The organism is Microcoleus sp. AT8-B5, from assembly GCF_036705565.1.
GTDB lineage: Bacteria > Cyanobacteriota > Cyanobacteriia > Cyanobacteriales > Microcoleaceae > Microcoleus.
In genome coordinates this window covers 52340-110010 of the sequence record NZ_JAUBUY010000015.1, presented here as the reverse complement: position 1 = coordinate 110010, position 57671 = coordinate 52340, and the positions used below count along the sequence as shown (strand labels likewise).

The window sequence follows — 57671 nt, the reverse complement described above, 5'->3', positions numbered from 1 at the left end:
AGACAGATTAGAAGGTCGATATCTTACTCCCGACTTATCCCAAAAAGCTATCCAAACGATAGTAGATATTCAAAGTCAACCTTTGTCTGAACAAGATGCAGAAGCTATAAAAAAAGAAGCTGAGTTTATTAAAATTCAAATCGCAGAAATCCAAAAAAATAGCGGGGCAAAAGTAGTTTTATTTGACATACCGCAAGAGTCACGAGTTAACGCTGCAATCAGGAGAAAACAAGTCCAAGAATTGGCTAAAAAGCTGTTTCCGTCCGATCGTTTTGAGTGGCTGCCACCCCCGAAAGAGCGAGAATGGCGTACCAATGATGGCATCCACTTGATCCGCAGCGACGCTAGAGATTTTGCCGAGTTTTTGAGAGATAAATTGCTGAGTACGGTAGCGACGGGCTCTGTTGGCACCGCGCCTAGAAAAGAAAGCTTGTAATTTATATTGAATTATGGAATACTACATGATGAGCAAGTTTGGTTCAAGAACGATCGTGAGGTTGGTACTGAGGAGGGAGAGTCCTCAAAGCCCTAAAAGCCACAGGACAAACAATTCGATTATCAGTATTAACCCGGCTTGATATGAGTTCAGCGTCAATAACATCGAACAATGCCACGCTTAAATCAGATTATTGCGATCGAAAAAGGCATCAAAAGCCGATCCGTCCAAGAACTCGCAGAAGCTCAAAAAGCACTCCAGAAGCCCGCTGTGCTTTCTGGAATCTCCCGTACTTACCGCCCCAAAGACGAAGAAGGCGAACAACTGCCGCCAGAGTCCAAAAAAGTTGAAGTCAAAGCCGAAGAGATTATCCGCAAAATGACTGAATTTTTGACCAAACTCTTCGACGTAACCGCAACCAAAGATTGGACAAATTGTAGCGCCCGCGCTGACATAACTGTAGACGATCAGAACTGCTGGGTTTTATGGTAATTTATCAATCAAAGTGATACGACTTCCCCAAAAAAAAAATGCAAAACCAAGCTCTAAACCGATACAGCGTCCGTCATTTCCAATCTAAAATCTAAAATCTAAAATCTAAAATGGTATGATTTACTGCATCAATCCTCAATGCGAACAACGCGAAAATCCTGCTGCTGCTCAAAATTGTCAAGCTTGTGGCACGGATTTGTTAATTGCCGATCGCTATCGCATCCTTAAACCAGTGCGATCGCCCAATCCCGCACGCCCCACAGACATCTTTGAAGTTGAAGATTTGGGAACCGGGGAAAACGAATGGGGCACTGTCAAAATTTTAAAAGTCTTGAAACACGCCCACAACCCCGATTTAGTTCGCTTGTTCAAGCAAGAAGCGCGAGTTTTGATTTGGCTGGCCGGAAAGGGATCTGTTCCCCAAGTCGAACCAGACGGTTATTTCCCAATTAAAATCCCCCAGAACTTCCAGAAATTGTCTTGTTTGGTGATGGAAAAAATTAGCGGAGAAAACTTGGCAGAATTATTAACTAAAAAACACTACGTTTCTCAAAAGCTCGCCCTTGATTGGCTGCAACAAATGCTTCACATTTTGCAGGAAATCCACAGATATCATGTAGTGCATCGGGATATTAAACCATCCAACCTGATGGTTGAAGCCAATGGAAAATTGAGATTAATTGACTTCGGCGCCGCCACAGAAGCAGAGATAGAGACCGCACCCATAGGTTCTGCTGGATACGCTGCACCGGAACAAATTCTAGGTAAAGCAGGCGTGCGATCGGACTTTTTTGCCCTAGGGCGTACTTTTGTACATTTATTAACAGGCATAGAGCCGATCGACTTTCCCGTTAATGAAAAAACTGGTAAAATTAATTGGAGGAACCAGGCTGTAGATATTGACCCGTTACTCCTAGAGTCGATCGACGAATTGATGGAACCGCTACCAGAAAACAGACCTGAAAATACCCAAGTTATTTTAGAAAAATTAAAAATTCACGACGCAGACCCCCTGCAAAAGGGGGACGCAACATCGCTTCAATAAATCTCTTCCAACCTGCGAAAATCCCGCTCAACTTCCGCCCACAAAGCCCGATTGTGAGGGTCAGTTTTCACAGCCTTTTTCAAATAAATTCTCGCCTTATCAACCTGCTTTTCTCCGATCAAATGCCGTCCCCAGCGCTGATAGGCGATCGCCTGCCACTGACGCACCTCCAAATCTTCGGGAACCCGCTGGGCCAAACCCTCAATCAAGGCGATCGCCCGCGGGAACCTGTGATATTTCAGCAACTGCTGCAACTCAACATAAGCATCTTGCTTTAACTTTTGTTCCACCGCCGACAGATCCGCATGAGATTGAACCGCAGCCTCTTTTCGAGTCACCTTAACTGCCTGCGGTTGAGCTTTCACCCCCCGATCCGGCGGTGTCGAACTAGGCGGCACAGTGGAATTGGCAACTTTCGACTCCGCAACATGGTGGGGGGCAACATTCACCAGGAACTTATAAGCCTCAGTAATAGCAATAAACTTATTTTTAGCCTGTTCGTTTCCCGGATTCACATCGGGGTGATACTGTCTCGCTAACTGCCGATAAGAGGTCTTAACTTGCGATAAACTCGCACCTAACCTCAGCCCTAACTGTCGGTAATAATCTGCAATATCCATCTAGCATGAATGAGCGTTGATAGTACCATTAAATATGGCAGAATCCTTCAATGTAAAGATTCTGCCAAAATTTACCGAAAAACTGGGTTGTAGTGCGAGGCTTGCCCGCACTACGGTAGCGCAAAAATAACTTACGGACGATCTTCGATCACTCTGTCAATCAAGCCGTATTCCTTGGCTTCCTCAGCGGACATGAAATAGTCGCGATCCATGTCCTTCTCGATTTTCTCGATCGGCTTGCCAGTATTCTTAGCATAGATACCGTTGAGTTGGTGGCGCAGTCGCAGAATCTCTTTGGCCTCAATCTGAATATCCGTTGCTTGTCCCCGCGTGCCCCCAGAAGGCTGGTGAATCATGATGCGCGAGTGAGGCAAAGCTAACCGTTTCCCCTTCGCACCGGCAGCTAACAGGAAAGAACCCATCGAAGCAGCCAAGCCCACACAAATCGTCACCACGTCTGATTTAATGTGCTGCATGGTATCAAAAATAGCCATGCCTGCCGACACCATCCCGCCTGGGGAATTGATGTATAAAATAATATCCTTACCTGAATCTTCCGAATCAAGATAGAGCATCACAGCGATGATTTGATTGGCAATTTCATCGTCAACGTCCCTGCCCAAGAAAATAATCCGTTCCCGGTAGAGGCGATCGTAGATATTAATCCACTGAGTATCATAACCCCCCGGCATCTTGTAGGGAACTTTTGGCACACCGATAGGCATAATTCGGAACTCCGTTTAGTTGGTAATTGGTGATCGGGCAATTGGTTATGGTTTATTAGTTATTTGTTAGTTGTTATTTCCGGTTTTTTAGTTTGTGGTTATAATGACCAATAAACCCTAACCAATAACTAATAACTAATAACTAATACCCCCTAACCGAATTAGAGGACTCCAGCCGGCAGCGGTTTCGGCAATTCTTCAGAACTTTCAAGAACGCGATCGATCAAACCGTATTCTTTAGCTTCCTGGGGCGTCAGGTACAGCAACCGATCCATATCTTTAGTAATCTTTTCGATCGGTTGGCCAGTACAGCTTGCAAAAATATCAAGCATCGTCGCTTTATTTGCCAGCACTTCCTTAGCGCGAATTTGAATGTCGCTTGCTTGACCCCGCGTGTAAGCCTTGGGTTGGTGCAACACAATGGAAGCGTGGGGCAAACTCGCTCGAAAGCCTTTTGTACCAGCCGCTAACAGCATCGCAGACATCCCCATTGCCGAACCGAGGCAAATAGTGTGTACGGGCGGCTTAATGTACCTGATCGTATCGCAGATAGCGAAGGCTTCTGTTTCAAAGCCGACGGGTTCGCCACTGTAACCAGAAGTGCCGGTCGAGTTGATGTAGATTTTGATCGGCTTCTCGGGGTCTTCGTACTGCAAGAACAACAGTTCAGCAATAATCAGTTCTGTTACCGCAGGCACCAGAGGCATCCCCAGATAAACGATCCGCTCCTTCAGCAACAGGGATGGCAAATCGGGAGGTGGCGTCCGAGAGTTCCCTTCCCCGTAGTATGGCGATTGCACTGCTTTAATGGGTGTGTTCATCAGAAAAATGAGTCTGAAACCCCGTCCTTCTAGGACGGCTTTACATTGGATTGGGGTGGAGGGGTATGGTTGCCCCTCCGTGGAGATGTGGTCTTCTCCAAAACTCCCTTACGGGTAAAGTTAGCTTCGCCAATGTTTTTAGAGCTTGTTAAACTTGCAGCACTGTTTCAGTGACCTTAAAACTGTTTAACTGCAAATGACAGGGCAGGGGACTAGCTTCGCATCCCAGGGTGTCATGACTCAAAAAACGTAGACCTCGAAAGTCTTAGGCTGGTCAGGACGGCTCGCAAGAATCTCTTACAAGCCTCATGCACTTAGGCTGAGGTTCCTGACATAACCGAAATGTTGCCTGAACTGATGGAGCTATTCTTAAAGAAATACTAACGCAATCTTTAGGTATCCCGCATGAAAGTTAGTTTGCTCCCGGTTTTAAACGACCCTAACCTTGACGCTGCTGCGCCCTCAACGCAGCGCCAGCTAGCGATTTCGGTGTCTGCGACGGCAAGCTCGATCGACTCCAGCGTACCCTTAAACCTGTGCCTGATTCTCGACCACAGCGGTTCGATGGGCGGACGCCCCTTGGAAACAGTCAAACAAGCCGCCGGACGGTTGCTGGACAGGTTGAAGCCCGGGGATCGCTTTTGCGCGGTGGCTTTCGATCATAAAGCCAAAGTCCTCGTCCCCAATCAAATTGTGGGAGACCCCAGCAGTATTAAACGGCAAATTGAGCAATTGCGATCGGCCGGTGGCACAGCAATTGATGAGGGCATTAAGTTAGGTATTGAAGAGTTGGGCAAAGGCAAAAAAGAAGCTATATCTCAGGCGTTTCTGCTGACTGACGGCGAAAACGAACACGGCGACGACAGCCGCTGTTTGAAGTTGGCTAAATTGGCTGCCGACTACAACATGACTTTAAATTCTCTAGGATTTGGCGATAACTGGAACCAGGATATTTTGGAAAAGATTGCTGATGCTGGTGGCGGTGCTCTGGCTCACATTCAGCGTCCCGAAGATGCGGTTGACGAGTTTAGCAAACTATTTACTCGCATCCAAGGTGTAGGTTTGACTAATGCTTATTTGCTATTTTCACTGATGCCAAAAGTACGGTTAGCCGAACTCAAACCGATCGCCCAAGTTGCCCCGGATACGATCGAATTACCGGTACAGCAAGAGGGCGATCGTTTTATGGTACGCCTGGGAGATTTAATGAAGGATATAGAGCGAGTAGTTTTGGCTAATATTTATATTGGACAGTTGCCCGAAGGTACACAGGCGATCGGGCAATTGCAAATTCGCTACGACGATCCGAGTGTCGGCCAAGGTTTGCTTTCCGATCCTGTTGCACTTTCCGCTAATGTCGTGAAAGTTTATCAGCCGGCCATTAACCCGATGGTACAGCAGCACATTTTAGCTTTGGCTAAATACCGCCAAACTCAACTCGCAGAAACCCGATTGCAACAGGGCGATCGCGCCGGCGCGGCAACAATGCTGCAAACTGCTGCGAAAACTGCTCTGCAAATGGGCGATAAAAGTGCCGCAACTGTGCTCCAAACCTCTGCTACTCGCTTGCAGTCTGGCGAACAATTGAGTGAAGCCGATCGCAAGAAAACTCGGATTGCTTCTAAAACTATTTTGAAGTAATCGCGCGATTTTAAATTTTCAATAATTTTAAATTGGGCGATCGGACAATTTGGCGATGCGAAATCGCCCCTACAAAAACGAAACCCGCGCCCAGGCGGGTTTCAATATTCTGAGTCTCGCCTGCAAAAAGCGAAAGTCAGTGTAGCCGGATTGTTTCAAGCTGTGGAGCGACAAGAAGCTCGATGGTTTAGAATGTTTCTATCACCTATCAAGAGTGCTTGTATGAACCAGACAATATCTGATAAAGTACGCTGGACTACCGCCGATTTAGAACTATTGCCCGATAACGGCGATCGCTATGAAATTATTGATGGGGAGCTATTTATGACTAGAGCACCGCATTGGGGGCATCAACAGACTTGTGGCAGATTTTTTTCTTGCCTTGATACTTGGTCGATGTCTACTGGTTTGGGACGAGCCGCCATCAATCCGGGTCTTATTTTCACGGACGCTGATAACGTCATTCCTGATGTAGTTTGGGCGAGTAATGAACGCTTGGCTATCTTGCTAGACGAAGCCGGCCATTTAACCGCCGCACCCGAGTTAATTGTTGAAGTGTTATCCCCCGGTGCAGACAATCAGAGACGCGATCGAGATTTGAAACTTAGACTCTATTCAGTGCGAGGAGTGCAGGAATACTGGGTTGTGAATTGGCAATTGCAGCAAATAGAAGTTTATCGCAGGGAACAAGCAAGTTTAAGGCTCATTGCTACGCTGTTGAGCAATGATGAACTAACTTCGCCTTTGTTGCCCGGTTTTAGTTGTTCTGTCGCTCAAATTTTTGCCTAAATTATGAAATCATCATTTTACAATTTAATTGCTACTCTAGTAATCTTTACTATCTTTGGTAATATATCCCTTGCTGTCTCTGCTAAATCCTCAGCAATATTAATAGCTCAAAAAACGATTGTTCAAAATCCTGCTGAAGATTTATTCAATAGTGCTTTAGCCAAATCAGAGGCGGGAGACATTCAAGGGGCGATCGCCGATTACACCGAAGCCATCCGCCTCAACCCCAACTACGCCAAAGCCCACAACAAACGCGGCATCATCCACGGCCGCAATCTCAAAGATTACCCAGCAGCTAAAGCAGATTTCGATCGCGCAATTGAAATCAACCCCAACTACGGCGATGCCTACTACAACCGCGCCAGAGTCCGCGAGTTCTTAGAAGACAAACCGGGGGCGATCGCTGATTATCAGAAAGCAGCCGAACTATATCAAAAAGATGGCAATACCAACGATTATCAAGATGCCATCAAGCATCTTGAAATGCTGCAAAAATAGAGTGCTTTTGAAAACATAGTATAATATCCTTCGCTCTGCGTTCATCCGCATTCATCGGCGGTTAAACATTCCAAATTAACTATTCAAAAAATGCTCGAAACTTCCACCGTCACCGTCACCGTACCCGCCACAACCGCCAACTTAGGCCCAGGATTCGACTGCATCGGCGCCGCTTTAAGCCTCTACAACCGCTTCCAATTCTCCCGACTCGAACCCTCAGCAACCGAGAAACTAAAAATTACTGTTACAGGCTCTGAAGCCGCCAAAGTCAAGACAGATGACAGCAATCTCGCTTATCAAGCATTTATAAAGTTATACGATCGCCTGAACCAATCGCCGCCGCCCGTAGCCATACATATAGATATGCAAGTGCCGCTGGCTAGAGGTTTAGGAAGTTCCGCCACAGCTATTATCGGTGGGTTAGTCGGTGCAAATGAGTTAGCCGGTGCGCCTTTGAGTCAGGTGGAAGTGATGCAATTGGCGATCGAACTTGAAGGACATCCCGACAACGTTGTCCCCGCTTTACTGGGAGGATGTCGCCTCGCTGCTAGCAATGCACCCCCCCAACCCCCCCTTAGTAAGGGGGGGCTAACAGAAGAATTCCCTCTCCGTGAAGCGGGGCTAACAGAACAATCACCCGCACTTACCGAAGCTGCTAGCAATGCACCCCCCCAACCCCCCCTTAGTAAGGGGGGGCTAAGAGAACAACTTCCCCTTAGTAAGGGGGGGCTAAGAGAAGAATTCTCTCTCCGTGAAGCGGGGCTAACAGAACAATCACCCTTAGATGCGGAAATTCTACCATCACCCCCCCTTGCTAAGGGGGGGCTCACACAATCACCCCCCCTTAGCAAGGGGGGGCAGGGGGGGGGTTCATGGGAGATTTGCGATATTCCCTGGCATCCGAATGTTGTGCCGGTGGTAGCCATCCCAGATTTTGAACTGTCTACAGCCGAAGCCCGCAAAGTTTTGCCAGCAGATTACAGTCGGGCTGACGCGATTTTTAATGCTGCACACCTCGGTTTGCTAGTGCGGGCTTTGGAAACTGGCAATGAAAACTGGCTGCGCTGCGCCCTCCAAGACAAAATTCACCAACCTTACCGGCAATCTCTGATTAAGGGATATGAAGCGGTGCAGCAAGCTGCCCTGAATGCAGGGGCCTATGAAATGGTAATTAGCGGTGCCGGGCCAACGCTTTTAGCTTTAACGGATGTGGCTAACGCTGTTGCGGTTGAGAAAGGGATGGCGGCTGCTTGGATGGAATTTGGGGTAAAGGCTGAGGTAAGGGCGATCGCCCTCGATACTCAAGGCGCGCAAGTCTCCCTTTAGTTATTTCACTCCTAGACACACAACATCTACATAACCGTGTTTTGTAGGGGCAACCCCCCGTCGTTGCCCCTCTCCGTGGAATTATTCATATTTCTATTCTCTTCCTCTCTCCTTCAAATCTCTGGAAGATCAACTCAAGTCTCTTCTCGATAACTTCTGCCATTCCCTCTACAAAATTTTACCTTTAAAAAAAAGCAGTCATTGTAGGGGCGGATTCACCATAATCTCAGGCTAAAACCAACAATCTCAAAAATCCGCCCCCACCAACGGTAAATACTATTAAGGATCGCGAATTAAATAATTTACACAAGTTTGTGGGGACTAGGGGTTGGGCACTCTTAGCTCGCCCTTTCTGGACGGGCGGGACGCCCATCCCACAAGAACCATCACGCATTGTAAGTTATTTAATTCTCATTCCTAATTAACTGTGACGCAGCGGAATCTCTATCTGAATTTTAGTGCCTTTACCCGGTTCGGAAAAACACTTGAACTCTCCTTTGTGCTGCTCTACAATTATCCGATAGCTGAGAGCAAGTCCCGATGATATGGGTGGTTCCGCAGGTTTTGCTCCCAAAAATTGCTCAGAAATTTCGGCTGTGGTATCTTTGCTATGTGCGATGTCGTTATCAGCAATCTCAATCGAAATTCGCTGACCATCGACTACCTGAGTGGTTATCAAAATCACGGGCTTAAATTTGATTGATTCCAACTCCTCCAACTCTTGAGCCGACTCTTCCAAAGCATCGATCGCGTGATTGATGATATTCAGAAAAGCTTGATTTAGCAGACCTGCATAACACTCAATCTGTGGCAAATTGCCGAATTGTTTGATCACCTTGATGTCTCGCCTTCCCTCGCGAGCCGGCAAGCGGTGCTGCAACAACAACAGAGTATTTTCTAAACCGTCGGAAACATCAAATAACTGCCAGCCCGATCGATCGCTGCGGGAAAAATCCTGTAGCGACAAAATTATTTGGCGGATGCGATCGCTCCCGGTACGCATGGAACTCACAATTTTCAATAAATCGTCCAGAACGAATTCCACATCCATATCTTGTTGTTTTTGCATAATTTCCGCTCCGGGATTGACTAGCTCTTTTTGATACAATCGCAGCAGTTCAATTAAATCGGCTGCGTAGCTTTGGACGTGAGTTAGATTGCTGTAAATAAAAGTAATGGGGTTGTTAATTTCGTGGGCTATCCCAGACACCAATTCGCCCAAACTAGACATTTTTTCATTTTGCAGCATTCGATCGCGCGACAGATCCAATTCTTGCTGGGTTAACTCCAACCGCGCCCTCAACTCGTGCGATCGCTTAGACGCGCGCACCCGCGCCAATAATTCCTGCTTAACTATCGGTTTAAACAGAAAATCGTCAAAGGCCGCATCCAATGCTTGAACTTCATCAAATTGCTCCGGTGTTGTCAGCAGAATAAAATAGGCTGCCGCCAATTCTCGCTCGGCTTTCACCAGCCGGCACACCTCCAAGAAGTTGATTTGACGCGAAGTCCCGTCGCAAATTATCGCATCGGGGGACAATTCCTTCGCCAAGTCTAAACCCTCCTTGTCGTCGGAAACGACTCTCACCTGATGTCCCTCTTGGCTGAGTAACTCTTTCACAACTTGAAAAGTCACAGTATCCGCGACGATCGCCAGAATCTTTGCCATACTTCTATCATCTCCACAAATTACTTTTTAGGATACAACCGCCAGAATTGCGCTGACAGATTTAAAATTCCAAAATAGTTCAATTACATCAAAAAACAGCCCATACCCGCTCCCTCAAAACCCAAAATAGCCCATACCATTTTAGATTTTATATTTTAGAGTAAAAAATTGGTAATGACCGAAAACATCCAGGATACCCGCCACGTGATTCATCCGTGGAGAAATTAAAAACCTGTATCCGAGAAACTTGCCGAACGTATTTATCTCGCGCAAGTCAATGCTTCAATTCTAAAATCTAAAATCTAAAATCTAAAATCGATTGACTTACTGTATAATAGTTGGGAGCTTGCCTAAAGTTGTAGATTTTTTGGGGAATGGTATCACGAGAAGGTATAATTTTAGACGGGTAATGCAAAAATGCAAATTTTCTCCTTCGTAATTAATGTTACATCAGAGCTGTCGGCCGAAAGACTGCGGAGGGCGATCGCAGATACTTTCTCAAATTGCGCCAGGAAACAATAAAAAACTTTAAAATTAATTAATAGTATCGTTAAATTCACCTTCTCGGTCAGCGCCTGAGAATGCCAATTACCAACACCACCTCAACTTTGATTCAAGCCGAAACACTAGAACTATTAGAATGGCCGCGCCTGTGTCAGCACTTGGCTACCTTCGCGGCCACCAAACTCGGCGTCGCCGCCGCCCTTGACCTCGCAATCCCGGCAACTCAAGCTCAAACAGCCGAACTCCTCGCCCAAACTCAGGAAGCTTATCAGTTAGAGAGCCGCGCTGGCGGTGCTTTGAGTTTTGAAGGAATCCAAGACATCGGCACTTCCCTGCAACGAGCCGAACTCCAAGGTTTGCTCAGCGGCGAAGAATTGCTGGCAATTGCTACTACCCTCGCCGGAGCAAGGCAATTGCGCCGGATAATTGACTCTCAGGCAGATGTGCCGACGCTCAAAGAACTAGCAGCCCAATTGCGGACTTATCCCGAACTAGAGCAAGAAATCCATCGCTGTATAGACGATCGCGCTCAAGTAGCAGACAGAGCAACTCCTAAATTAGCAGGAATTAGAGTTCAAATGCGACAGTTGCGCGATCGCATTTATCAAATATTGCAGGGGATTTTGCAGCGCCAATCCAACGCCGTACAAGAACAGCTAATTACCCAAAGAAGCGGACGCTTTGTCATTCCCGTCAAAGCTCCCCAAAAAGATGCCATACCGGGCATCGTTCACGACTCCTCGGCCAGTGGCGCGACACTCTACGTAGAACCCCACAATACAGTCAATCTTAACAACCAAATGCGGCAGTTTCTCAGGCAAGAACAAGCCGAAGAAGAAGCAGTCCGCCGCGCCCTCACCGAGCAAGTCGCAGCAGTAAAACCCGATTTAGACAGATTGGTGGTTGTAGTTACAACTTTAGATTTAGCGGTCGCTAAAGCGCGTTATAGTTTTTGGCTGCAAGCAAATCCGCCGAAATTTATCGAATTGGGAGAGCCAGAATTAGCACCAAAAAATCCCGAAAAAGAAGATGAGGAAAAAGAAGATGAGGAAAAAGAAGAAAACAGTCAATTATTAATTCGCAACCTGCGATCGCAAATTACCCTGCGCCAGTTGCGCCATCCGTTATTAGTTTGGCAGCAACAGCACGAGCAAGGGTTTCCAGTCGTGCCGGTCGATTTAACGATCGGGCCGCACATCCGCGTCGTCGCCATTACTGGCCCCAACACTGGCGGCAAAACTGTCACCCTCAAAACCTTGGGATTGGCAGCTTTAATGGCGAAAGCAGGAATGTTTGTTGCCGCCCGCGAACCCGTAGAATTGCCTTGGTTCGACAATATTTTGGCTGATATTGGTGACGAACAATCTTTGCAGCAAAGTTTGTCTACTTTCTCCGGCCATATCCGCCGCATCAGCCGCATTTTAGAAGTTTTACACAATAAATCGCAGGCTGAAGGGGAAGAAAATTCCAACCTTCCAATTACTAATTCCCAACAGCAAGACGAAGAAGTCATAGATACACAGAACACTGTTTCTGCTCTCCCAATTCTCAAACCTAAATTACAAATTCCCCAACCCCAAATCCCAATTACCAATTCCCAATTACCAATTCCCAAATCTTTAGTTTTGTTAGACGAAGTAGGAGCGGGAACAGACCCCTCAGAAGGCAGTGCATTGGCGATCGCCCTGTTGAAATACCTCGCCCAACATTCCCTATTAACAGTTGCAACTACCCACTTTGGCGAACTCAAAGCCCTCAAATATCAAGACTCCCGCTTTGAAAATGCCTCAGTAGAATTTGACGACAATTCCATGCAGCCAACCTATCGCTTGCTGTGGGGAATTCCCGGACGTTCCAACGCCCTCACCATTGCCAAAAGACTGGGTTTGCTAGCATCCATAGTCGATGAAGCTCAAACCTATGTCGGGGGAGCGTCTCAAGATGTCAATCAAGTAATTGCTGGACTCGAAGCACAGCGCCGGAAACAGGAAACCAAGGCCAGAGAAGCAACTCAACTGCTACACCAAACCGAAAAATTGCACAGAGAAGTTTCTCAAAAAGCAGCCGCTTTGCAAGAGCGGGAGCGAGAACTAAAAATAGCTCAGGAAGTGGCAGTAAATGAGGCGATAGGGTCGGCAAAATCAGAAATTGCTCAAATCATTCGTCGCTTGCAGTCGGGCAATCAGACGGCTCAAAATGCCCAACAAGCGACAGAAACCTTAAATCAAATTTCCCAAAAACACCTGCCCTCTCGGCAACAACCGGCTAAACCCAAACCGAGTTTTATGCCGAAAGTGGGCGATCGCATCCGCATTCCCAGCTTGGGCCAAACCGCCGAAGTCCTCAGCGGCCCCGACGCTAACGAAGAGTTGAGCGTTCGGTTTGGGATTATGAAAATGACTGTCAAACTAGGAGAAATTGAATCCCTCGACGGTCAAAAACCGGAAACGAAAGCTCAATTAGCCAAGGTTGCAGCCCAAGCACAAGCAGTCGCTACGGCTAAAGCTAAGCAAGCAGCGGCGGAACCTGCAAAACCCAATCCCGAAATTGCCATTCGCACTGCTAATAATTCGATCGACCTACGGGGTGCGAGAGTCTCAGACGCAGAAATCGAAATAGACAGAGCTCTTTCCAAGGCTGTGGAATACGGAGTGCTATGGATAATTCACGGTAAAGGTACGGGACAGTTGCGGCGCGGGGTTCACGAGTTCCTCGCGAATCACCCGCAGGTTTCCCGCTTTGAGCTCGCCAGTCAAAAAGAAGGAGGTGCAGGTGTGACGGTGGTTTATTTGAAGTAGTCAGGATTGAGGGATTTCTGGTGGATTACTAATTATATGTTTGGATGCAGCAAAACAAGCTGGAATGAATCTATGATTTAGACTGCCTATAGGGAGTGTAAATGAGTTGTGATTTTTTTTTACGAACCGCGAAGACGCAAAGAACGCGAAGTTTGGAAAGAGAAGAGTGTTTCACGACTCATTTAGATTCACTATCTACTGCAAATGTGGCATAATTAAGAGTTGATTTCCCACTTTAGTAACTGCCTGACTCATGAAAAAAACTCCCTCAAATGAAGTTTTGGTGGGCGACTGTCGTGAAGTGATGAAGACCTTGCCAGAAAATTATATTTCTGCCTGTATCACTGACCCACCTTATAATTATGAATTTATTGGTCATAAATGGGATGACTCAGAAATTCAAAGGCGTATTGAAAGAGTCAATGGCAAGGGAAATAAAACCCTTGTCAAAAACATTCCCTATGGCAGTGGTTTAGCAGGTGGAGTCAGAAATGAAAAATGGTATCAAAGGAATCGTAACAACACTCTGGATTATGAAAAGTGGTGCTTTGAGTGGGGTGAGCAGCTTTTTCGGATCTGCAAACCGGGTGCGACAGTTTTAGTTTTCAACAGCACGCGGACTGTTGCTCACGTACAAGTAGCACTTGAAAGTGCTGGTTTCTATGCGAGAGATATTCTTGTTTATAAAAGATCGAGCGGTATCCCTAAGGGTGTCAATATCAAACAACAGTTAGAGAAGAAAGGATATGAAAATTCTGAAAAATGGGATGGTTGGCACAGTTGTCTGAGGAACGAATGGGAAGCAATCTGCGTACTTCAAAAACCACTGGTCAATAATTACTTGGAAACTCTACAGGAGTATGGTACTGGTCTATTTTATACTAAAGATCGGTTCGGTGGTTTTCAGTCAAATATTTTAGAAGGTATACAGCGTGAGAAAACCGAGGAGTTTAACGTCCATTGCACAGTTAAACCAATCGCTCTCATGAGAAAGCTGGTCGAAATATTTGTACCGCGTTTGGAAAATTCTATTCTAATCGATCCTTTCGCAGGATCTGGAACTACATTGCTGGCGGCGCAAGAATTTGGCATTAGGTATGTTGGCATTGAAATAGTACCTGACTACATAGAGATTATCAACAAGCGCCTTGATAGTTTCAGCGGTATACAGGGAATTCTCCCACTTTTTCAATAAGAAATGACTTTAAATCAAACCCGCTTATTGTTTGTATAAACTCAAACGAATCGTCCCCTGTGTAAACTTTCCAAGTCCCTTTTTGGCACGCTGTAATAGCTGCGGGCAAATTATCTTGTCTAAGTATTAAAAAGACGGGCTCGTAATTAAGATTACGAAGTAGTTCGCCATAAGATTTGAACTTTTTCAGTGTTCCAGAATCTCCTGAGCCAATACGATATTTTGTATCTATTGCGTACCCATCAACAATCAGATCGCACGGCTCATCGCTTTCAACTTTCAATGCTGGCTTAAAGCTACTGCAATATGTTTTACACGTTTCAGTAACTAACGATTGCCAACACATACCTAACTCACGCCCCCAATATTGCCTATTTTCTTTTTTTATTATTGGAGAAATACCAAACACATCCATTAAAATATCGTGTTCTTCATTCTCTTCTGCATAAATTTTTTCGGTAAATGATTTTTGGTATCTTGCTAAAATTTGCTCTAGTCTTCTTTCAGTCATCAGCAGTTACCAGTTCAGCTAGACTAACGGATAATGCCTTGGCTATTTTGCTGGCATTAAGCAGCGTTATATTCCGTTCCCCTCGTTCAACTGAACCAATATAGGTGCGATGTAATTCAGATAGTTCTGCAAGCTGATCTTGGGAAAGATTTCTGAGCTTTCGGAAATGTCTAACTTTTTTACCAAATTGCTCCGTAATATCCATAGATGGCGCCAGATGAAGCCATGACAACTATAATCTGACAGACTATGAGTAGCGACAGACTATAAGTAGCATTCGAGAGCGCTAGGATGTTTGCATTGATATAAGTCCCGATAGTTTCAAGGCACTGATTTGATTTCGGTCACTCTGCGGCGTAGCATGGTTAGGGGTAAAAATCTATGGGTTTTGCCGATCGCGATCGATCTTCCTTGAAACCGCAACTTTTCACCCGCAACTCCGTCCTGCAGTTAGGATTGCCGGAATCAAAGCAACGAGCTATGGAGACAACTTAACAGATGTGCTGTTGCCCACAGGCTGCAAAGCTTTTATCACTGCATACTGTTTGATATCCTGCCTCAACCTGTCTTAATTTCCCGTGCTGAAGCCATGCGCTCGACCCTAAAGTCCTCCGCTCCCACAAACGAAACCGGTCCATCTCCCAACTGGGAAGAATTGACCCGAAAAGCACCAGAACCTACCCAGTTGGACAACATTAAAGCCCAACTGGATTTAGTGCTGTTAGCCCTAGAAGCACTGGCAGAAATTGGCTCAGAGGCGATGCTCAAGGTAGCAGCCGAACTGAATTTAGAGCCAATGGTAGCCGATCGGGTAGCTTTGTGGCGGCTGCGCCAATCTAACCCGCTGCGGAAAGGCCAGGGAGGGCGCAAAAAACTCGATGTGGAGGAAGCTCGATCGCTCGTTTTGATAAGCTGTCATTTGGCCTGTCAGCACCAAGCTTTAATCCGCCGCGCTGTTGCTTTGCTCGAACAAATGGCAGAGCAAAACCGCGAACCTCACACAATCGCTTTGTTGGGAGATTATATTGACAGGTTCAGCAACACTTATAGCTCGCGCATGGAAGATGCAGAAAATTTATCGGCCCGAGAACTGACTAATTTGGCCCTCAAACTCCTGATCGATTTGCTATTTTACAGCAGTCCCGGCGGCCACCGCCGCCTCTGGCTGGCACTTCTAGACCGCGCTAAAAATTAAGCTAAGCATAATGGGAACGAGAATGACAAAGCTCCGCAACAGGCAAGATGCCTGTTCCACCAAAAAATTTATTTGTTGTGGAACAGGCATCTTGCCTGTTGCTAAAAAAGCTTGTTAAGAATGCTGCAAAATATCAGATAAAACATAGTTATTCCCTCTTCCTTCTTCCTTCTTCCCTCTTCCTTCTTCCTTCTTCGCTATGGTTCTCAAACGGTACACGCCCCCCACTTGCACGCTGGAAATTACAGCCAAAAGTTCGCCTCTATCTCGCTGGGCGGGCCAACCGGTGTTTAAATCTTTAAGTTTTGAGCTGCGACTCGACGACCCCAGGCTGCCAGATACCCAACACGTTACTATCAGGGGCGATCGCATTCAACTCGAAACCCTCCACGAAGCTGTTAGCACCTACGTCCAAAACTTGCTCGGCGAATCCCGCGATTGGGAAAACAACCTCAACTCTCAAATCGATCGTACCGCAGCAGGTCCAGACTCGCCAGAAGCATCGGATAACGCAGTTATATTCGATCGAGCCGTCAACACTGCCGAACTAGCAACCTGGGCCCCCAACACAGCCTACCTTCCGGTTCCCCCCCGCTTAGAACCCCGCGGCTTGCTCGCCCACAACTTATTTTTAGGCTCTTTGAGCGCCGCAGAATCCGGGCCAGTAGTTCCCTTGAGCACCCTGCAACTGTTTGACTTAGCCACAGCACTAGATAACTGCGCCGCCGAAGTGATGGCGCTTCCCAACCTCAACCGCGAACCCCGACAACCGCTGTCCTCACCCTGGCTCAAGGTGGCAGCATTGCTGGTAGCCAGCGCCGGCCTGACGACAGGAACTATCAAAATGCTCGATCGAACCGCCACCTCCCCGCAAACCGCCTCAGCCCCCGCCACAGCCCCCGCCAATCCACAATTGAGCACCGTTCCTGGAAACCCCCAGTTAGCTGCCGGCGTTTCCCCCAGTCCAGTTCCCGCCCTACCGACACCCCCAGCACCAACACCCGCAGCCACACCCGCTTTACCGCCCCTGCCGCCCCCGCCCATCAACACTGCGGCCTCCCCCAGCCCCAGCTTGCCCCCAATCGCCCTCGCTCCAACTCCAGCCACCAACAGACCCAGCCCCATCCAGCAGCCACCCCTGCTATTTCCAGCCAACGGCAGCGCAGCCAGCGCCCCACAGAGCGCTCCAGCTTTCCCTCAAGGGTCAACAATCACTATTCCCGCCCCCGAAGAACCGCCGATTTCCGCCCCCCAAGCACCCGCACCAGTACCCTACGTGCTGCCCCCTCTACCGCCGAGACTGGCTCCCGCCGTACCGCCCCCCCTGCCGCCATCCCTGTCGGCTTCCCGATTTCCTGTTCCCCCGCCCCAAACCTTCCCCAGCCCCATCGAGCCGATTGTCCCCCCAGCCAGTACCGAACTCCCAGCCCTTGAGGACGCTCAACCGCCTGCGGAGTCTGAGGATAACAATCAGGTGGCGGCGAGCAAAAAAAACCGCACTTTATTTGATACTATTCCTCAAGTTTCAGAAGCTAGAACTTACTTTGAGGAACGCTGGAAGCCTCCTGAAGGAATGGAACAAACTTTGGAATACAGCGTGCTGATCGATGAAAATGGGTCAGTTGAAAGTATTATGCCGATGGGAAAAGCAGCAGCCGATTATATCGAGCAAGTTAATATGCCATTAGCCGGCGAGCCGTTTGTTTCTGCCGTTTCTAATGGAAAAAACCCAAAAATTAGAGTGGTTTTGCGACCGAACGGTAGAGTACAAACCTTTTTGGAAGAGAGTGATTAGGAATGAGAATTAAATAACTTCCACTCTTAAAAGTGGGATGGGCGGGACGCCCGTCCAAAAAAGACGGGCGGGACGCCCATCCAAAAAAGACGGGCGGGACGCCCATCCCACAATAACTATTAAAATTGTAAGTTATTTAATTCGCGATCCTTAAACGCTCTCAAACACATTGTCGAGATGGGAAATCCCGGTTAATATCATGTCCGCTCGATTGACCCTAATATCCCGGTCGGGCGGGTTTTTGAGATTGTTAATTATTGGCAGATATTGTTTGTGAACCCGCCCCTACCTGATTTATGGTAATCGACCGGACATAATATAATTGCTAATCTTAAACAAGTTCAAATCAAATCAAATTTAATTTGTTTTCACTGTCAAAACTTGCGGCGGCGACGCATCGGGCGGATAAATAAAATCCACTTCTACAAGCCGCTTTTCTCCCGATTTCATCTCTAGTTTTACCAAAGGTTCCCCCTGCTGTCCCCGCCGCTGCACTAAATGCACGTACCGAGTTTGAGGCACTTTATTGTCATCATTATAGCGCACTCTGACAGTTCCCCTAAAAAAAGTTTGAGGTGCCGGAGGTTCTAAAAAACTAAGTCCTCCTGAAGTTAATTTGTCTGTCTTAATTGGAGTTTGAATCGCGACAGTTACAGTTTGATTTTTGCTGGTAGAATTGTATAGCGGCAAGCTGAGACTGTATTGAATTCCGTAATTGCCGTGGGCGCGGTATGCTGTATCTGGGTAGCGGACTAGCATTCTCGCACTTTGCACTTGATTTGTTCCCAGCATTCCGCGCGGGAGGCTGCTTAATGGGTAGGAAAATGCTGTTCCGGGTTGGGGAATTGCTAGGTTTGAGGTGGCGGGGTTGTCTGAGAGAAGTGCTCGCCATTGTGAACCTAATGCTACACCGGCAACTCGGCCGTAAATTATTTGACCTTCGGTGATTTCGGGCGGTGTGGGAGTTCGATCGCGCGGCCCGGCTATATTACCATTGTCTAATAAGTTTTGCCATTCTGTTAAATTGGGCGATCGCTCGTTTCCCTGTGCGTCAACTCGGGCAAACATCGCCAGACTGGCAACATAGACTATACCATTGCTGCGTAACCGCATCAAGGTCGATCGACCGTTTAGCGGCGGTACTAATTCCCGCACCGGTATCGGATGATTCATCAACAGTTGGCTTTTTCCCGGTGGAATAATTAACTGCGGATCAAAGTCAGACTGTCTCCTTCCTCTGAGAATATCATTCACAGCGCGACTTCCCGGCCCGGCGTAAATATTACTGTTTGAATTATCGACTTGCGGCGGCAATTCAATAAAAGGTGCATCGGGTTGACTGAGATAACTCGCAGCTTGCAATATATCTAATTTTACAGGTTTATTGCCCGGATTATAAACAATTACTCCTTGATACAATGTTCGCAAATCTTCCGGGGAAGGTGCGCGGGCTATGTGGTGGGCAAATATGTCGAAACGTCCTTGAAAGGGAAAGTTTAAATGTGCCGCCGGAAATCTTTTACTATCTGGGGGAAATGTCGAAAGCAAAATTCCTTCTTGCAGCACTAATTCTGGGCTGTTGCTGTTAAATACTGGTATGTTGTCTAACTCTCCGGGGAGTGGTCGCACTTCTTGGATTTGGAGGATTTCTTGAGGTGCGGGAGGGGTTTGGGCTAAGGGGATGATTGATAGAATTGGCAGCATTTTTTGAGATGAGTTTTTTTTACCGCAGAGGGCGCAGAGGGCGCAGAGGAAGAGAGGGAGGAGAAGAGGATGTGAATATTTGTGTCTGGGGGGGTTTGTACGGAGATTTTGCTCGCTTCTAGCAGAGATTGGGATTTTTACCGCGCCCACTGTTGTAATATGTATTTGTAAAATTTGGCTGTGTCTACTTTATCCATTGCTTGAATTTTTCGTCCTCCTTTTTTAACTTGTGTGCGTCCTTGGCTGATGCCTTCGGTCACAATTTCTGTTTCCCATTCTCGCAGTTGGTAAAATTCGGGATGCGCTAAATAAGCGGTTGCCAAAATGTCCCAAAAATAGTAATCTTGAGATATTGCTAGGGCATAACACTGTCCTGCTAAGTCGGAAATTGGATATTTGCGCTGTTTTGCTAAGAGATTGGAAAATTCTACAGTTAGCGGTACATTATTGGTGATATCTAAAGGACACATGACAACGGGAATTTGGGTTTGCCAAATTCTCTCGATTGCTATCGGGTCCCAGTAAGCATTCCATTCCGCCGACATATCTTGTCCGGGTTCCATATCTTTGCTAACATTGCCGATAACATTGAGGGCGCCTCCCATCCAGACAATTTCTTGAATTTTGCTTTCAATTTCTGGCGCGATATCTAAAGCTTGCGCTACTGTTGTTAACGGCCCCGTTACCATTAATGTGACTGGTACGGCTGCATCTTGCAAAACTCGCACCATAAAGTTTTGTCCGGGTTCTGATATTAACGGCGTGTCAATGGTTCCTTTTTCATTTAGAATGGGAAGTCGATCGACTGCAAAGGAATCTCGCCGAAATAACGCCGGAAATGGGTTGAGTCCCCGCACCGTACTCGCCGCCACCGGAACTTCTGAACGCCCCATCAAATCAAGGATTTTGCGCGTTGCACTCACCGCCGGTTGAATGTAGCAGTCCGCAGGAGTTACAATTACTCCCAGAGTTTCGACTTCCTCCATTGTCATCAGCAACACGACTGAGAGATAGTCGTCAACTGCACCGTCGTGATCCATTAGTACGAGTTTTTTAGACATTTTGCTTCCCCGGTCACTGAATTACTGTAAACTACAAATATTATTTTTTTTGTGCGAGAAACACAACGGCCTTAACTATATGACCACAGTATCACCTTACGGCTCTTGGAAATCACCTATTTCTTCGGATTTAATTGTTTCTGGAACTGTCGGACTCGGACAAATTGCTATTGACGGCGATGATATTTACTGGGTTGAGGGAAGACCTTCGGAAGCGGGGCGAAGCGTCCTCGTGCGGCGCACTCCTGATGGTACAATTAGCGACGTGACACCGCATCCTTTTAATGTTCGCACTCGGGTTCACGAATACGGCGGCGCTGCTTTTGCCGTTGCTGGCGGTGTTGTCTATTTTTCTCATTTTGCTGACCAACGTATTTATGTTCAAACATTAAATTCTCAACCCGAACCTCTGACTCCTGCTGCTAATTGTCGCTATGCAGATGCGATAGTTGACAAGCAACGAAATCGCCTGATTTGCGTGCGCGAAGACCATGCGGGTGAGGGGGAACCTGTCAATACTATTGTTAGCATTAATTTAGATAACGGCGAAGATATTCAAATCTTAACTCAGGGCAAGGATTTTTATGCTTCCCCTCGTTTAAGTCCAGACGGTTCTCAACTTTCCTGGATTTGTTGGAACCACCCAAATATGCCGTGGGATGGCACAGAATTGTGGGTGGCAGAAATTAAGGCTGACGGTTCTTTAGGTGAAAAATACTTGGTTGCTGGCGGGGTTGAGGAGTCGATTTTTCAACCGGAATGGTCGCCCGATGGAGTTTTGTATTTTGTTTCTGACAAGTCTAACTGGTGGAATTTCTACCGCTGGCAATCTAGAACCCCCCTCAATCCCCCCTTGGTAAGGGGGGAAGCAGAGATAGAAACCAGCTTGTGCGAAATGGCGGCTGAATTCGGACTTCCTCAGTGGGTTTTTGGAATGTCTACTTATGCCGTTGTCTCGGAAAGCAAAATTATTTGCACCTACACTCAGCAAGGCCTGTGGTATTTAGCGAGTCTTGATTTAACGACAAAGCATTTGACAACAATTGACACGCCTTACACTGATATTTCCTCCGTCAAAGCGCGGGAAGAAAATGTGGTTTTTCTGGCAGCTTCGCCGACAGAATCTAGTGCTATTGTACAATTAAATTTAGCAACAAGTCAACTAGAAGTTCTGCGAAAATCGAGCGATTTAAGCATCAACTCTGGTTATCTTTCTGTACCGGAACCTATCGAATTTCCCACGGAAAACAATTTGACTGCTTTCGGTTTCTTCTATCCCCCGAAAAATCAAGATTTTGCAGCACCTGCGGGTGAAAAACCGCCGCTTGTTGTGAAAAGTCACGGGGGCCCAACTGCTGCTACTTCTAGTAGCATGAATTTGAAAATTCAATATTGGACGAGTCGCGGTTTTGCCGTGCTCGATGTTAATTACGGCGGCAGCACTGGTTACGGCCGAGAATACAGAAAAAGACTGCAAGATAGTTGGGGAATTGTCGATGTTGATGACTGCGCTAACGGTGCTAAATATTTAGCTCAAAAAGGTTTAGTTGATGGCGAAAGAATGGCGATCGCCGGAGGCAGTGCAGGGGGGTACACCACTCTGTGCGCTCTTACTTTCCGCGATGTGTTTAAGGCCGGTGCGAGCTATTATGGAGTTAGCGATGTGGAAGCTTTGGCAACGGATACTCACAAGTTTGAAGCGCGCTATCTGGATGGATTAATCGGGCCTTATCCTGAAAGAAAAGATTTGTATGTAGCTCGTTCGCCGATTCATTCCGCCGAACGTTTATCTTGTCCCGTTATCTTTTTTCAAGGATTAGAAGATAAAGTGGTTCCGCCCAATCAAGCGGAAATGATGGTAGACATATTGAAAGCTAAAGGTTTGCCGGTTGCTTATGTTGCTTATGAAGGGGAACAGCACGGTTTTCGCCGCGCTGAAAATATCAAAAGAACTCTTGACGGCGAATTCTATTTCTATTCGCGGGTGTTTAAGTTTGAGTTAGCTGAACCTGTGGAGGAAGTGGTGATTTTCAATCTTTAGAAAAAATTAAGTTTGCAGTTGCTATGTCTTCGCTCAACGGCAACTGCAATCTTAGCATAATCCGCCAATTTTTAATGTGATTTACTTCACAAATTTTGCTGTTTACTATCACAAATTTTGCTGTTTATTGTCACACATTTAAAGGCAATACAGCTATAAATTTTTATAGTGCGATCGCCTTTGGTTGCCGCAGAAACGCCCGATCGCGCGATCGTCGAGTGAGAGAGTCAATTACTATGCAAACTCCTGTCCACCTGATTCCATCTGCTTTGGGCGAGCTGTTTGCCGAAGTGAATCAAAATGGCTACATTACTCTAGCCGATAGGTACGGTTTGATGGCTGCTATTTTTGACGAAAATTTGACTGAGGAAGACAAACGCTCGATCGATCGGCTGCTGCGCTCTGTGTGCCGGGGAAGGATAAAATTAGTTAACGAACTGTCTATGATCAGATAAGTGCCGATAATTTTCCTTGACGATAACTTTAAAATTCTCCACCATCAAAAAAAGTCCTAATTGTGTCATAATTAGGACTTCGAGGGAGGAAACCATTTTTAATTTTTGAACGATACAGAATTTACGCAAAAAAAGGGTGCGCTGCACCTTACATATTTAGATTCTGGCCCAACGAGTGAACAAGTTTAACGTGCAGGTATAGTTGTCGCCAACTGTAACTTGCTCAAACTTTCTTCAGGCTGAACATCCATCTGATAGCTGAGTGCCGAAGGAATACCGAGCACGCAGCACGGAAAATTATTGCCTAGTTCCTTAACCAGCGGGTGGTTGCCAGAATCGCAGCCCAAGAAGAGTAAATTTGCTGCTTCTAATTCCACCACATTTCTCAGTTCTGTAGCAACCCGCCCGATGCGTAAATGAGCTTTGAATAAACCGCGCCATTCCTCAGCCAAACAGCGCGCTTGCCACAGCAACTTATCTGCTACCTCGTACTCATTATTTTGACCATAAATTGCTTGGAAATAATGCGGATCGAGCCAGGTTTTTGGCTGGGATACCGATTGAATTTTGGTTGGTAAAGCGATCGCAGGGGCTGCACAATTAAGGGCGAATGTTTCCTCTAAATTAGACACTTTCTGCTGTGCAGCCAAGGCATTTGCCACAGCAAATTTGCAACTATTTTCGCCGTAACCTTTTGGCGCTTCGTCGATCACGTAGACTACTTGAACCGTGACTTCTTTAGTTGTTACTAAACGAGTTTGATGCGCCATCCAAAGGGTAATATCCAGAGCTATTTGACTTTGAGCAGAACTGTTGTAACCGACAATGAAATTGATACTTTTTGCCTGTTTTGTAACTTTTGATTTCTTAGAACCTTGCACTTTTGGCTCCGGCAGCAATACCATTTCTTCTGCTAAATTTTGGTATCCCAATGCACTTTCAAAACGCGCTAACATTGTTTTGAGATTCACAGGCTTGACCTCTATTAAGTGAATTGTTTTCTCTGTTCGTCGGGCGTTATTCGTCTTGGGTAAAGTAGCGATCGAGAAAATTCAAAGCATAGTTGCGGAGTTCGTAATACTCCTGGGATTCCCGCAACTCTTGGCGATCGCGCGGGCGCGCAAACGGCACTGACAAAATTTCACCTATCGTCGCAGCCGGGCCGTTTGTCATCAGCACAATGCGATCGGACATATAGATAGCTTCATCCACATCGTGAGTAATCATCATTGCAGCTTGTCTGTGATTTTCCCAGATATCCAGCACCTGTTTCTGCAACTTGCCACGAGTCAGAGCATCCAGCGCTCCAAAGGGTTCGTCCATTAATAACATTTTGGGTCGAATCGCCAAAGCTCGCGCAATCCCAACCCGCTGTTTCATGCCCCCTGAAATTTCGTCTGGATATTTATCGGCTGCCGATGTTAAGTTTACCATTGCTAGGTGTTCGTTGACAAGACTAATCTTCTGGGGGCGGCTAAGACTTTGCAAAACTTCATCAACTGCCAGCCGAATATTTTCCCGCACCGTCAGCCAAGGCAGCAATCCGTAGTGCTGAAATACCATCATGCGATCGGCTCCAGGTTTGCGAATTTCTTTTCCTTCCAGAGTCACCATTCCCCCGCTCTGTTTTTCCAAACCAGCCACTATTTTTAGCAGCGTTGATTTGCCACACCCAGAGTGACCGATTACCGAAATAAATTCGTTTTCTCCAATACTTAAATTGATATTTTCGAGAACGCTAAATTCTGTACCGTCACCATTTTTGTAAGACTTGAACAAATTCTCTATTTCCAGAAATAGACGATCGCTTTTGACGGAATTTTTGGTACTGGTAGAAGTAGATGTGTATTGACTCACGGTATTCTCCTCAAAAATAGTAAAGTGTTAATTGACTTTTCTGGCTATTGCCTAAATCCTCAAATTGGGCAGTCGGTTTCAACCGACTGTCTTCTATTAGCCAGGGAATTTATTCCCTGGCGGGACATGAGGGAAAAGGCAACATCTCAAACATTAAGACTGAAAAAAAGACTGAGGGCGGTTGGCTCGAATTTCAAAACTATTCAAATAACCCACCGGATCGCTTGGATCGAATGCCTGTTTATCAATAAAAAGTTCTGCAGGTTCCACTTGGTAATCCTCCTTCGGACAATCGATCCCCATTTCCGCAACAATCTGGCGGTAAAGGTCGGTTCTCCAAGCTTTTTTAGCTAATTCCTCAGCATTTTTCGGCACTTCTTTAATCTGTCCCCAGCGAGCGGCTTGAGTCATCAACCAAATACTTTGAGACTGCCACATAAATGTTGAATGATTTCCCGGTATTTGAGGCAAATTCTTAGGAATGTCATAGAAAATAGTTGCATCGGACGATTGTATGGTGCGGTCTTTTTCGTCAAACCCTCCATAGTTGTAGTCGCCAACTATTGCCGGTCGCGTAAATTTGTCGATCGCCCCTTGTTTCGGTTTCGCCCCCGTAAACGATCGCTCAGTCAGCAGCGCCGCTATTTCACTGCGATTTTCCGGCTTGCTGCAATACTGACAAGCTTCCACCATTGCCTTAACCAGCGAGTAATAAGTCTTCGGATTTTCCTCAATGAATGATTCCATTACTCCCAAAAGGCGATCGGGATGCCCCAGCCAAACTTCCTTGCCTTGCACGAAGGTAAAACCCACTCCCAAATTGCCTTGAATTGCCCGCGTGTTCCAAGGTTCGGCCACCATGTAAGCCTGCATGGCGCCAATCCTGATATTAGTTACCATCTGCGGTGGCGGCACAATAATTACCCGAAATTCTTTCAACGGATTCACACCCGCAGCCGCCGATATGTAGCGGACAAAGTATTCGTAAATCGAAGAACTCAGAACAACTGCCCAAACCCTGTTTTCTGGTGGCTGACTGTCAAAAAAGGCTCGAAATTGTTTGCCAAATTCTTCCAAATTGCCGTTGTATTCGTGCCACGGGCGCAAACCGAAATCCCACATAGCTTTGTTCATCGTCATGGCGTTGCCGTGGCGGTGAATTGTCATTGCCGCGCACAGGGGTGCGTGCCGCGCTCCTTCTGCGCCAATTCGGGCGTTTGTGACCGCGCCGGATACGACTGGGGAGGCGTCGAGGCGGCCGAAGATTAGGCCATCGCGGGAGGTTGCCCAGCTTGCTTCGCGGTTGAGTTGGACGTTTAAACCGTATTTGCGGAAAAAACCTTTTTTCCAGGCGATCGCAAATGGTGCACAATCGTTAACCGGCACGTATCCTACGGTTAAATTTGGTTTTTCTAAGGTTCGGGAATCGACAACCTGCTTTACGGCTGAGGCTTCTTCTGTGAGTCCTTTTGCCGATCGATCCGCGCTAATTCCACAACCAGATAAAGCCACTCCCGCCACCGCCGAGCCCATTCCTTGCAAAAACTCGCGGCGCTTCCATTCATTGGAAAACTTGTCACTCATACAATTTTAGATTTTAGATTTTAGATTTTAGATTTGAAGTTGTAGTTGTAGGGTGCGTCGCCACCAACCATCACAAACAAAAATCGACCATCGATGAGCGACGCACCTTACAGTTGACAGTTGATAGTTAACTGTTCGCTGCTGACTAATGACTGATGACTACTGACTAATCGCTAATGATTAATGACCGATCGATGCGTTACTAATTCCTGAACTTTGTCAACAGCAGCGTCGAGCCAAAGTCCAGTTAAGCCAATTACAAACACCGCTAAAAATACCGAACTCAGGTTCAAACGGCTCCACTCATCCCAGACAAAAAAGCCAATTCCCACGCCGCCTGTCAGCATTTCCACCGCTACAATTACCAGCCAAGCAATCCCCAAACTAATCCGCAAACCTGTAAAAATGTATGGCAAACTCGCCGGCCAAATTATCTTGGTAATTCGCCTCCAGCGTGGCATTTCCAAAACTTGCGCCACATCCAGATAATCCTTGGAAACGTTAGAAACTCCCAAAGCTGTGTTGATAATTGTCGGCCACAAAGACGTGATGAATATGACAAAAATGGCCGACGGCTCTGCTAAATTAAAAATCGATAAAGCTATGGGCAGCCAAGCTAGCGGCGACACCGGTTTGAAGATTTGAATCAGCGGATTGAGCGCCATCATTGCTGGTTTAGACATCCCGATGAGAAATCCCACGGGAATCGCAACTGCTGCACCCAGCAAAAATCCCACCAACACCCGCCGCAAACTCGCTAGCAGCAGCCAGCCAATGCCTATATCTCCAGGCCCGCGCTGGTAAAATGGATGCAATATGTAATCTAAATTAGCGATTAACGCCTGATAGGGAGTGGGAATCAAATCGCTGTTGAAGCTGGCAACAATCCACCACAAGCAAAGAATTCCCAAAAAACCCGCAGCAGGTAACAAAACTGCATCTCGGATGACAACGGGTTTTACACGCTTCCACGTTGCAACTCCTGCAACTACGATCGCAGATAAATTAAGCTGTATGAACATTTCAAACTCCTTCAGAGTCAGGGCAGGTACAAGAATCTTGAACAATACCAACCTGAGACACTGACGAAGCCAAACAATCTTTTTCAGAACATTTGGCTTTTCAGTCTCTTCTCAATGCCTGCGAAGTTAGCTGACGGGCTAGGACTGAGAGATGTCCTTCTCCTTAGTTTTCAAAATCAAAAATTACACTCAAATTTGGCAATTTTTAACTTTGCTTTTTAATTCTGTAGAGATTCGCCCCGAAAATTGGTTCCTCCGCTCCAGCCACACGCTTGGTTCGATCGCGCACTGCTGGATTAGGCTTGACTTTTTAAGCCAATTTCAATAAAATTAGCACTAGCATTTCATTTTGTCAATATGTCTTGAGGAGTAGCTATTGGCGATTTTAGATACTTTGGTATTACCAATCAATTTTTCTTCCTTCTTCCTTCTTCCCTCTTCCTTCTTCCTTCAAATCAGAAACCGAATAGTTACATAAACAGCCGCAGCCACCAATTGCAACGCCATCACAGGAAATCCGTAACGCAGAAAAGTTTGAAAAGAAATCCGGCGCCCGTGCTGCTCGGAAATTCCCGCCGCCACTATATTAGAAGAAGCTCCTATCAAACTGCCATTTCCCCCTAAATTTGCCCCGTACATCATCGCATAAAATAGCGGCAGCACTTCGATTGGAAACTGCCCTGCAAAATCTGGAGCCAGGATTTCTGCCGGTGCGAACCCGACATTGACAACGTATTGTTTTAGCAGTGGCACCATCGCCACCACCAGCGGAATGTTGGGTACCACGCTCGACATCAAACCCACAACAAATAACAAACCTAAAGAACCCAAAAAAATATTTTTTCCTAAAATAACTGCTAAAAAACCTGACAGATGACCGATAATCCCGGTTTTTTCCAAACCGCCAATTAGCACAAAAAATGACATAAAAAATAGCAGCGTGCTCCAATCTAAATCCCGCAAAATATTATTAACAGAATCAATTTGGGAATGGTGAGCTAAGAGCATTGCCAATGCAGCCCCCAACAAAGCAACCGCCGCCGGTGAAATAGGCACGGGCAGAGACTCTCCTATTACAAAAAATGTCAGCACGAAAGCTATAATTACACCGCCCACTGCTAAGACTCGCTGGTGATTAATTTTTGGGTGCGGCAAGTTATCCAAATCTTCTAATTTTTTGTTCCAGATTTCGGGAAACAGCCAAGGTAGGATCGCCACTAAGACTGCTACTGAGATCGCCCCGCCCAAACTTAATTGAGCTAGGTAATCTGCAAAGCTCATGTTAATAGCATCGCCAACAATAAATGTCGCCGGATCGCCCACGATTGTCAGCAGTCCCGAACTGTTAGCCACAAATACCATTAAAATCAGTAAGGGTACAAAATCTACCCCGACTTCTTCGGCTATTGGCGGAATTAATGGTGCTAGCAGCATGACTGTCGTAGCATTGGGCAAAACTGCACAAATTGGCGTAGTAATTGCGACAATGCCCAGCAATAAATTTTTGCCTTTGCCTTTAGCCAAAATAACTATTTGAGTTGCCAAATATTCAAATACTTTGGTAGGCTCAAAGGCTCTCACCATTACCATGACTCCGAAAAATAAGCCCAGTGTTGCGTGACTCCGACTGATATATTCGATCGCGTTGTTTAACGTCATCACGTGGGTAAAAACCAGAATTACCGCTCCCAGAAATGCCGCAACTGTTAGGTGTATCCATTCTGTAATTATTAAGAAAACTACACATATAAATGTTGTTGCAGCAATCACAGCTTGTACGTTTTCCATTTATTCCCCTGAAAAATTTAAAACTTAAAATTAAAAACTATTAGTGTGAGGCAATCTACTACTTTATGGCTCTTCTGTCAATAGGTTGAAGGGCTGATTATTGTAGTAACAAGCTGGGATCGACCCCTAGAGAGAGTTCCGGCACTGGGAAAAAATCACATCTAAACTACTTCTTTTGGCAGGGTCGCGATCGCCCGAAGTTTGATATGGCGATCTGGCGATCGCTCCACTACAATGAAGCATGGGCAATCTCTGCCAAACTCAACCCCCACGCAGACATCATGGACTACAGCCAAGTGCTCGCCGACAAAACCGATACTATCGTCAAGAAGTGGATTGAAGCAGTTCGTCAGGATCGGAAAATTGAAAGCGCTGAGGCATTACCGCACTCAGCAATCGAAAATCACATACCTCACCTGCTGGCGGCGATGGCCACAGTGCTTTCCCAATATCAAAACAGCGAAATAAAACTAATAATTGAAGCCAGTTTAGATCACGGATTTCTCAGAGCAGAACAAGGCTACGACGCAGCAGAAGTAGCCAGGGAATACCACTTATTGCGTCAAGTAATATTCTCGCAGTTAGAATCAGAATTGCTAGCAGGAACCACCGCCGACGTATTCAGAGCTTTTAGGCTGATAGATGCCGTAGTAGACGAAGCAATTGCCCAGTGTTTCAATAGCTACGTCGCTCAGAGGCTCCAGGAACTTCAACAAATTCAAACTCAGTTAAAACTCACCAATCAAGAACTCGCTCGCCTCGTCAGCGTTAATAAAGAAAACGTTTACCATTTAGCTCACGAACTCAAGACTCCTCTCAACTCCATTATTGGTTATTCCGAACTGTTCTTGCGCCAAGAAAAATGGCAATCTGAAATTAAAGATACCCTCCCAGGTATCGAACACATCGAGCGAGTATTGCGTAATGGCAGACAGTTGCTTCGCCTGATTAATGACACACTAGAACTTTCTCGCGCCGAGGCAGGAAAAATTAAACTTAACTTGCGGCCAACTAATGTACGATCGGTAATTAACACCGTAGTAGAAATGATGCAGCCAATTGCTGATGCTAAAGGACTAAAGCTCGCCGTTACCAGCGACGGCGGCCCAACACAAGTAATCTCCGACTATGGGCGGCTGCAACAAATTCTGATCAACCTGCTGAGCAATGCCATTCGCTATACAGAATCTGGTAGCATCGAATTAAGTTGCCGCCATGCTGGAGAAGGAAATTGGGCGATCGCAATTACAGATACCGGCATTGGCATCGCCCCCGAAGATACAAACCGCATCTTTGACCCCTTCTTTCAAGCAGGAGAAGCAGGCAAACAGCTCTTTCCTACCGACAGCACCGGTCTGGGATTAGCGATAGTATCGCGGCTCGTCACGCTGCTGCAAGGCAAAATCGAGTTAGTATCAGAAATAGGAGTCGGCTCAACTTTTACCGTGATTCTGCCGCAAGAAGTTAAAATACTCCAAGAAGTAAGCTAAACATTAAGTTCAAATTTTTACATCCGAAAATCCTATGCCCGCAGCCAACCTTAGCCCTTCCACCACCGCCTTTCCCCTCACCGCCGTAGTCGGGCAAGAAGCAATCAAATTAGCCCTGCTGTTAGCAGCAGTCGATCCCGGATTGGGAGGAGTTGCGATCGCAGGCCGCCGCGGTACAGCAAAATCAGTAATGGCCCGCGCCTTGCACTCCTTACTGCCACCCATTGAAATTGTTAAAGATTCTTTTTGCAACGCCGAACCTAATGAAATTGTTGCAGAACAGGCATCAGGCTTGTTACCAGAAAATGGCGGGCAAGATGCCCACACCACCGATAGTAATTCCCCAAATACAGAAATAATTCCCACACCCTTCATTCAAATTCCTTTGGGTGTCACCGAAGACAGACTCTTAGGTTCAGTCGATGTCGAACAATCAGTGAAATTCGGCCAAACCGTATTTCAACCCGGACTCTTAGCCCAAGCAAATCGAGGCGTACTTTATGTTGACGAAATCAACCTCCTCGATGACAACATTTCCAACCAATTGCTAACAGTATTAACCGAAGGGCGCAACCAAATAGAGCGCGAAGGCATTAGCTTTCAACACCCATGCAAACCTCTATTTATCGCCACCTACAACCCCGAAGAAGGGCCACTGAGAGAACATTTGCTCGATCGAATCGCGATCGTACTTTCAGCCGACGCAGCACTCGAACTACAAGAAAGAGTCTATGCAGTAGAACAAGCTTTATCCTACTCCAGCTCCCCCCAAGACTTTCTCAATCAATACAGCGAAGACACCGACAACCTCAAAACCCAAATCATCCTAGCCAGAGAATGGCTCAAAGATGTCAGCATTAAACGCGAACAAATTGCCTACCTAGTAGAAGAAGCCATCCGGGGTGGCGTTCAAGGACACCGCGCCGAAATATTCGCAGTCCGCGTCGCCAAAGCCGCCGCCGCCATCGAAGGACGCACAGAAGTTAACGCCGAAGACCTGCGCCGCGCCGTAGAATTAGTCATCGTACCCCGCGCCACCATCATCCAAACTCCCCCAGACGAAAACTCTCCTCCTCCTCCCCCCCCACCGCCTCCCCAAAAGCAGTCAGAACAAGAACAAGACGAACCAGAAAACGAGCAAGAAGACGAAGAAGACCAAGAGGATGAAGACAACCCGGAACCTGAAGAAGAACCAGAAAAAGATACCATTCCCGAAGAATTTCTCTTCGACCCCGAAGGCGTAATTCTCGACCCCAGCGTGCTTTTATTCGCCCAACAATCCGCCAACAAACAAGGCAAATCCGGCAGCCGCAGCACCATTTTCTCGGAAGATAGAGGCCGTTACGTCAAGCCAGTATTACCCAAAGGCCCCGTTCGCCGCATCGCCGTTGACGCCACCCTCAGAGCCGCCGCACCCTACCAAAAAGCCCGCCGCGACAGGAATTCTCACCCCCCCCAACCCCCCCTTAGTAAGGGGGGGCAAGAGGCGAGTCAACCCCCCCGAAGCTTGGGGGGGCAACAGACGAGTCAACCCCCCGGTCAAGGGGGGGTTCAGCGCAGTGTATTTGTGGAACAGGGAGACATTCGGGCGAAGCGCTTGGCCAGAAAAGCTGGAGCTTTAGTCGTCTTTGTCGTCGATGCTTCCGGTTCGATGGCCCTCAACCGAATGCAGTCGGCCAAAGGTGCAGTCATGCAGCTACTGACAGAAGCTTATCAAAGCCGCGACCAAGTTGCTCTCATTCCCTTTCGCGGAGAACAAGCAGAAGTGCTGCTACCGCCGACTCGCTCCATAGCCTTGGCCCGCAAGCGTTTGGAACGGTTGCCCTGTGGCGGCGGTTCCCCCCTGGCCCACGGTTTGACTCAAGCCGTGCGGGTGGGAGTCAACGCCCGTCAGTCTGGAGATATCGGTCAAGTGGCGATTGTCGCAATTACTGACGGGCGGGGGAATATTCCTTTGGCTCGTTCTTTGGGGGAACCGATTGTAGATGGAGAAAAGCCAGATATTAAAGCTGAATTGTTAGAAATTGCTGCCAAAATTCGCGGTTTGGGAATGCAGTTGCTGGTGATTGATACCGAGAGCAAGTTTATTTCGACTGGCTTTGCGAAGGAATTGGCCAAGACTTCTGGAGGGAAATACTATCACTTGCCGAAAGCTACCGAACAGTCGATCGCAGCTATGACTAAAAATGCTCTGCGCGACGCGATCGGCTAAAATCCTGATATCCTGATTGATCTGCGATTATCCGCGTGTATCTGCAGTTAAAAATCCAAAAATTAGACTTTTGGCTAAAAGTCTAATTTTTAACTCTCACTTTCCGGCGAGTCAGCGCCAGCGAACCCGCAACTAAACCCAACCCTACCACCGCCGAAGGCTCAGGAATTCTTGCCGGGAGAGGCTCCGGCTTTGCCGGCCCCCGGCTCGGTATTCCAGAATTTGCTTGGGTGAATTGCTCGGTATTTTTAGCCAGCAGCCAATTTTCTGAACCCTGCCCAGAAGTAGCGGTATAAACGGCTCGGACATTAGCTGCAACGGCAGGTTGACCGCCGGAAATAACGGCGGCAGCCAATAAAATTCCGGCTGTAGGTGGCAATAATTTGCGCTCAAAAAATGTGGGCATTGGACATTACCTATTTAGCAGTTTTTCGATAGAACTCGATCTATTCATTAATTTTCTGGGTATCCTCTATCTGAGCTACCTTAGTAATTAACGGAAGCGATTTTTGATTGGCGATTTTACATTATTGAAGTTTCTGGTCTCTAGTTTAAACTAAATCGCCCATCAAAAGCCTAAAATTAACTGTGATCCCTGCCTCTAGCATATACTCCTTAATCCGCAATCGTAAATCCCCCATCCCAAATTGATTTACATCCGCTATTTGCGATTTTATCGACTTTAAGGTAGCCCTTGACCGCAGATAGCGCCGACCTCTTAAACTCAATTATAGCTTAGCCACGACGCGCAACGGTGCGAGAGGGCGACACGGCACAGACCTGTACGCAGTCGATTATAAACAATCGATCCCTGCGTTGGAGTGATTTCACCCCCGTTCTTTATCAAATCTTTAAACTCTTTGAGGTTTTGCAAACAAAGTGTAAAGCTGTCAAAATGATAGATAGCAATTCTCAGCCCAAATTAGGTAAATCCTCGTGAGTAACACTAGCAATTTCCGCGAAGCCGTGCGCGAGGCCAAAAACCACGCGCTGGTAGGCCCCAACGTCATCTCCAACGCTCTCCCCTTCGTCGGCGGCGGACTTGTCTTAACTGCTGTCGGCACCTACGGTGGCCTCGGAGTGATCCGCAACTATCCCGGGATCTTCTTTCCCACGTTCATTGCCGCGATCGTCCTACAATTAATTCTGTTCTTTGTCGCCCGCGGCGCAGCCGAACAAAATAACAAAAATACCGCTTTGCCTCTGCTGGCAACCTACAGCTTGCTTACAGGCTACACCCTCAGCGGATTGGTGTCTATAGCCCTCAGAAGCGAAGGCGTCGGCATCGCCGGTATTGGTTTTGCAGCCCTCGGCTGCGGCATTACCTTTATCGCCGCCCGCCAAATTGGCTCCAACCTTTCTGAACAAGACGGCATGGCCCTCACCAAAACTATCAGTTTAGGTGTGATTGCTTTGTTAGTCGTCGTTGGCGGCCAGTTTCTGCTATCTCTATTTGGCGTCTACACCCCAACCTGGTTGGAAATTGGCATTTCTGGCATCGGCGTGTTTATATTTGCCGGCGCTGCGATCGTCGATTTTTACATATTACCCCGCAGCTACCGCGACGACCAGTATTTGCCCGCCGCTCTGTCGATGTACTTGACCTACATCAACTTGTTCATTTTCATTCTGCGCCTGCTGATTGCTCTCAACGGCCGGGATTAAGTGAAACTTTAGCTTAAAAAAACCGCGGCTCGATGTCGATCGAGCTGCGGTTTTTGATTAAAATTTGAAATCAAGCAAGATAGTCGTCATCGCCGCCTCGGTCTTTATACAAAAAACTTATATCATGTTCACAGCCTGCAGGCATAAGGTATAATTTTAATTTTTAATCACTCAATCACACCTCTTGTTATCTAATTCTGTCGATCGCGATTTCAATATTAATCACAAATTAATTGGAGAAAACTCATGTACTTAAAATATGAAGATATCAGGAGAGTCAGCGTAGAAATTACCTCCAGGTGCAATGCAGCTTGTCCCCAGTGTCCCCGCACCGGCAACCCGATTTTGCCGGGGGCAGAATTAAAGATGGAGGATATTGAGAGAATTTTCCCACAAGAGTTTTGCTCTCAGTTGGATTTGGTGTATATGTGCGGCAACTACGGCGATGCTATGACTAGCAATACCACAATTCCCGCGATCGAGTATTTGCACCGCATGGGAGTTCCTCAAATCGGGCTTTATACTAATGGTAGCGGACGCAATCCCGACTGGTGGCAAGCCCTGGCAAAGGCGATGACAGGAGAACACGATAGCGTAACTTTTAGTATCGACGGGTTGGCAGATACTAACAGCATCTACCGCCAAAATACCAACTGGGACAGAATAATGCAGTCTGTTAATGCCTTCATCCAAGCTGGCGGAAAAGCTGTATGGCACTACTTGATTTTTGAACACAACCAGCACCAAGTAGAAGCAGCACGGGATTTAGCCCAAAAATTAGGATTTGTCGAGTTTGTACCGAAAGCAACCTCTCGTTTTGTGGCGAAAGAGATTTATGAAAAAGAGTCCGCCAATCAACAGCCTCAGAAGGCAGAAAAGTCTCAGGTAGATGCCAAGAGCGATCGCCCAAACCAACCAGCAACAAATAATGCGTCAGCTCCTCAAAATCAAACACAGACCGCTGTTGGATTGCACAAACAAGCTGAGGAATTCTTGAAACAAGGAAAGCTATCAGAGGCGATCGCAGCCAGCCAACAAGCCCTAAAAAATCAACCTAATTTTGCAGCAGCCTGGAAAACTTTAGGCAATGCTGTTCAAGGTTTGGGGAAGATGCAAGCAGCAGCAGACTGTTACGCCAAGGCCCTCAAAATTCAGCCTAATTTTCCAGAAGTTTATGCTAATGTCGGCAGTCTTTATGCTCAACAGCAACAGTGGCAGCCCGCTAGTGCTTATTACCAAAAGGCGATCGAGCTTAAACCCAATTTTGCAGGAGCTTATCGCAATTTGGCTAAAGTGTTGACACAGTTGGGGCAACCAGAAAAAGCAAATTATGCTTGGTATCAAGCTATAGCAATCGAAACCACTCAAGCACCAGAAGCAACTCCTTCTGTCCCATCAAAGCCAGCCAGCGAAGAACTCCAACCCCCATCCTTGGAACAATATAAAAATCCCCAGGGAGACCAATTTCTGCAAGCTGTAGAAAAATTTGGTAGCCTAAACAATTACTACCGAAATGTAGAAATTAGCTGTCAAACTCAAGCCAGCAAAGAGATTTTCATCAGTTTTGAAGCGGAACTCTGGCCTTGCTGTTGGGTAAGCCATACTAAATACGCTGTTTATAACCACACTTACAGACCGCAAATGCTGGCTTTAATTGAAAAGTATGGAAATGGCTTTAATTCTCTCAGAACTCAATCAGTGAAAGATGCGATCGCCAGAGATTGGTTTCGCGAAGACCTCACAAAAAGTTTTTCCTGTTCCAAAAGGTTGGACGTATGCGCTCACGAATGCGGTAAAACTTTCAATTCAACCGGTTCGCAGTATATATAGCAATCCTAAATGAATCGTAAATTTTTTACCCCACCCCAACCCTCCCCTTATCAAGGGGTTTGTGTGTACACGGTAGCCTTAGCAAGGGGGGCTGGAGAGGATCTTTCTCAACAGCTACGCGAAGCATTAGCAGCACCGGGGAAAGAGCGAATTCGAGATTTAGTGAAAAATCCCCTGAGATGCCCGCTGCTGTGCGGCACTTGGCAGTCGTTGGATGGGGATTTGCCGGATACTAAGGCGAAGCTTTATCAACGGTTTGTGACAACTTTGTATCAGTGGAAAAAACCGCGCCTGAATTTGATTCAGCAGCAGGAATTGAATGCTGCTTTGGGGAAATTGGCACTTTCAGGGATGTTAAATGAAACGTCCCGGTTTCAGTTGCGAGAAAGTGTGGGATATCGGGTGATGGGTGCATCGCAGTTTGAGTTAGCTTGTCGTTTGGGTTGGCTGAATTTAGTGGCGAGGGATGCGGAGACGGCGGAGGGGATTTATGCTTTTTACCATCCGACGTTTCAGGAATATTTTGCGGCGTTGGCGGTTGAGGATTGGCACTTTTTCTTGAATCACTTTCCTAAGAATCCGCAACATCCTGATGCTAGGTATCGCATTTTTGAGAAGCAGTGGAAGGAGGTTATTTTGCTGTGGTTGGGGCGTGAGGAGGTAGGGAAGGAGGAGAAGGAAGCGTTTATTAAAGCGTTGGTTAAGTTTAAGGTTGGGTGGGATAAATTTTATGGATATCGGGCATATTTTCTAGCGGCTGCGGGGATTGCTGAGTTTAAAGATTGTAGTCTTGCTGATGAGATTGTGTCGCAGATTGTTATTTGGGGATTTGGTTATTTTAATAAGCAAAAACAGGAGTGGCGGACATTTCTCGATCCAATTGTCGAGAGGGCAAGGGAAGTTCTGAAAGAAACAGATCGCCAAAGGGCTATCTCCGCTTTAATCGAGTTGATCCGCAATTCAGGTGATGAATATACCCGGAGGGAAGCGACCAGAAGTTTGGGGGAAATCGGCAAAAATTGCCCAGACACGATCGCCACTTTAGTCGAATTAATCAATACTTCTCAGGATGAAGTTACTCGGTGGCAAGCGGCAGATATCTTGGGTAAAATTGATAACGATAGCCCAGTAGCGATCTCCGCTTTAGCAGAGTTAATTCACACTTCAGTTGAGAAAAACACCTGGAAGCGATCGGCATATAGCTTAGGGAAGATAGGAAAAGATAGCCCAGAAGCGATCGCCGCTTTAGTAGAACTAATCCGCAATTCAGTTGAGAACGGTTTCTACCCGGTTTTCGGGTGGTCTAACGTACCTACCTGTATAATAGTGGCATATAGCTTAGTGAAAATAGGCAAAAATAATCCAGTTGCGATCGCCGCTTTAGTCGAGTTAATCCGCACTTCAGATAATAAAGTTACTCAAGGGCGAGCGGCAGAAATTTTAGGTAAGATAGACAAAGATAACCCGGTAGCGATCGAAACTTTATTGGATTCAATCCGCAACTACCGTCCTAAAGATAATCGTTATCAAGCGGCAGAAAGATTAGCAACAATCGGCAAAAATAACCCTGTTGCGATCGCTGCTTTAGTCGAGTTAATAAGCACTTCCCGCAATCAAGTTACCCGGTGGCGAGCCGCAGAATGTTTGGGAAAAATAGACAAAGGTAACACAGTAGCGATTTCAGCTTTAGGCGATTTAATCCGCACTTCAAACAATAAAATAACCCAGTCATCAGCAGCAGCAAGTTTAAACAAAATAGGCAAAGATAGCCCAGAAGCAATTTCCCTTTTAGTCGAGTTAATCCGCCATTCAGGTGATGAATTTACTCGGCGTTTAGCGGCAGGAAGCTTGGGGGAAATCGGTAAAGATAGCCCAGAAGCAATCTCCGCTTTAGTCGATTTAATCGCTAATTCTCAGAATGAATATACCCGACGGCAAGCAGCAGAAAGCTTGGGGAAAATCGGCAAAGATAGCCCGGAAGCGAACACCGCTTTAGTCGAGTTAATCCGCAATTCAGGTGATGAACATACCCCGTGGGAAGCAGCATCTAGCTTAGGGACAATAGGAAAAGATAGTCCTGAAGCGCTCGCCATCTTAGTCGAGTTAATCGGCAATTCAGGTAATGCAGATACCCTGTGTCGAGCGGCATCTAGCTTAGGGAAAATAGAGAAATATTACACAGTTGCGATCGCGACTTTAATAGAGTTGATTCCTAATTATCACCCTGAATATTCTATTTTTGACCCGGCAGATAGCTTACTGAAAATTATGAAAGGTAAACATTTCGCTACCGCAGTTTCAGGTTTAAAAAAATGCCTAACTTCCGAAATCTACAAAAATAATTTGGGTCGCAATGAGAAGTGCTACGGAGTCATCTGGGAGTGTGCCGAAAATATGACTTACCCAGAATTTTATCAAGCATGGCACGCTTAACCCACCGCTGGAATTGCCCTTAACAGGTTTTGGGCCAAATCAAGAGGACTTGCCGAATGCGGTACAGAATTGGATGGGAGGGATGGGTTCGCGATCCAGGGGCCGGACACCCCACCGTGCCCAAGGCATGACAACTTAACGTTAAACCCAGTCACAGACTGCTGTTTGACCATTAAATCTCGATCCCCCCTAGCCCCCCTTAAGAAGGGGGGGACAAGAGTCCGATCAAAGTCCCCCTTCTTAAGGGGGATTTAGGGGGATCTAGACTATGGTAAAAAGGAGATTTCTCAAAGGTTGGAGTCTTAAGTTGAAACGAAGAAGGGCAATGCCGTTTCCCTACAGGTATTACAAAAACGTGCGATCGACCAAAAGCAGATGCGAACCAATCCTTTAACCTACAATACTATTTTTAGAGATGCCATCACCGAGCCTCCCAAAGACTCCCCCAAACCATGCCCAAACCAAAAAAGACCCCCGCCAAAACCTACACTGAAATCAACCTCAGCGATCCTCAATATTACTTCAACCGAGAACAAAGCTGGCTAGAATTCAACAACCGCGTGCTTCACGAAGCTCTCGACCCCCGCACGCCCATCCTAGAAAGGCTCAAATTTCTAGCTATTTTTAGCTCCAACCTAGACGAATATTTTATGGTGCGCGTGGCCGCCCTCAAACAGCAAGTACAAGCAAAAGTCAGCAAATTGACTTCCGACGGCAGCACCCCTCAACAACAGCTAGATGCCCTTAACCAGCGACTTTTGCCAATGGTTTCTCAGCAACACTCTTATTTTGAGCAAACCCTGCGGCCGAAACTAGCAGCAAGCGGCATCTACATTCTTGACTACATTGACCTCAATCAAGAACAGCGGAATTACTTGCATCGCTACTTCAAAGAACAAGTATTTCCCGTACTCACTCCCCTAGCAGTTGACCCCAGCCACCCATTCCCCTACCTTTCCAATCTCAGCCTCAATTTAGCAGTAGTAGTCAGGGACCCCGACACGCGGGAAGAATTATTTGCCCGCGTCAAAGTACCGCAGGTTTTGCCGAGGTTTTTGCCACTACCGGGGGATTTGCAGTGGCAGCAGAGGGGCAAATCTCCGGTTTGGACTGGCGTGCCCCTAGAACAGGTGATTGCCCACAATTTAGAAGCTTTGTTTCCGGGGATGGACATTCAGGAATATCACCCGTTCCGCATTACTCGCAATTCCGATTTGACGGTGGAGGAAGATGAGGCGGAGGATTTGCTGTTGGCAATAGAACAGGAACTCCGCAAGCGCCGGTTTGGAGGTTCTGCGGTGCGAATGGAAATTCAAGCGATTATGCCACCTGCACTGCGAGATATGCTGATGGAAGAGCTGGATCTCGGTGAGCAAGATGTTTACGTCGTAGAGGGGCTGCTAGGCCTCAAGGATTTGATGTCTTTTGTGGGGCTGCCGGTGCCGGAACTGAAAGACCCGCCTTGGACTCCGGTTGTGCCGCCCCGTTTGCGGAACTCGGAATCACCAATGATTTTAGGCAAATTAATGTTGGATGCTGAGGAGGGCGAGGATATTTTCACCGCCATCCGCCAGGGGGATTTGATGCTACACCATCCTTATCACTCGTTTGCGGCGACGGTACAGCGGTTTATTACTGAGGCGGCGCACGATCGCTCTGTGTTAGCGATTAAGATGACTTTATACCGCACTTCGGGAGATTCGCCGATCGTCAGCGCCTTAATTGAAGCAGCAGAAAACGGCAAGCAGGTAGCCGTTTTAGTAGAGCTCAAAGCTAGGTTTGACGAAGAAAATAATATTAATTGGGCTCGCAAGTTAGAACAAGCTGGAGTCCACGTAGTTTACGGTTTGGTGGGGCTCAAAACCCACACCAAAATTGTGATGGTAGTGCGTCGCGAGGACGATTACATCCGCCGCTATGTCCACATCGGCACCGGCAATTACAATCCCAAAACAGCCGGACTCTATACCGATGTGGGTTTGTTGAGTTGTCGCGAGGATTTGGGATCGGATTTGACGGATTTGTTTAATTATTTGACGGGTTATTCGCGGCAGGTATCTTATCGCAAATTGTTGGTGGCACCGGTCAATATGCGCGATCGATTTTTAGCTTTAATTCGCCGCGAGGCAGACTTCTGCCGCTTGCAGGCCGAAGGTGGCACCGGTAGCTGTGGCCGCATTGTCGCTAAAATGAATGCTTTAGTTGACCCTCAAATCATTGTTGCTTTGTACGAAGCTTCCCAAGCGGGAGTGAAAATTGATTTGATTATTCGGGGGATTTGCTGTTTGCGTCCCGGCGTTGAAGGTGTTAGCGAAAATATCAGAGTTATCAGTATTATCGGCCGCTTTTTAGAGCATTCTCGGATGTTTTATTTTTTCAACGGTGGCGACGAAGAGGTGTATATTGGTTCTGCTGACTGGATGCAGCGCAATCTCACCAGACGGGTTGAGGCCATAGTTCAAGTGGAAGACCCGACAATTGCTAAGGAATTGCAAGAAATTTTGGGCGTAATGCTGGCTGACAACCGCCAAGCTTGGGATTTGCAGCCGTCAGGACACTACTCTCAGCGGCGGCCGCCTGCTAATTGCCCGGAGGTGAGCTCTCAGCAAATTTTGATGGATATGGTTTTGAATTAGTTATTAGTCATTAGTCATTAGTCATTAGTCATTAGTTGTCAGTTGTCAAATTTGCAGTTAGCAGTGTAGGTTCTTGTTAGCTATTAAGCTGTACTGCATTTAATTTTGACTTTGGGGGCGGGCAAGATGCCCACCCCACAAGATTTTTACTAACATAATTATCCAAATTAAATGCGCGACAACTAATGACTACTGACTAATGACTACTGACTAATGACTACTGACTACTTAACTGTTAAAAGTACGCTTGAATTCTTCTAAGAGATCATCAATTTCTTCGATCGCCTGACTCACATCTATTCTCAGGGATCCCAAGTCCGATCGATCTAACAGCCGCACGAGGGATTCCCGCTTGACTTCGATCTGTGCTACGCGCTCTTTGAGTGTTTGTGCATCCATGGTTTTTTGCCTTTGCTACTATTAACAAAAATATTTGACATTCCCCCCTGCGAACAGACGGAGATTCTTAATTCACCGACATCCCTTTTTGGGCAAATCCTTCACTGTTTTTATATGGTAAGTGATGAACCTGCTCAGGATTTTTTGGTCTGTGTTATAGTTTGATTGTACATCAAAACCTCAGCCAAACTTCAGCCACATTTTAGCGCAAAAAAGGCGGACGTTTGGTATCTGCGGGTTTATTTTTCATCATTCCAGCTAAAAATCGCTTCAGGGCTTTCTCCCGGTTTTTCATAAAAGCCGCCCAAAATCCCGGTTGATATTCATCCATTGTCTTGGCTAGGGCCCAGACATCGATCGCTAAGATATTATAAAGCCTTTCATCTTCGCGCTTGAGCGAGTTAATCTGCTCCAGAACCGCCTTGTTTGCTCCAGCAGTTTGTTTGTCTTCGTCTTTAATCATGTCCGAAAAATGGTTGAAAGGGCAAGAGTGTCGATCGCGATCGCCACTCTGTATACTTTGATGATACTGCCGATCTCGATTGCCTTCTGGAACCAAAGCCGCGCAATTAACACGGATATTTACCAATGGCGCGCCCGGACGAGTCCGGCTGGATAAGCTTCTGAAGCTAGAGACAAGACTGTGGATGCACACCGCTCCCGCGCTCATCGATGCTAGCAGTTTTTGCAGGTCTTTTGGCAAAAAAACTAAATTTATTCAAGACTTTTTGACAGATAATAATTAAAGTATATTTTTTCTGTCCGACTACTTACCTCACTAATATGTTACGTAAAATTTCTTTAGCAAACCTAGCCTTAGTTGTGGGCGGTATTATAGCAGCAGTCGGTTTCGGAGCCTACTTCACAGACAGACCTACCCTGAACCTAGCCGGTTTTTTTTATGGAATTCCGCTGTTGCTAGGAGGTTTGGCCCTGAAAGCCGCCGAACTCGAACCGGTGGAGTTCACCGAACCTACCTCTGCTGAAGTTCTTCTCCTGCGAGAAAGTCAGGCCACAGATACTCAAAACCAAGTCCGCAAAGATGTCACCCGATTTCGCTACGGCCAACCCGCGCACTTAGATGATGCTTTGGAGCGCTTGGGCTTAGCCCCGACAGACGAGGAACGGCCTCTCCTGCAAGGGTTGCGGGAAGTTGATGTTGATGGTGCTTATGGGTTAATTTTAGAGTTTTATTCGCCACTACTGCCGATCGACTTATGGGAAGAAAAGCAAGACAAAATAGCTACTTTTTTTGGGCCCGGTTTGCGCGCACAAGTGACTCAAAAGGCTGGTGACAAAATTGAATTGGCTCTAATTAAAAATACTCAAGTTTAAAGTATTCTGAAGTTTTGAGTGCAGAAATTTTGAAGTCGCCAATTAATAATTAATCCTGCACCGGCTCAGATACTGATTTTAGCGGCAGCGTGAAACCTGTCGCTATCAACAAAAGCTCAATCCGCAATTGGGCGATCGCCAAAATTGGATTTTCCTTCATTACAATAGTGATCGGCAATCTTACAGCAATTTGCGACCAAATTGCTGTAGATCAAAACTTAAATAAAAATAGGTTTTTTCGCTGCCATGAAAGAAACCGGGTTTCAGGCTTAAGCAAATTCATGTTTTTAGAGAAACTGCAGGCAAGTTAAGGATAAACAGAGTTAATCAGCATTAACAAACAAGCGAGAACGAGTAATAAAACGCTCTCCCTCCGGCCCTTCTAGGGAAAAATCGCTGCCTCCTGGCCCCGATGCCACGTCTATAATTAACTGCGTGTGCTGCCAATATTTGTATTGCTGCGCTGCAATATAAAAGGGACAACCGCCTATTTCGCCCAGCAATACGTCACCATCACCGATTATCAATTCGCCATCGGGAAAGCACATGGGGGAACTACCGTCGCAGCAGCCGCCGGATTGGTGAAACATCAATTGTCCGTGTTGAGTTTTGAGATGGTTGATTAATTTTAAAGCGGCTTCTGTTGCGGTGACTTTGGCAGTTTCCATTGCAGTCTCTTTGTGTAGCAATTTTATTTCGTTTTTGAATGAGATTTTTTTTTATAAACCGCAGAGGGCGCAGAGGGCGCAGAGAAGGAGAGGAAAGAGAGAAAGAAGGAGTTCGCGAATCATTGAAGTTTGTCTTTCTTCTTTCTTTCTTCCCAATGACTAAAATCTTAGAAGAAACCTAATGCTTTCGGGCTGTAGCTGACTAACAAATTCTTGGTTTGCTGGTAGTGATCTAACATCATTTTGTGATTTTCGCGGCCGATACCGGATGATTTGTAGCCGCCGAATGCTGCGTGGGCTGGATATAGGTGATAGCAGTTTGTCCACACGCGGCCTGCTTGAACGGCGCGGCCCATGCGGTAGGCGGTGTTGATGTCGCGAGTCCAAACTCCGGCACCTAAACCGTAGAGGGTATCGTTGGCAATTTCTAATGCTTCGGCTTCGTCTTTGAAGGTGGTTACTGCTAATACTGGGCCGAAGATTTCTTCTTGGAAAATTCGCATTTTGTTGTTTCCTTTGAAGACTGTTGGCTGGAAGTAATAGCCGTCTTGCAAGTCGCCGGATAAGATGTTTCTTTCGCCACCAATGAGGCATTCTGCGCCTTCGGCGTGACCGATTTTGACGTATTCGGCGATTTTTTCCATCTGGTTGATGGAGACTTGCGCGCCGAGGGCGGTTGTCGGATCTAAGGGGTTGTCTTGTTTGATTTGGCGGATGCGATCGATCGCCCTTTCCATGAATCGATCGTAGATTGACTCCTGAATTAAGGCGCGGGAGGGACAGGTGCACACTTCGCCTTGATTAAATGCAAACATGACTAATCCTTCGACTGCTTTGTCGAGGAATTCGTCGTCTTGGGCGCAGATATCTTCAAAGAAAATGTTGGGAGATTTGCCACCTAGTTCTAGGGTGACGGGGATGACGTTTTGGGAGGCGTATTGCATGATTAGCCTGCCGGTGGTGGTTTCCCCGGTGAAGGCGACTTTGGCAATCCGGGGACTGGTGGCGAGGGTTTTGCCGATTTCGGCGCCGGGCCCGTTTATTACGTTGATAACGCCGTCTGGTACTAAGTCGGCGATGATTTCCATCAGTACCAAGATTGAGGCGGGGGTGGGGCCTGCTGGTTTGAGCACGACGCAGTTTCCGGCGGCGAGGGCTGGGGCGAGTTTCCAGGCGGCCATTAATATCGGGAAGTTCCACGGGATGATTTGTCCGATGACGCCTAGGGGTTCGTGGAAGTGGTAGGCGACTGTTGTTCCGTCGAGTTCGCCGATCGACCCTTCTTGAGCTCGGATGCAGCTTGCGAAGTAGCGGAAATGGTCGATCGCCAGCGGTATGTCTGCGAGGCGGGTTTCGCGAATTGGTTTGCCGTTGTCCCAGGTTTCGGCGATGGCGAGGCGATCGAGGTTTTCTTCGATGCGATCGGCTATTTTGTGTAAAACCCGCGCCCTATCGGCTGGGGAAGTCTTACCCCACTTGTCTTTCGCGGCGTGGGCGGCATCCAGTGCCAATTCTACATCCTCGGCGGTCGATCGGGGGATTTGACAAATTGATTTTCCTGTAATTGGAGACAGGTTTTCCGAGTATTTCCCTTTCACCGGTGGCACCCACTTGCCGCCGATAAAGTTGTCGTAGCGAGTTTGAAAAATCGACTGACTGCCGGATTGAACAGGTGCTGCTACTACCATTTTATTACCTGATTAAAATTTGTTTTCGCTGGCAATTGAAATCTCTTGCATATCAACTATCGTCTATTTTCCGCAACTTCGGTCAGTTCATATACAAAATTTTACATTTTTCCAAAATTTTGCAGTCCCTGTAGGGGCGGGTTCACCAACAATCTGAGGCTAAAACAAACCATCTCAAAAACCCGCCTCCACCCTACGGTAAACACTATTATTAATTAACTGTTCCAGTATCGTTTATTTTCGCTCTCTTCGGTCAGTTTATATACGAGGTTTTACATTTTTAAATTATTTCGCAGTCCCTGTAGGACCGGGTTTACCAACAATCTCTGGCTAAAACCAACAATCTCAAAAACCCGCCTCCACCCTACGGTAAACACTATTAATTAACTGTTCAATTCTCCTCTATATTCGATAATTTCGGTCAGTTCATATACAAAATTTTACATTTTTAAATTATTTTGCAGTCCCTGTAGGGGCGGGTTCACCAACAATCTCTGGCTAAAACCAACAATCTCAAAAACCCGCCCCCACCCAACGGCAAACACTATTAATTAACTGTGATGCAGCTCTCCTTTGTGCTGCTATAAAAACATCCGCTAGCTGATAGTAATTTTTGACGAATGGCGGGTGGTGCCAACCAAAAATGGAGCCAAAATGGGGGCTGTAAGGTATTTGGTAATTCCCATATCGTTATCAGCAACCTCAATATAAATCTCCTGAGCATCGACCACTTTAGTGCCAATCCAAATCACCGACTTAAATTTGAGTGATTGCAACTATTACAACTTTTGATCCGACTCTTATAAAACATCGCGTAATTAAGGCTATTCATAAAAGTTTAATTTATCAGAGATGTTGCACCATTCTCAATAAGCTTTTATGAACAGGCTTTCCGGCCTGTTCCACAAGAAAATTCACTCTTTGTGGAACAGGCCGGAAAGCCTGTTCTTGAGAAGGGTGCTGTGAGATTAATCCAAGCTGCCTACCGCTCAATCTGTGGCAAATAGCCGAATTATTTCCTCACCTTGATGCCTAGCCGTCCGTCACAAATAATCACGTTTTTTAAATTTGCACCCCAAAACTCAAACCATCGCAGCGTTTTATTGCTAAAATTGAAAAAAATAGTAAATAAGTGCATTCATCATTATCAATGTGACGATTTTGCATAATATTTATTAGCACCATCAGCAATAAGGGTTAAAACACTCAATGTCTGCTCAAGGGTTTTATCGTCGTTCACTCCCCGATTCTGCTATTGCCTTTTCCTCCGTAGAGGGAAAGCAAATATTTCGAGAAGCCTTGGCATTGGGAGGTATGGAAGGGTATTTTGCTCTAGCGGAACAGTTTCACACTCAAGCAGAACCCGCTTTTTGTGGATTGGGTAGTTTAGTTGTTGTTCTTAATGCCTTATCCATCGATCCGGGTCGCATTTGGAAAGGGGTGTGGAGATGGTATGGAGAGGAATTTTTAGACTGTTGCTTACCTCTTTGGGTCATTAAAGAAAACGGTATCACCTTTGATGAGTTTGTCTGTATAGCACGTTGCAACGGTGCTGTTGTAAAACCTAACCGTTACCACCAAAGCAGCTTGGAAAACTTTCGGCAAGCTGTTGAGGAGGTGACTGCGGCATCAGGTGATATTCATCTAGTTGTTTCCTACAGCCGAAAGGTATTGGGACAAACCGGTGATGGTCACTTCTCACCAATTGGTGGCTATCATCCACAGCGGGATCTAGTTCTTCTGCTGGATGTTGCCCGTTTCAAATATCCACCTCACTGGGTTTCTCTGCCTTTGTTATGGCAAGCATTTGAACCTCTCGATTCCGTCACTAATCAATGTCGAGGTTATATTTCCTTGCAGAAGAGTGAAAGATTGCCAGAAACCTTTTTTCATGTTGCTTGTGATTTACATCAGTGGCGTAGTGTTGCTACTTACTTTGCAGAAATACTCCCAGACATTCTGAGAAAAGAGCAACCTGATTCAATTGCTTCAGTTGTCAGTACCATCCTGCACCATTTGCCTGTTAAATTCACAACCATGCTGCATACCTCCTCAGAGACGGCAGAGACACTTGAGAAATTACGGGCAGCTATTCAGTTAAATTCACTGTTTGATATTGTTCACCAATGCTTGTCAAGCGATGACTGGGATGCAATGTCTGTTGTAGGGAAGTGGTCGCAACAGCCATTCGTAGCAGAGATAATAACAGCAATATTACTCTCGTGCCCCGAAACGCTTTATGCAACTCTCAAACCTGAGTTACGACTGTGGTTTAGTGATGTTCGCCACCTTGAGAAACTACTCCCTCCCTGGGATGTAGAGATATCTAGATTGAGAGAACAAATGTCAGCACTCCAAGAGTTTTACATTTTATATTCAAAGGCACATCAGTGTAATATCCCTAGTGCGGGCTTTGGAAACTGGGAATGAAAACTGACTGCGCTGCGCCCAGACAAAATTCACCAGCCTTACCGCCAATCTCTGATTCAGGGATATGAAGCGGTGCAGCAAGCCGCCCTGAATGCAGGGGCTTATGGAATGGTAATTAGCGGTGCCGGCTTTTAGCTTTAACGGATGTGGCTAACGCTGAGGCGGTTGAGAGGGAAATGGTGGCTGCTTGGGGGGAATTTGGGGTGAAGGCTGATGTAAGGGCGATCGCGATCGATACTCAAGGTGCACAAGTCTTGACTTAATTAAGTAGGACTTACGCATCGGAGTCCAGAAACCGGGTTTTTAGGAAAATACCTGATTACAGCCCTCAGATTCGGTAAAAAACCCGGTTTCTTTGGTGGGGTGCGTGACTCCTGTTAAGTTACCTTGACAAAAAATCTAGTGTGCGATCGAACTCCGATACTTCACAAATTGACTAATTTGTCAATAAAAAACTCGGTGCACTGGAAACTGGGTTTTTTTGCGAAAATATATACTTGCTCAATACCTGAAATCTCAGTAAAAACCCAGTTTCTTGAGTATGAACGCGCAAGTCTCAAATTTAGGGTTGTAAATTTAAATAACAATTCTTTACATATTCCTGAAAAACAGAAGACAATTTAAACAAAATTTTATCCTCTTTTATTTTCGTTACTAAATACCTTTGTTGTAAAGATTGTAAACCATTAATTAAATCCATTGATGATAAATCTAAACTCTGTCTTAAATATTCTCTGGATACAGGCAGATCAAACTTACTTAATTCTAAAACCACTTGCTGTTCTCTAGGTGATATTCTGTTAAATAACTGGTGAAAGTTATATTGCATATCCTTGGTAATAATCAAGCTATTCTCGGCTAAAAACTCACCAACCTCACCATCAAAAATCTTTTTAATTAAAATAGCAATACTTTTTAAATAAACCGGATTACCCTCATATAAATTAATTAACTTTAACCAACTGTCCTCATCTTTTAGTCCTGTACCTTTGAGAATTTCCACATCATCTAAATCTGACAACTCTAAACATTTGATCGGATATAATTCCTCGTCTAAACAGTCCATCTCCGCACATTGCTCTTGACTAATTAAAATCACATTACTTTGATGCTCAGTTTCTGCAATCATGGCGAACAAGTTTTTATAATCTTGATATTCAGATTTATATTGTCCCGCCAATTGAGCAGTAGCAAAGATATTATGAACATCATCAAGAATAATCAAACATTTTTTGTCTGTCAAAACATCTAATAATTGTTTTAACTTATCATCTATAGTTTCTTTAGCTTCTTGTTTACAAGCATTCAATAAATCATTAACAACCAACTCTAAAGGTTTAGGAAATTTTAGGCTTCTCCAGATAATTACTTGAAATTGTTGTAGATTGAGATCGACAAACCTTTTAACTAGAGTAGTTTTACCAATTCCACTCAATCCCAATACTGAGGTTAAACGACTATTTTGATTTAATATCCAATTAGAAAGGGTTTTAAGTTCAGATTCTCTTGCGTAAAAATTAATGATGTGAGGTGCTACTGTTAAATCACGATGTGATGAAAGTTGAGTATTTATATCACTTTCTTGATGTTTTTTATTAGGCTGATTTAAGATTTGTGAACTAAAATTAAAGTTATGATTAGTACCAATACAAATATTTTGAGATGATTCAATATATACTCTTTCTAAGTTAGAACGAAAATTAGTTTTTTTTATATCCTCACCCAATATTTCAGATAAAAGTTGCCATAATTCAGCACCTACATCACCTACATGATTTTTAGTGACATAGCACTTCTGGGCGATATCATCATAGGTTTGTCTTTCCCAAGTCCCCTCAACTACAGCCCTTTGAACATCATCTAGGTGTTTTCCAGTTCGTTCAACCACTAGCCGATCGACAAATTGTAACACTTGATTTACATTCATAAAAACTATACAGGGTAAGGGTTTAGTTCATTATAACTTAACCTGAATCCTATTTTTTCCGAACTTTTCCGATTTTTTGCTTAATATTGTGTAACAAAACTCCAGTTGAAATCCGAGTTTTTCCGATCGCAGTCCCATATTTAATTTTGGTAGGCTCTTAAAGCAAGCACAGGCTTAAAAAGTCGTGCTTTTTCCGTTGTTGATAATTTTTTAGGAGCATTACTAAAATGACACAAGCAAAAGAAAGATTACTCACTGATACTTACTCACAAAATGATTGTATTGTTCTTGACCTTGAAGAATTTGACTTGAGTGACTTAGATGCACTCAAAAATACAGCACTTGGTAATATTTTAGAAATAAATTTTCAAAATCCAATGGCAGCATCTGATAATAATCGACATGAGAGCCATTCTTCTCATGGTGAGTTCAATCAACGTGCTTGGGGGTAGTCAAGCACTGGCTATTACAGAATACTAATTAAATGGCTACTAAGTTACCTCAAGCAATAGTAGCCATTTAATTCTGGCATACATAATTTATTTTTTGAACATCTCATAATTTATGGCTGAGTTTACACCCTTACATTCGCTGGTTTGTAAAGTAGTATCCCGTTGCAACCTTAACTGTGACTATTGCTATATGTATCAGCATAGCGATCAAAGTTGGCAACAGCAACCGTTGAAAATGTCAGAAGCAACTATTACACAATTAGGTAAAAGAATTGATGGACATACCACCAAACATCAAGTATCAGAATTTTCTGTAATCATGCACGGTGGAGAACCTCTTTTAGCAGGATTAGACTATCTCAAAAAATTTCAAGACATTATTTCAAAAAATGTGCCTAATGTTAAACTAAGATTTGGCATACAAACTAATGGTGTGTTGTTAAACGATGAAATCTTAGATTTCTGTATTTCTAATAATACAACAATAGGTCTAAGTATGGATGGCGATCGAGAAGCTAACGATCTACATCGCTTAGATCATCAAGGTAAATCTTCATTTTCCAGTTTGGAAAAGACTCTTCAATTATTAACTAGCGATCGAGGACGGAAAATATGGGCAGGTTTTTTATGTGTGATCGATCTACATAACGATCCTGAAGCTGTATATTCTTATTTATCACAACATCAGCCTCCTTCTATTGATTTTTTATTCCCTTTAAATCACCATGATTTAAGACCTCTTGGTAAAGAACAATCTCTTGATGTAACTCCTTATGCAGACTGGCTACTTAAGATTTTCAATATTTGGTATCATCAAAAACCTCAAACAATCAAAATTAGGAAATTTAAGGAAATTATTTTGCTCATGCTAGGATTGCAAGGAAATTCAGAAGAATGGGGTTTAAGCCCTGTTGATTTTGCCGTTATTGAAACCAACGGTGATATTGAAGCCGTTGATTCTTTGAAAGTTACTTATCCCGAAGCTACCAAGTTAGGAATGGATATATTTACCCACAGTTTTGATGAAATTTTTGAGTCACAAAAAGTCATTGAACGTCAAGAAAAGTGGCAATACTTGAGCGAAACTTGTCAAAAATGTAACTTAGTTAAAGTTTGTGGTGGTGGTTATCTTCCCCATAGATACTCTAGCGAAAATTACTTTCATAATCCATCAGTGTATTGTTCCGATCTCAAAAAAATGATTACTACAATTCGCGGACAAGTAATTGAAGATATGCAAACAATAAAGAAGAAAAAAAATCCTGCTGTTTAGTCAAAAATTTGTCTTATTAAATTAGGGTTAGTGCAATGAAGATCGAGCTGGATATTAATACCATCAAAAACTTAGTTTCTCCTACCGGGGCTTCGGATCCATTAGTTAAAGTAATTTACTTAGCAGAATATCATAGAACTTTGCTAAGGTTAAGTAATCTCTCCCAAAAACTGCAATCAGAATCACCTAAGTTAATTGATGGTTTAACCAACTTTTCTCAATCTTTTGAGTTAATAAAAGCATTTTCTAAAAATGCCCAAAGAAAGATTTTACGCTATCCATCTTTTAGTGTTTGGTTAGATACAGCTTGGCAATTAGTTAACCAAAAAGCTCATATTCTGTTTCCAGAAATGCACATTAAGTTTCATCTGGAATTTTTTCCAAAGTTTATTTTAGCAATGGCAAAATATGACAATATAGAAAATTTTGAGTGTTTTTTATATACCGATCATGCTGGAATTATTGCCATAGCCGGAACCGGAATTTATTTACAGCATCCTCAACATATTGCCTTTCAAAGATTGCGTTTTGTGACCACAAATAATGATAGTTTTAATATTTATACAGATAGAAATCAAAATTTGGAGATGATTCAAAATGAAATACCTCATCTCAATAATGGCATTGAATTAAATGCTTTTGATAGCGATCTACGTTTAGGTGGTCGCTATGATTTGAATTTTGAGGAATTAACACCAACTTCCACTATTAAATGGCTATCTACTTTAGAGGAAGCTTGGTTTTTGATAGATAGTTGTTCAAGTTTATTAGCAAGTGAAATTTTCATCGGAGTACAATCTTTAGTTCCAGTACATTCTCATGCTATTGATGTTCATAGAAGTCAGACATTTCGAGAAATACCAGGACTTCTCGTTTTATCTTGGATGTCAGATACCTCAGTAATAGTAGAAGCTTTAGTCCATGAATATCATCATCATAAACTTAATGCTTTATTGAATTTAGATCCAATCATTGTAGAAGGTAGTCTTGAAGCAATTTATTATTCTCCTTGGCGTGACGATCCTCGACCTCTCAGTGGTATTTTGCAGGGAATTTATGTCTTTCAAGCTGTTTTAGAATTTGAGCATAAAATTTTGAAAACAGATATACCTCTTTTACAAGAAAAGCGTTTACAACAAAGAGTGTATGCTGCTAAACAACAACTGCTAACTGCACTTAAAGTTTTAAAAATAAATGCAGTATTTTCTTTAATTGGTCAAGCATTGATTGAAGCAATAAAAGAAAATATCAATCGAGTTGAACCTGAAATCTCTCAAACAGAAAAACAACTGATTGACGTTAAATTAAAAGAACATCAGCAGAAATGGGAAGCGGCAAATCCTAATTTAGTCGGAATACAAACATTGCCACTTCAAGTATCTATTGATTGGGCAAATAATGACAACCATACAATCTTGAATCAATCATGTGAAGGCTAGGAATTACACTAAATTAAAGGTGATACTTGTATTGTTGAGGGGAATATTATTAGAGTTTACCGAGACAATTCTCAGATCAGTGCTTATTTTGCTAAAGGTGACAAACATGAAGTAGAGATTCCATTTTTAATTAGTTTCTCCAAAGATACTTGATTGACAAAATAGGGATTATCAAAAACACTTTAGGGAGCGTATAAAATGTATAATTTAGTTTTAATTAAACGAGGATTAATATAATGAATCTTGTAGAAAAAATTATCAACAATATTCAAGAAAAAGACTTACAATATATTCTTGATTTAGAAAAAGAGATTTTGAATTCTAAATTAACTTTAGATCGAAATTTGTTAATAGATGTGGAGGATCAAAAAACCGCCCAACGATATTTCTATTTTTATACACTACCTATGTTAGAAGGACTAGGAGTTTTAGGACAGCAGGAAAATGCTATTTTTTGGGGGACTGTGCAATTATGTTTAGATTTACATCTAAGATATGTGGATTACATCATAGATAATGATAAAATAGACATAAGCAGATTATTAATTACGCAAAAGTCTTATAACTATTTATTCCGAGCGCAAATGCTACTAAATCAAAAAGGCTATTTGTGGGGTTCCGATCAAATGGCTATTTATACGCAATATTTTGACTACGAGAATGAAGCAAATACCGATCAGTTTCATGATTTTGGTAGCTTATGGAGACGAGTATCTCCTCTATTCATTGTTTCGGGAAGTTACTTAAAATTATCTGGTCAAATAGTTGATTTTGATTTTTATTACAAACGGTATATAAGTTCTTGGCTGCTCAAAGCAGATTGCTCGGATATTATTAAGGATATTCATAAACAAAAAACTCCGATTACCCATTTAGTATATAATTACGATGCTCAAATTGATAAGAATGTAATGTTGATGGCTAAGACTATTAACTCTATTGATGTCAAACTCGATCGAGGTTTAACTCAAATCAAAAACCACATATCTAACAAACTTCCAATTTGGGCAATAATTATTGAAAGTTTGTTGTCTTAAAGTTTCGCGATCGGGTTCGTTCTGCAGCGCCCTCAGCGTCCTCAGCGGTAAATCAAAAATTTAGTTATTTTGGATACAATTCGCGACTCAACAGTCGATCGAACTCCTCAATTTTCGATGCGGATCTAAAATTCACCTAAAGTTCGACGCCCTTTGGCAAAACCCTTCCTAAGATAGAAGTTGGGGGACGATCGGTCACATAGCCGATTCAGGGGCAAGTGTCAAGGACTCCATCGAACCCAAATCCAGAGCCGCAAGACAGGGAGGACATCAAAATCATGGTAAACGCGCCGACAGGGGAAACCCGCTTGGGCCCGATCGATCAGGTGCAATCCTTAGACCGCGATTGCACAACCCTATCTCGTCACGTACTCCAGCAACTTCACAGCTTTAGTGCAGATGCTCAGGATCTCAGCGCTCTGATGAATCGCATCGGACTAGCTGCCAAGCTGATCGCAAGGCGGCTCAGCAGAGCCGGGTTAATGGAAGATGCTTTAGGGTTTACAGGGGCTACGAACGTGCAGGGAGAATCCGTCAAAAAGATGGATATCTATGCCAATGAAGTGTTTATCTCGGTATTCCAGCAAAGCGGACTTGTCTGCCGCTTGGCTTCGGAGGAAATGGAAAAACCCTATTACATTCCCGAAAATTGTCCGATCGGACGTTACAGTCTGCTCTACGACCCCATAGACGGTTCTTCCAATCTTGACATCAATCTCAATGTCGGCTCCATATTCAGCATCCGCAAGCAAGAGGGGGACGATGAAGATGGTTCTGCTTCCGACTTGCTGCAACATGGACACAAACAAATTGCCGCTGGCTATGTACTCTACGGCCCCAGTACCATGCTGGTTTATTCGATCGGTCAGGGTGTTCATTCCTTTACCCTCGATCCCAGTTTGGGCGAGTTTATTCTAGCTAACGAAAACATTAAGGTTCCCGATCGCGGCCCGATTTACAGCGTTAATGAAGGCAACTTCTGGCAGTGGGAGGAATCTTTGAGAGACTACATTCGCTACGTACACCGCAGCGAAGGCTACAGCGCCCGGTACGGTGGGGCTTTGGTGGGAGATTTCCACCGGATTTTATTCCAGGGAGGCGTGTTTTTGTACCCCGGAACGGTGAAAAACCCCGAGGGCAAATTGCGTTTGCTCTACGAATCGGCTCCTTTGGCGTTTTTGATGGAGCAAGCCGGCGGGCGCGCCAGTACGGGAGTTCAAGACATTTTAGACGTTGTGCCGACCAAACTGCATGAGCGATCGCCCTTGATTGTCGGCAGTAAAGAAAATGTAGCAATGGTGGAGTCTTTTATTCAAGATCGATCGCGCAATCCTAGAACAGTCCAAAAGTGAAGGAAGTTCGGCAACGAGCAATGTACGGGATGTAACGGATGTAACGGATGTAACGGATGTCAGGAAGAAGGAAGAGGGTTTTAACTTATAACTTTCGACTCCCAATTACCAATTCCCCATTGCCAATTTTCAATTACCACTTTTCAATTTTCAATTTCCAATTTCCAAGTCCCAATTAACAGCTATCAAATTGTAGGAGTTACAGTAATGACAGCAACACCAACGAATCACCTGTTAGAAATCAAAGAAATTGGCCAAAGTATCTGGATGGACAATTTGACTCGCGATCTGATCGAGTCCGGCGAACTCAAACAGATGATTGAAAGTCGGGGACTGCGCGGGATTACATCTAATCCGGCTATTTTTGAGAAAGCGATCGCGGGTAATGTGATTTACGACGCGGATATCGAAGCGGGCATCCGGGCGGGTAAATCTGTAATGGAGATTTACGAATCTCTGGTATTTGAAGATATCCGCAACGCTTGCGACATCTTCGCCCCAGTTTACGCAGAGTCGAAGGGTTTGGACGGCTACATTAGCATTGAAGTGCCACCGACGATCGCCAACGACACAGAAAGCACGATTAGCGAAGCCCTGCGCTATTACAAAGCCCTTGGCAAAGAAAACGTGATGATTAAGATTCCGGGAACCGCTGAAGGTTTGCCCGCAGTCGAGCGAGTCATCAGCGAAGGGATTAACGTTAACGTGACTTTGCTGTTCTCGGTTGACAGCTACGTCGAAACTTTCTGGGCTTACATTCGCGGTTTGGAAGCGCGGGTGGCTAAAGGTTTGGATGTGAGCAATATTGCTTCTGTTGCCAGTTTCTTCTTGAGCCGGATCGACATCAATGTCGATGGCAAGATTGATGAGAAACTCAAAAATGTCACGGATATTTCCACCAAAGCCAAACTGGAAGCGGTGAAAGGGAAAGTGGCGATCGCCAATGCGAAGGTAGCTTACCAGAAGTATAAAGAGATCGTAGCGAGCGATCGCTGGCAAGCATTAGCGGCCAAGGGAGCGAAAGTACAGCGCTTGCTGTGGGCTTCCACCAGCACCAAAAACCCCAACTACAGCGATGTCATGTACGTCGATGAACTAATCGGCCCGGACACGGTTAACACTTTGCCGCCGAACACCGTTGAAGCTTGTTTCGATCACTGCGATGTCGCACCCCGGATTGAGAACAACGTTGCAGAAGCTTACACGCTGATCGAAAGTCTCAAAGATCCCGACATTGACATCAACTTGGATCAAGTGATGGCAGACTTGCTCTTGGACGGGATTGATAAATTCGTCACCCCGTTCCAATCCCTGATGGATTCCTTGCAAGAGAAAGTGCAGAAGTTGTCACCCGTCGCCTAGACAGATATCTGTATCCTTAAAGGCAGAAGCATTTAGGAGTCGGAATAGATAATTGTTTTGGCTCTTGAGTGCTGAGTTTTGAATCTCAAACCGGGAAAATTTGAGACCAATTGGTCTCAAAAATCCGACAGAGGAAAATCAAATCCCGATTACTTTGGCTCTTGGCGCTGAGTTTTGAATCTCAAACCGGGAAAATTTGAGACCAATTGGTCTCAAAAATCCGACAGAGGAAAATCAAATCCCGATTACTTTGGCTCTTGGCGCTGAGTTTTGAATCTCGAACCGGGAAAATTTGAGACCAATTGGTCTCAAAAATCCGACAGAGGAAAATCAAATCCCGATTACTTTGGCTCTTGGCGCTGAGTTTTGAATCTCAAACCGGGAAAATTTGAGACCAATTGGTCTCAAAAATCCGACAGAGGAAAATCAAATCCCGATTACTTTGGCTCTTGGCGCTGAGTTTTGAATCTC

General features: G+C 45.3%; 47 protein-coding genes and 1 riboswitch (1 of these 48 cut by a window edge). Of the genes, 27 read left to right on the top strand and 20 right to left on the bottom strand.

Features of this window, described 5'->3' with window-relative positions:
• The 3 genes from QUB39_RS12945 to QUB39_RS12935 all read left to right on the top strand — a co-directional run.
• A protein-coding gene (locus tag QUB39_RS12945; RefSeq protein WP_333055695.1) for a hypothetical protein crosses the window boundary here: on the top strand, positions 1-436 show its final stretch. 518 nt of this gene lie to the left of the window's left edge; the window shows 436 of its 954 coding nt (coding positions 519-954); its start codon lies beyond the left edge, outside the window; it ends in the stop codon at positions 434-436.
• A gap of 171 nt (positions 437-607) precedes the next feature.
• Entirely contained in the window at positions 608-928 is a 321-nt protein-coding gene (locus tag QUB39_RS12940; RefSeq protein WP_333055696.1) for a DUF7873 family protein, read from the top strand.
• A gap of 115 nt (positions 929-1043) precedes the next feature.
• Entirely contained in the window at positions 1044-1973 is a 930-nt protein-coding gene (locus QUB39_RS12935; protein ID WP_333055697.1) for a serine/threonine-protein kinase, read from the top strand.
• Here the strand turns inward: QUB39_RS12935 and QUB39_RS12930 are convergent.
• The 3 genes from QUB39_RS12930 to QUB39_RS12920 form a co-directional block, all read right to left on the bottom strand.
• A complete protein-coding gene (locus QUB39_RS12930; RefSeq protein ID WP_333055698.1) occupies positions 1967-2593 on the bottom strand; it encodes a DnaJ domain-containing protein in 627 nt (208 codons plus the stop codon). The two genes, QUB39_RS12935 and QUB39_RS12930, sit on opposite strands and share 7 nt — an antisense overlap.
• Positions 2594-2724: 131 nt before the next feature.
• Entirely contained in the window at positions 2725-3318 is a 594-nt protein-coding gene (locus QUB39_RS12925) for an ATP-dependent Clp protease proteolytic subunit (RefSeq protein ID WP_333055699.1), read from the bottom strand.
• Between the two features lie 161 nt (positions 3319-3479).
• Positions 3480-4139 (bottom strand): ATP-dependent Clp protease proteolytic subunit, encoded by a 660-nt coding sequence (locus QUB39_RS12920; protein WP_333055700.1) that lies wholly within the window; start codon positions 4137-4139, stop codon positions 3480-3482.
• 405 nt (positions 4140-4544) lie between these two features.
• On the opposite strand from QUB39_RS12920, the gene QUB39_RS12915 reads away from it, so the two are divergent.
• The 4 genes from QUB39_RS12915 (at position 4545) to QUB39_RS12900 (ending at position 8393) form a co-directional block, all read left to right on the top strand.
• Positions 4545-5780 (top strand): VWA domain-containing protein, encoded by a 1236-nt coding sequence (locus tag QUB39_RS12915; protein WP_333207677.1) that lies wholly within the window; start codon positions 4545-4547, stop codon positions 5778-5780.
• 222 nt (positions 5781-6002) lie between these two features.
• Positions 6003-6569: a Uma2 family endonuclease gene (locus tag QUB39_RS12910; RefSeq protein WP_333055702.1), complete on the top strand. Its 567-nt coding sequence runs from the start codon at positions 6003-6005 to the stop codon at positions 6567-6569.
• A 3-nt stretch (positions 6570-6572) separates the two neighbouring features.
• Positions 6573-7067 (top strand): tetratricopeptide repeat protein, encoded by a 495-nt coding sequence (locus tag QUB39_RS12905; RefSeq protein ID WP_333207678.1) that lies wholly within the window; start codon positions 6573-6575, stop codon positions 7065-7067.
• Positions 7068-7157: 90 nt separating this feature from the next.
• Entirely contained in the window at positions 7158-8393 is a 1236-nt protein-coding gene (locus tag QUB39_RS12900) for a homoserine kinase (RefSeq protein ID WP_333055704.1), read from the top strand.
• A 421-nt stretch (positions 8394-8814) separates the two neighbouring features.
• Here QUB39_RS12900 and QUB39_RS12895 read toward each other — a convergent pair whose 3' ends face one another.
• On the bottom strand, positions 8815-10062 hold the full coding sequence (locus QUB39_RS12895; RefSeq protein WP_333207679.1) for a response regulator: 1248 nt from the start codon (positions 10060-10062) through the stop codon (positions 8815-8817).
• Between the two features lie 608 nt (positions 10063-10670).
• Between QUB39_RS12895 and QUB39_RS12890 the strand changes: the two genes are divergently transcribed.
• Together QUB39_RS12890 and QUB39_RS12885 are read left to right on the top strand one after the other, a co-directional pair.
• Complete coding sequence (locus QUB39_RS12890) at positions 10671-13364, top strand: endonuclease MutS2 (protein WP_333207796.1); 2694 nt, start codon at positions 10671-10673, stop codon at positions 13362-13364.
• A gap of 253 nt (positions 13365-13617) precedes the next feature.
• Positions 13618-14559, top strand: a complete 942-nt coding sequence (locus tag QUB39_RS12885; RefSeq protein ID WP_333055706.1) for a site-specific DNA-methyltransferase — start codon at positions 13618-13620, stop codon at positions 14557-14559.
• Here the strand turns inward: QUB39_RS12885 and QUB39_RS12880 are convergent.
• On the bottom strand, positions 14522-15070 hold the full coding sequence (locus QUB39_RS12880) for a hypothetical protein (RefSeq protein ID WP_333055707.1): 549 nt from the start codon (positions 15068-15070) through the stop codon (positions 14522-14524). The genes QUB39_RS12885 and QUB39_RS12880 overlap by 38 nt on opposite strands.
• The gene (locus QUB39_RS12875) at positions 15063-15275 is read right to left on the bottom strand and encodes a helix-turn-helix transcriptional regulator (protein ID WP_333044298.1); all 213 of its coding nucleotides are present in this window, start codon (positions 15273-15275) and stop codon (positions 15063-15065) included. Before QUB39_RS12875 ends, QUB39_RS12880 begins: the two co-directional genes overlap by 8 nt.
• Positions 15276-15659: 384 nt before the next feature.
• On the opposite strand from QUB39_RS12875, the gene QUB39_RS12870 reads away from it, so the two are divergent.
• Both QUB39_RS12870 and QUB39_RS12865 read left to right on the top strand, forming a co-directional pair.
• Entirely contained in the window at positions 15660-16265 is a 606-nt protein-coding gene (locus QUB39_RS12870) for a DUF3038 domain-containing protein (protein WP_333055708.1), read from the top strand.
• 199 nt (positions 16266-16464) lie between these two features.
• Entirely contained in the window at positions 16465-18060 is a 1596-nt protein-coding gene (locus QUB39_RS12865) for a DUF4335 domain-containing protein (RefSeq protein WP_333207680.1), read from the top strand.
• 357 nt (positions 18061-18417) lie between these two features.
• Here the strand turns inward: QUB39_RS12865 and QUB39_RS12860 are convergent, their stop codons facing one another.
• Positions 18418-19764 carry a DUF3370 domain-containing protein gene (locus QUB39_RS12860; protein ID WP_333055710.1) on the bottom strand — a complete coding sequence of 449 codons (1347 nt, stop codon included), beginning with the start codon at positions 19762-19764 and terminating at the stop codon, positions 18418-18420.
• Positions 19765-19901: 137 nt separating this feature from the next.
• Positions 19902-20825, bottom strand: coding sequence for a nucleoside hydrolase (locus tag QUB39_RS12855; protein ID WP_333207681.1), 924 nt, complete (start codon positions 20823-20825; stop codon positions 19902-19904).
• Between the two features lie 79 nt (positions 20826-20904).
• Between QUB39_RS12855 and QUB39_RS12850 the strand changes: the two genes are divergently transcribed.
• Complete coding sequence (locus tag QUB39_RS12850; protein ID WP_333207682.1) at positions 20905-22866, top strand: S9 family peptidase; 1962 nt, start codon at positions 20905-20907, stop codon at positions 22864-22866.
• A gap of 236 nt (positions 22867-23102) precedes the next feature.
• Positions 23103-23321, top strand: coding sequence for a hypothetical protein (locus tag QUB39_RS12845; RefSeq protein ID WP_006632461.1), 219 nt, complete (start codon positions 23103-23105; stop codon positions 23319-23321).
• 185 nt (positions 23322-23506) lie between these two features.
• Here QUB39_RS12845 and QUB39_RS12840 read toward each other — a convergent pair whose 3' ends face one another.
• From QUB39_RS12840 to QUB39_RS12820, 5 genes are all read right to left on the bottom strand, one after another.
• Positions 23507-24292, bottom strand: a complete 786-nt coding sequence (locus QUB39_RS12840; RefSeq protein WP_333207683.1) for a universal stress protein — start codon at positions 24290-24292, stop codon at positions 23507-23509.
• 46 nt (positions 24293-24338) lie between these two features.
• Positions 24339-25178, bottom strand: coding sequence for a nitrate ABC transporter ATP-binding protein (locus QUB39_RS12835; protein ID WP_333207684.1), 840 nt, complete (start codon positions 25176-25178; stop codon positions 24339-24341).
• A gap of 153 nt (positions 25179-25331) precedes the next feature.
• On the bottom strand, positions 25332-26762 hold the full coding sequence (locus tag QUB39_RS12830; RefSeq protein ID WP_333207685.1) for an ABC transporter substrate-binding protein: 1431 nt from the start codon (positions 26760-26762) through the stop codon (positions 25332-25334).
• Between the two features lie 173 nt (positions 26763-26935).
• Positions 26936-27784, bottom strand: coding sequence for a nitrate ABC transporter permease (gene ntrB, locus QUB39_RS12825; RefSeq protein ID WP_333055717.1), 849 nt, complete (start codon positions 27782-27784; stop codon positions 26936-26938).
• Positions 27785-27884: 100 nt separating this feature from the next.
• Positions 27885-28097: riboswitch (cyclic di-AMP (ydaO/yuaA leader) on the bottom strand.
• A gap of 137 nt (positions 28098-28234) precedes the next feature.
• Entirely contained in the window at positions 28235-29572 is a 1338-nt protein-coding gene (locus QUB39_RS12820; RefSeq protein WP_333207686.1) for an ArsB/NhaD family transporter, read from the bottom strand.
• 206 nt (positions 29573-29778) lie between these two features.
• Here QUB39_RS12820 and QUB39_RS12815 point away from each other — a divergent pair, with 206 nt between their 5' ends.
• Positions 29779-31062, top strand: coding sequence for a HAMP domain-containing sensor histidine kinase (locus QUB39_RS12815; RefSeq protein WP_333055719.1), 1284 nt, complete (start codon positions 29779-29781; stop codon positions 31060-31062).
• Between the two features lie 34 nt (positions 31063-31096).
• Positions 31097-33274 (top strand): VWA domain-containing protein, encoded by a 2178-nt coding sequence (locus tag QUB39_RS12810; RefSeq protein WP_333055720.1) that lies wholly within the window; start codon positions 31097-31099, stop codon positions 33272-33274.
• An 82-nt stretch (positions 33275-33356) separates the two neighbouring features.
• Here QUB39_RS12810 and QUB39_RS12805 read toward each other — a convergent pair whose 3' ends face one another.
• Positions 33357-33680 carry a PEP-CTERM sorting domain-containing protein gene (locus QUB39_RS12805; protein ID WP_333055721.1) on the bottom strand — a complete coding sequence of 108 codons (324 nt, stop codon included), beginning with the start codon at positions 33678-33680 and terminating at the stop codon, positions 33357-33359.
• A gap of 530 nt (positions 33681-34210) precedes the next feature.
• Here QUB39_RS12805 and QUB39_RS12800 point away from each other — a divergent pair.
• The 4 genes from QUB39_RS12800 to ppk1 all read left to right on the top strand — a co-directional run bounded on the left by QUB39_RS12800 (position 34211) and on the right by ppk1 (position 41838).
• Entirely contained in the window at positions 34211-34939 is a 729-nt protein-coding gene (locus QUB39_RS12800; protein ID WP_333055722.1) for a Bax inhibitor-1 family protein, read from the top strand.
• Between the two features lie 246 nt (positions 34940-35185).
• On the top strand, positions 35186-36769 hold the full coding sequence (locus QUB39_RS12795; RefSeq protein ID WP_333055723.1) for a tetratricopeptide repeat protein: 1584 nt from the start codon (positions 35186-35188) through the stop codon (positions 36767-36769).
• 9 nt (positions 36770-36778) lie between these two features.
• Positions 36779-39202, top strand: coding sequence for a HEAT repeat domain-containing protein (locus QUB39_RS12790; protein WP_333207687.1), 2424 nt, complete (start codon positions 36779-36781; stop codon positions 39200-39202).
• Between the two features lie 452 nt (positions 39203-39654).
• Positions 39655-41838, top strand: coding sequence for a polyphosphate kinase 1 (gene ppk1, locus QUB39_RS12785; RefSeq protein WP_333055725.1), 2184 nt, complete (start codon positions 39655-39657; stop codon positions 41836-41838).
• 228 nt (positions 41839-42066) lie between these two features.
• Here the strand turns inward: ppk1 and QUB39_RS12780 are convergent, their stop codons facing one another.
• On the bottom strand, positions 42067-42237 hold the full coding sequence (locus tag QUB39_RS12780; protein WP_333055726.1) for a hypothetical protein: 171 nt from the start codon (positions 42235-42237) through the stop codon (positions 42067-42069).
• Between the two features lie 202 nt (positions 42238-42439).
• Complete coding sequence (locus QUB39_RS12775) at positions 42440-42940, bottom strand: hypothetical protein (RefSeq protein WP_333055727.1); 501 nt, start codon at positions 42938-42940, stop codon at positions 42440-42442.
• Positions 42941-43020: 80 nt separating this feature from the next.
• On the opposite strand from QUB39_RS12775, the gene QUB39_RS12770 reads away from it, so the two are divergent.
• Positions 43021-43572 carry a DUF2854 domain-containing protein gene (locus tag QUB39_RS12770; protein WP_333055728.1) on the top strand — a complete coding sequence of 184 codons (552 nt, stop codon included), beginning with the start codon at positions 43021-43023 and terminating at the stop codon, positions 43570-43572.
• 323 nt (positions 43573-43895) lie between these two features.
• On the opposite strand, the gene QUB39_RS12765 is transcribed toward QUB39_RS12770, so the two are convergent.
• The 3 genes from QUB39_RS12765 to QUB39_RS12755 all read right to left on the bottom strand — a co-directional run bounded on the left by QUB39_RS12765 (position 43896) and on the right by QUB39_RS12755 (position 46704).
• Positions 43896-44240 (bottom strand): DUF779 domain-containing protein, encoded by a 345-nt coding sequence (locus tag QUB39_RS12765; protein WP_333055729.1) that lies wholly within the window; start codon positions 44238-44240, stop codon positions 43896-43898.
• A 167-nt stretch (positions 44241-44407) separates the two neighbouring features.
• Positions 44408-45928: an acetaldehyde dehydrogenase ExaC gene (gene exaC / locus QUB39_RS12760; RefSeq protein WP_333055730.1), complete on the bottom strand. Its 1521-nt coding sequence runs from the start codon at positions 45926-45928 to the stop codon at positions 44408-44410.
• 596 nt (positions 45929-46524) lie between these two features.
• A complete protein-coding gene (locus QUB39_RS12755) occupies positions 46525-46704 on the bottom strand; it encodes a hypothetical protein (protein ID WP_333207688.1) in 180 nt (59 codons plus the stop codon).
• Positions 46705-47137: 433 nt separating this feature from the next.
• Here QUB39_RS12755 and QUB39_RS12750 point away from each other — a divergent pair, with 433 nt between their 5' ends.
• Positions 47138-48358, top strand: a complete 1221-nt coding sequence (locus QUB39_RS12750) for a phytochelatin synthase family protein (RefSeq protein ID WP_333207689.1) — start codon at positions 47138-47140, stop codon at positions 48356-48358.
• Positions 48359-48920: 562 nt separating this feature from the next.
• On the opposite strand, the gene QUB39_RS12740 is transcribed toward QUB39_RS12750, so the two are convergent.
• On the bottom strand, positions 48921-50285 hold the full coding sequence (locus QUB39_RS12740; protein ID WP_333207690.1) for an NB-ARC domain-containing protein: 1365 nt from the start codon (positions 50283-50285) through the stop codon (positions 48921-48923).
• Between the two features lie 227 nt (positions 50286-50512).
• Between QUB39_RS12740 and QUB39_RS12735 the strand changes: the two genes are divergently transcribed.
• The 6 genes from QUB39_RS12735 to tal all read left to right on the top strand — a co-directional run bounded on the left by QUB39_RS12735 (position 50513) and on the right by tal (position 57200).
• Positions 50513-50737: a hypothetical protein gene (locus tag QUB39_RS12735; protein WP_333207691.1), complete on the top strand. Its 225-nt coding sequence runs from the start codon at positions 50513-50515 to the stop codon at positions 50735-50737.
• Positions 50738-50849: 112 nt separating this feature from the next.
• Positions 50850-52010 carry an FxsB family cyclophane-forming radical SAM/SPASM peptide maturase gene (locus QUB39_RS12730; RefSeq protein WP_333207692.1) on the top strand — a complete coding sequence of 387 codons (1161 nt, stop codon included), beginning with the start codon at positions 50850-50852 and terminating at the stop codon, positions 52008-52010.
• Between the two features lie 35 nt (positions 52011-52045).
• Positions 52046-53449, top strand: a complete 1404-nt coding sequence (locus tag QUB39_RS12725) for an aKG-HExxH-type peptide beta-hydroxylase (RefSeq protein ID WP_333207693.1) — start codon at positions 52046-52048, stop codon at positions 53447-53449.
• 236 nt (positions 53450-53685) lie between these two features.
• Complete coding sequence (locus QUB39_RS12720; RefSeq protein WP_333207694.1) at positions 53686-54486, top strand: hypothetical protein; 801 nt, start codon at positions 53686-53688, stop codon at positions 54484-54486.
• Between the two features lie 278 nt (positions 54487-54764).
• Positions 54765-55838 carry a class 1 fructose-bisphosphatase gene (gene fbp / locus QUB39_RS12715; protein WP_333055738.1) on the top strand — a complete coding sequence of 358 codons (1074 nt, stop codon included), beginning with the start codon at positions 54765-54767 and terminating at the stop codon, positions 55836-55838.
• A gap of 207 nt (positions 55839-56045) precedes the next feature.
• A complete protein-coding gene (tal, locus tag QUB39_RS12710) occupies positions 56046-57200 on the top strand; it encodes a transaldolase (protein ID WP_333207695.1) in 1155 nt (384 codons plus the stop codon).
• The last annotated feature ends 471 nt before the right edge of the window (positions 57201-57671 follow it).

What these genes read in the sequence shown, in the direction of transcription:
- QUB39_RS12940 (WP_333055696.1), top strand. Translation starts at nt 608, where the DNA reads ATGCCACGCTTAAATCAGATTATTGCGATCGAAAAAGGCATCAAAAGC.
- QUB39_RS12935 (WP_333055697.1), top strand. Translation starts at nt 1,044, where the DNA reads ATGATTTACTGCATCAATCCTCAATGCGAACAACGCGAAAATCCTGCT.
- QUB39_RS12930 (WP_333055698.1), bottom strand. Translation starts at nt 2,593, where the DNA reads ATGGATATTGCAGATTATTACCGACAGTTAGGGCTGAGGTTAGGTGCG.
- QUB39_RS12925 (WP_333055699.1), bottom strand. Translation starts at nt 3,318, where the DNA reads ATGCCTATCGGTGTGCCAAAAGTTCCCTACAAGATGCCGGGGGGTTAT.
- QUB39_RS12920 (WP_333055700.1), bottom strand. Translation starts at nt 4,139, where the DNA reads ATGAACACACCCATTAAAGCAGTGCAATCGCCATACTACGGGGAAGGG.
- QUB39_RS12915 (WP_333207677.1), top strand. Translation starts at nt 4,545, where the DNA reads ATGAAAGTTAGTTTGCTCCCGGTTTTAAACGACCCTAACCTTGACGCT.
- QUB39_RS12910 (WP_333055702.1), top strand. Translation starts at nt 6,003, where the DNA reads ATGAACCAGACAATATCTGATAAAGTACGCTGGACTACCGCCGATTTA.
- QUB39_RS12905 (WP_333207678.1), top strand. Translation starts at nt 6,573, where the DNA reads ATGAAATCATCATTTTACAATTTAATTGCTACTCTAGTAATCTTTACT.
- QUB39_RS12900 (WP_333055704.1), top strand. Translation starts at nt 7,158, where the DNA reads ATGCTCGAAACTTCCACCGTCACCGTCACCGTACCCGCCACAACCGCC.
- QUB39_RS12895 (WP_333207679.1), bottom strand. Translation starts at nt 10,062, where the DNA reads ATGGCAAAGATTCTGGCGATCGTCGCGGATACTGTGACTTTTCAAGTT.
- QUB39_RS12885 (WP_333055706.1), top strand. Translation starts at nt 13,618, where the DNA reads ATGAAAAAAACTCCCTCAAATGAAGTTTTGGTGGGCGACTGTCGTGAA.
- QUB39_RS12880 (WP_333055707.1), bottom strand. Translation starts at nt 15,070, where the DNA reads ATGACTGAAAGAAGACTAGAGCAAATTTTAGCAAGATACCAAAAATCA.
- QUB39_RS12875 (WP_333044298.1), bottom strand. Translation starts at nt 15,275, where the DNA reads ATGGATATTACGGAGCAATTTGGTAAAAAAGTTAGACATTTCCGAAAG.
- QUB39_RS12870 (WP_333055708.1), top strand. Translation starts at nt 15,660, where the DNA reads ATGCGCTCGACCCTAAAGTCCTCCGCTCCCACAAACGAAACCGGTCCA.
- QUB39_RS12865 (WP_333207680.1), top strand. Translation starts at nt 16,465, where the DNA reads ATGGTTCTCAAACGGTACACGCCCCCCACTTGCACGCTGGAAATTACA.
- QUB39_RS12860 (WP_333055710.1), bottom strand. Translation starts at nt 19,764, where the DNA reads ATGCTGCCAATTCTATCAATCATCCCCTTAGCCCAAACCCCTCCCGCA.
- QUB39_RS12855 (WP_333207681.1), bottom strand. Translation starts at nt 20,825, where the DNA reads ATGTCTAAAAAACTCGTACTAATGGATCACGACGGTGCAGTTGACGAC.
- QUB39_RS12850 (WP_333207682.1), top strand. Translation starts at nt 20,905, where the DNA reads ATGACCACAGTATCACCTTACGGCTCTTGGAAATCACCTATTTCTTCG.
- QUB39_RS12845 (WP_006632461.1), top strand. Translation starts at nt 23,103, where the DNA reads ATGCAAACTCCTGTCCACCTGATTCCATCTGCTTTGGGCGAGCTGTTT.
- QUB39_RS12830 (WP_333207685.1), bottom strand. Translation starts at nt 26,762, where the DNA reads ATGAGTGACAAGTTTTCCAATGAATGGAAGCGCCGCGAGTTTTTGCAA.
- ntrB (WP_333055717.1), bottom strand. Translation starts at nt 27,784, where the DNA reads ATGTTCATACAGCTTAATTTATCTGCGATCGTAGTTGCAGGAGTTGCA.
- QUB39_RS12820 (WP_333207686.1), bottom strand. Translation starts at nt 29,572, where the DNA reads ATGGAAAACGTACAAGCTGTGATTGCTGCAACAACATTTATATGTGTA.
- QUB39_RS12815 (WP_333055719.1), top strand. Translation starts at nt 29,779, where the DNA reads ATGGCGATCTGGCGATCGCTCCACTACAATGAAGCATGGGCAATCTCT.
- QUB39_RS12810 (WP_333055720.1), top strand. Translation starts at nt 31,097, where the DNA reads ATGCCCGCAGCCAACCTTAGCCCTTCCACCACCGCCTTTCCCCTCACC.
- QUB39_RS12805 (WP_333055721.1), bottom strand. Translation starts at nt 33,680, where the DNA reads ATGCCCACATTTTTTGAGCGCAAATTATTGCCACCTACAGCCGGAATT.
- QUB39_RS12795 (WP_333055723.1), top strand. Translation starts at nt 35,186, where the DNA reads ATGTACTTAAAATATGAAGATATCAGGAGAGTCAGCGTAGAAATTACC.
- QUB39_RS12790 (WP_333207687.1), top strand. Translation starts at nt 36,779, where the DNA reads ATGAATCGTAAATTTTTTACCCCACCCCAACCCTCCCCTTATCAAGGG.
- ppk1 (WP_333055725.1), top strand. Translation starts at nt 39,655, where the DNA reads ATGCCCAAACCAAAAAAGACCCCCGCCAAAACCTACACTGAAATCAAC.
- QUB39_RS12780 (WP_333055726.1), bottom strand. Translation starts at nt 42,237, where the DNA reads ATGGATGCACAAACACTCAAAGAGCGCGTAGCACAGATCGAAGTCAAG.
- QUB39_RS12770 (WP_333055728.1), top strand. Translation starts at nt 43,021, where the DNA reads ATGTTACGTAAAATTTCTTTAGCAAACCTAGCCTTAGTTGTGGGCGGT.
- QUB39_RS12765 (WP_333055729.1), bottom strand. Translation starts at nt 44,240, where the DNA reads ATGGAAACTGCCAAAGTCACCGCAACAGAAGCCGCTTTAAAATTAATC.
- exaC (WP_333055730.1), bottom strand. Translation starts at nt 45,928, where the DNA reads ATGGTAGTAGCAGCACCTGTTCAATCCGGCAGTCAGTCGATTTTTCAA.
- QUB39_RS12750 (WP_333207689.1), top strand. Translation starts at nt 47,138, where the DNA reads ATGTCTGCTCAAGGGTTTTATCGTCGTTCACTCCCCGATTCTGCTATT.
- QUB39_RS12740 (WP_333207690.1), bottom strand. Translation starts at nt 50,285, where the DNA reads ATGAATGTAAATCAAGTGTTACAATTTGTCGATCGGCTAGTGGTTGAA.
- QUB39_RS12735 (WP_333207691.1), top strand. Translation starts at nt 50,513, where the DNA reads ATGACACAAGCAAAAGAAAGATTACTCACTGATACTTACTCACAAAAT.
- QUB39_RS12730 (WP_333207692.1), top strand. Translation starts at nt 50,850, where the DNA reads ATGGCTGAGTTTACACCCTTACATTCGCTGGTTTGTAAAGTAGTATCC.
- QUB39_RS12725 (WP_333207693.1), top strand. Translation starts at nt 52,046, where the DNA reads ATGAAGATCGAGCTGGATATTAATACCATCAAAAACTTAGTTTCTCCT.
- QUB39_RS12720 (WP_333207694.1), top strand. Translation starts at nt 53,686, where the DNA reads ATGAATCTTGTAGAAAAAATTATCAACAATATTCAAGAAAAAGACTTA.
- fbp (WP_333055738.1), top strand. Translation starts at nt 54,765, where the DNA reads ATGGTAAACGCGCCGACAGGGGAAACCCGCTTGGGCCCGATCGATCAG.
- tal (WP_333207695.1), top strand. Translation starts at nt 56,046, where the DNA reads ATGACAGCAACACCAACGAATCACCTGTTAGAAATCAAAGAAATTGGC.